Source organism: Paenibacillus sp. J22R67, from assembly GCF_059692175.1.
Window position 1 is genome coordinate 115,344 of sequence record NZ_JCAUAX010000012.1, and the last position, 57,671, is coordinate 173,014.

The following is a 57,671-nucleotide window of genomic DNA, read 5'->3' on the forward strand; positions in this document are numbered from 1 at the left end:
GATATAGAATATTATTTTAAGAAGGCTTTAGAAATAGGTGAGACTACCAAATATACCTCTGTTGCCGGGGTGGGAACGTTTAAAGCAGCCTATAATTTAGGGGTCTATTATGAGATTGTTGGAGATAGGGAGCTCGCCATTTACAATTATAAATTGTCAGCTGAGTATAACTACGAGGAAGCTATAAATAGACTAAATATGCTATGAAAATCCTCTTCATAATTCAGATTTAAAATACGATAAATATAGTAAGAGAATAAATGCAGGAGCGTGAGAAGATGGTAAATCGTGTAACGGGACTTAACTCGGGTATGGATATTGAATCTTTGATTACTAAGTTAATGAAGGCAGAGAATGTCCCTGTTGATAAGCTAAAGCAAAAGAAGACAAGTCTAGGCTGGACTTCAGACTTATATCGAGAAATTAATACTAAGTTATCCAGTCTACAGAAAAATTTGGATAATATGAGGCTGTCTGGTGATTGGAAACAACTTACTGCTAGTTCATCGGATGCTTCTGCCGTATCCGTTAAAGCGGACGGTTCTGCCAACACAATATCGCACAGTATCTCAGTTAATAATTTAGCATCTGCTGCGACTTCTTACACGAATAACCCAATCACTAAAAGTTCAGTTACTGGCAGTGTTGTAAGTTCTTCTACCTCGATAAGTGCCGCTGCGAATAATAATTCCTTTAAAATCAATTACGGAGGAGTTTCCAGGACAATTACTCTTCAAGATGGTAATTATAATGAAAATCAACTGGCGGCTGAAATTCAAGCACAAATAGATAATAGTTTTGGGGCGGGTAAAATTGCTGTAACTAATTCGTCCGGTACTATCAAACTAGACGGAGCTCAGCAGATTACGGTAAATTCTATATCAGGTAATACAGGCATGGCATCGATTGGTTTTACGAATAATCAAACAAACCGATTGGATACATCCTTACAGTTGAGTAATCAACAACAATTCTTAGCAGCACCGAACTTATCTTCTAGTGATCAATCCTTCACGATTAACGGCCAGAAAATTACTTATACAGCGACAGATACCCTTAGTGCTATTATTTCTAGAGTTAATCAATCTGCGGCGGGAGTGAATATGTCTTATGATGCCGCTACTGACCGGGTTACTGTTTCTAGCAAAGATACTGGTCAAAATTCACAAGTGGTAATGAGTGAAGGGCCAACTAGCGGTAAGTTACTAGCAGCAATTGGTCTAAACTCGGTAACTACGATTGCTGGTGAGGATGCCGAGGTAGTCATTGATGGTGTAACTTCTACGCGTAGCTCCAATACATTCTCTTCGGGCGGCGTTACTTATACAATTAATAAAGAAACTACCGGCCCAGTATCGGTTGGCATTACTCAAGATATTGAGGCTACAGTTGCTAAAATTAAAACCTTTGTATCGACATATAATGAAGCAATAGATTTGTTAAATAAAAGAGTTAAAGAAGACAAATACAGAAGTTTTACGCCTTTAACAGATGATCAGAGAGCAGATATGAAGGACGCCGATATCAAACTTTGGGAAGATAAAGCTAAGAGCGGTCTTCTTCGTAATGATGATATTCTAAGTTCTACTCTGAGTGGCATGCGTTCACTAGTTAGTGCATCTGTGGACTCCTCTTCATCTACAACATACAATGCATTATACAAAATAGGAATTACTACACAAATGTATAACGCGTCCTCTAATACGGATGCTGGTAAGTTAGTACTCGATGAGACGGAACTCAGGAAGGCTCTAAGCAGTGATCCAGATGGAGTGATTCAAACCTTCTCAAATCAACCTGATGGTATCGCTCAGAAAATGTACACACAAGTTTCCAAGTCTATTTCGCAAATTATTGAAAAAGCTGGTGGCCCCAGTGCTTCGACAGATAATGTTACGAGTATCATAGGGAAACGAATTACGGATATTAATGGAGATATCGCTGATATGACGGCTAAAGTATCCAAGAAGGAATCTTACTATTATCAAATGTTTGCAGCAATGGATTCAGCAATCGGTAAGAGTAATTCCGTATTGAGTTCATTATCACAATATTTAGGATAAAGAGAAGGGGGTACGGGAATGGATATAAATTTTTCAAATGGAGCGATTAGAAACAATGAGTATAATTCTTACACAAATACAAACGCATCTTTGAACACATCGGCATCAGGAGCTGTATCAAGTGAATCATTAATGCATAAACAACAGTATGAATTAACGATCTCTGATAAAGCAATCATACAAGCAATTGAAAAGGCAAACAAATCTTTGGATGGAATTCAACATAAATTTCAATACAGCGTGCACGAAAAAACCGGTCAAATCATGGTGAAGGTTATTAATTCGGAAACGGATGAAATTATTCGAGAAATTCCAAATGAAAAAGTGATTGATATGATTGCCAAATTTCAAGAAATTAATGGTCTCACAATCGATGAGAAAAGGTAGGTAGCTATCATGAACCAGCAAGCACAAGAAACTTATCTTAGAATGCAAGTCAATACTGCCGCTCCTTGGGAGCTTACAACGATGCTCTTTAATGGCTGCATCAAATTTATGAAGCAGGCTGTATTAGCAATTAGAAATCAAGATTTTAACGGTAAAAACATTAACATCAAAAAGTCCGTGGATATTATTGATGAATTAACCATCTCTTTAAATCATAATTACGAGATATCCGATAGTCTCGAAAAGATTTATGACTATATAAAAAGAAGACTATTTCATGCAAATTTCAAATTAGATGAAGTTGCCCTTAATGAGTGTATTGAGTTAATTACAGATTTGCGTGACACCTGGGTGAAGGCCATGAAAGAGCTTCATCATGTCGCCAAAGCTCAATCATGATAGAAAATAATCGATTAATAATTGAGTTGTTCTTCGATTTAAAGCGTGTTATGCAGCAACTAATGGAACATGATATTGAGGATGAGAACAAAGTTTTGGTGCTCCATCGTCTACAAGTTGAACAGTTGGAGATATGTGAAGAGCTAGTTCGCTACAAAGATATGCCGAAGAGTCAGGAGATCGAAAGATTAGCACATGAATGCAGAGATCTCGAACTATTGTTTAACGAGAGGCTAAATAACTTTCAACAAGAGGTTAAGAAGCAAATTGACAAGTTTAATCAAGTAGATCAATTTAGAAATGCCTATAATCATTCTTTCCAACAAACAGAGGGATATTTTGTTGATCGCCGGAAATAAGACAAACGAAAAAGAGGTCTTGTAAGTTTCTTTGAACTTACAAGACCTCTTTTTTATTTCATGTTACTTAATAAAATGCTATAGTAGTGAGGATACTGCTCTCGATATTTGTTTAATATTTGTTGCGTCATTTCCGAACTTTTACAGGACGTTAAAATTTGCGTATAGAGTGAAGGATTCCTAGGGTTAATCTCAAGGGATCTTTCCAGGAAAGACAGTCCTTCTTCCAGATCATTCTGAGATATATACAGTTTTCCTATATTCTCATAACCAAGTGCGCCAAGTTGCTCATTTTGCAAGAGCAAGGAGTAATAGTCAAATGCCAATTGTATTTGATTTTGAGTGAAAAAGTAATCGCCTAATAAATTAGCTAATAAGAAATAAAAAGGTTGTAGTTTTTGAAGGAAATTGTCATAGGCATCGAAATAGCCAAACTTAAACAAATCAATTAACAATGTAACAATGTAGTTTAATTGTGCTGCATCAAGCTGTTGAGGATACTGGTTCTCTACCTCAGACAGGGCAATATTAATAAATTCTTGCAAGTTCTCTTTATTAAGAATACTTTCTGCGGAAGTTTCGCTAAGTTGCTTTGCATAGGCGGGTTTCTTCCACACGATACTGGCTAAGATAAAAACTTTATTATTATGTTCAGACTGCTCAGTGGGTTGCATGCTCTTCAAGATATCATCAAACTCTGATTGACGATTAAGAATTAAAGCTAAGAGAAGCTGGTATTGGACAGATAATTGAATATGATTTTGCTCACATTGTTGTTGATAATACTGTATTAAAGAGTGATTACCTAAAAGCAAGCTAACTTGAAACAATTGCAATATATCTACAGGTTGAAGAGGCGTGTATATTTTTTCAATAAATTTCACAATAACCTCTGCTTCTTCATGTTGAGATAGAAGATTTAACAGTTGATAAAGAGCGATCTGATCTCCTGGCGTGAAATTTACTAATTTGGTTAAAGCACCGACCGCTTGGGTGGTATCTGAAAAAGATGTATACAAATTCGTAAGCCGAGTTAATGGAACGATGCTTCCATAGTTAGGGGACACTAGCCAATAGCGTCCGTCTTTCCCGGGAGGTGAGCTTGAAACCTTCAAACACAATTCAAACCATTGAACAGCCAAGGCGGCCAGTCCTATTTTTTCAAGGATTAATCCTTTATAACAGTAGAAATCTGCATAAGCTGGAAAGCTTAATAATCCCTTTTCAACAACCTCAAGTGCTTCTTTGAGGCGATCGAGTTCGATAAGTGTTAGAACTGTACGGTTCGTGCAATGCAGCATAAAGGCTTGATTTTCGGCCTTCTTGGTTGATGCGCGTTTATAATAATAGAGTGCTTTCTTTAAATCACCTACAGCAAAATATTCATTACCTAAGGTGAAAAAGTCATATTCATCGAATTCTCGTGTTTCCTTCAGTTTTTCAAAAATGGCTAAATTCCGGCTGGATTTATCTTTTTCCTGCCTAGTTTCTAAGGAATACCCCGTATGAAAAATCGGAAACCTGTAATAGGTTTGATCGAACTCACCATATCTATAGGCAATCTGTTCATGAATTGCTCGTTCAAAGTATAGGTCTGGATGATTAGAAAAAAGGCGCAAAGCCGTGGACTCCACCATCTTACCTTCCCTAATTGAACCAGTGTAATTAAATATTGTAAGGATAAAACCGACTGGTTTGGTGTGATCAGTCTCCTTAAGCAATGCTACTAGACGATCCATCTGTGATGAATCAACATATTCATCCGCATCAAGAACGAGTATCCATTTCGATGTGGCTTTCTGAATGGCCGCATTTTTAGCAGCCGCGAAATCATTTATCCACTCAAAATCATAAACTTTCTCCGTATAATCAAATGCTATTTGCTTTGTTGCATCAACTGAGCCAGTGTCTACAATTACTATTTCATCTATCTGATTTTTTACGCTTTCAAGACACCTTCGGAGAACTTTTTCTTCGTCTCTTACAATCATACAAAGGGATAGCAAGTTATCCATAAATCCTCCTTATATCAGTGGAAAATCAATCAATCCCGGAAATTGTTCGATTATTGCTTGTTTCACATGGTCCTGATCCGCTAATCCGGTTGTTTGATTCAAAACTAACATCTGCAGAGCAATGTTCGCAGGATTCAGTTCTAAGGCTTTACGAATGTATTCAAGTCCATCAGCAATATCCCCTTGTGCAATGTAAAGGCGACCAATATTTTCATAACCACTAGCAGCTAAGGCATCCTGATTCAGCAGCATGGAATAATAGTCTAGAGCTAATTCATATTGTCGATTTTGAAAAAATGTATCTGCTATTGCATTCAGAAGAAGAGGGCTGCTGTGTTGATTAACTAAAGTGTCACAGTGATTGAATTGTTGGGCATAAAAAAACCTTTTATAAATTTGGCTTAAAGTATCAACATCCAGTTCCTCAATGTGTGAACCCAATTCGCTTTCACCACAAATTAGCGTATACATATACTTAATATCGGCATCGATAAAGCTAAGGGATAGATCTACCGAAAATTTATCGAATAGCTCTTTATTTTCAAAAAGAATGCAGTAAAGAAGCTCTAATCGAGCAGGTACTTCAATAGGCATTTGTTTGATTTGGTTACGGTAAGTTTCTGACAAAGGTCTTAAACCAAGTTCCATGCATACCTCAAGGATCATGAGACGTTGAAAGGATTGTGGATCAGGATAGAAAGATTTCAGAAGATTTTCTATGCCTTCTGTTTGATGAAAAGAAATCAAGATTTGAATAAACTCTTTGAGGAGCGTCTTATTATTCGGAGTTACATAGATTAGCTTGGATAACGCTGCTACGGCTTCATTAAAGGAAAAATTGCGTAAATATAAGACTGTAAGTTGTTGTAACGGTAAAGAGCTAGCATTGTTAGGACTAATTAAAACTTTAATTGAGTCATCATGCTTCTTGCTATCAGCCAACTGTAGGCAGGTATTCAATGCATGGATTGCCAAATCATCAAGCCCAAGCTTGGCTAGTAAGAAGCCTTCAAGCCAATAAAAGTCGCACGAATGAGGCCAGTGCTGTTGTGAAGAATTAATATATTGAAATGCTTCTCTGTATTTATTTAAATGGATGCAGCAGTTAATAAGGCTCCCAACGCAGAGAGGCAACCAGACTTTACCCTCTTCTGAGGGTCGATTAGCCTTGATATAACATTCCAACGCTTCTTGGTGTTTATTCTGGGCTGTATATTCATTACCTAGGGTGAACCAATCGTAACAAGATAGATTGCCTTGCTGGAGCATTGCCTCGAAAATGGCCATATTTCTTGATGATTTTCCTTTAATCTCAATGTTTTCTTGCAAGTAACCTGTATGATAAATAGGGAAGTGATAATCAATAGATTGGATGCTGCCGATCGGGCAGTGTAGTTGTTCGTGAATAGGGCGATGAAAACGGATGCTTTGATGATTGTTGAAAATCCGCAGAGCCTTGGATTCGGATATTTTGCCGGAGTTGATATCACCTACATAGTTATAAACTGGAAGAATAATACCAGTTGGGTTGTGTATGTTTAAATTTCCGAGAAATGACAAAAGATCTTCAGAATGAAGAGGGTCTAAGTACTCATCTGCATCAAGAAACATAATCCACTTACCACTAGCATGCTGGATTGAAGCGTTTCTTGCAGAGGAGAAATCTTGCTTCCATTCGAAATCATACACATGACGTGTATAACGGTGAGCGATCTCTTTGGTAGTATCGGTTGAACCCGTATCAACTATAATGATTTCGTCAACGAATTTGCAGACACTATCTAAACATCTTGCAAGATGAGACTCCTCATTCTTAACAATCATACACAAACTTAAAAAAGGCATTAGAGCATTCTCCTATTTCTTTAGCCGAATTGGATCATAATGTACTTTTAGCAAAAAATGTTGAAATTATTTACATTATATCAGAATAACAAGAATGATGTCGTTTCTTACTAACTAAATCATACTAAAATGTCGATAATAATGGATAAGCAATTAAATATTATGCTCCGGGGGAAATCCATTGAAAACAAGCATTGTGATCGCGACCTATAATAAGCTTGAGTACACGCAACAGTGTATTGAAAGTATTAGGAACTATACTGAAAATGGTACCTATGAAATTATTGTTGTAGATAATAACTCCACAGATAAAACAGTAGCTTGGCTATCGGAGCAAAATGACATTAAATTAATTATTAATCAAGAGAATCTTGGGTTTCCTAAAGCTTGCAATCAAGGTATCGAAGTTGCAACCGGAGACAACATTCTTTTATTAAATAATGATACGATTGTTACTTCGAATTGGTTAACTAATATGATCACTTGTTTATATAGCCAAGAGCAAGTTGGTGCTGTTGGCCTTGTAACTAATAATATTTCTTATTATCAGAAAATACCTACGAACTATTCCACATTAGACGAAATGCATGGATTTGCAGCAACTTACAATATCTCGGACTCTAACAAATGGGAGGAATGCTTGAAGCTTGTGGGTTTCTGTATGTTAATAAAAACATCTGTCGTGCAGGAGATCGGTTTACTTGATGAAGTATTCACTCCGGGGAACTATGAAGATGATGATTACTCTTTGCGAATTAGGCTAAGTGGCTATAGATTAATGGTTTGTAGGGATACGTTTATTCATCATTATGGCAGCGCATCTTTCAAAGAGAATAACAGTAAGTATGCAGAATTATTAATGACGAATAGAAAGAAATTTAAGGATATTTGGGGGTTCGACGCAGAAACCTGCAACATCATTAGAGAAGATTTAGTTAAGCTGATAGACAAACCTAGAGATCAAGTTACTAGAATACTGGATGTTGGATGTCTTTGCGGTGGAACATTGCTTAGAATTAAGCATTTATACCCCCAGGCACAGTTGTTTGGAATTGAATCGAATGAGATGTGCAGAAAATCAACGGAACGGTTTGCTGAAGTTATTATAGATGAAAAATTTGAAATAGAAGCAGGATATTTTGATTACATTTTAATTTCTGATAGTGAAGCGTTCTGTAATAATCCTTCGGAAATTATTCGGAGATACAAGCCTTTGCTAAAGGCAAGTGGAGAGTTATTACTTAGTATTCCTAACAGACTTCATCATAAAGTAGTGCTAAGTTTTATTTCGGGTACGATCAGTGCAGAAGAAAAGCAGTATCTGACCTTAAGTGAAATTGATTCTCTATTTAAGGAGACCGAATTCAAGCATATTAGCATGGTAGGTATTACATCGGATGAAATGACTGAGCCCGAACGAGAGTTTTTCAGTAATGCAGTTAATTTATTGAAATTATCTTCCAGCACAGCTTATCTTATAGAGAGTTTTTTAATAAAGGCAGGCGTTGAGGAGATAGAAGTGACTAACGGTCAACAAATTCACAATATACTTGATGATGCACTTGTGGCACCAGAAGATGAAACCCTTAAACATCTACTCAGAAGAGTAGAATTTAATATTGATCAAGACGAGGATCTCCAAACGTTAGTTGCATTCATTAATAGTCATAATGTTCAAACTGAACAAATACTAGAAGTAGTTGAAAATGCCATTATTCAGAAATCAGAGTTACTTAATCTTTTAGCTTGTACGTGTTCTGAGAATGAATTATACGAAATGGTTATTCCCTTATTAGACCAGTCGTTACTTTATAATCCTCTAAACGAGTCGGCTTTGCAGAATTTGGGAATGTTCCTTGTGCAATTAGGCGAGTATGGTAGTGCCTTGAATTTCTTAGAGCGTGTCACAGAAAAAAGCGAACAAATCATTGAAACGATTGACGCTTTGAGAGGGGAGCTTGCTCGTGAATAATACTAAAATCTGTTTTATTTATTGCGTTAGTAATATGAATCGTTATGAAGAATCTTTAAAGTATCTAAGTTCGCTTCGTATTCCAGAAGGCTATGAGGTGGAGGTCGTCGCGGCAGAGAATTTGAATGGCCTGGCAGCAGGCTACAATCAGGTGATGAATAACTCGGATGCTAAGTATAAAGTGTATATGGAAGAGGAAGCACTCATCATTAACAAAAATTTCTTGTTTGAGTTATTGGATGTATTTAAACATAACGCTAAACTTGGCATGGTCGGATTAATTGGCGGTCAGCTCTCTCAGAATCCAACAGGCGACATTCTTGCTAATCGATATGGCGAAATATATACCAATATCGACAAGAAGATGAGTTTAGTATCCTATGCTGAGGTTGTAGGCAGTTATACTGAGGTTCAAGCTATCCAGGGTCCTTTAATTGCAACCCAGTTTGATATGCCATGGAGAGATGATTTATTCAAAGGTGCGGATATGCTTGCCCTATCCCAATCCCTTGAGTACCGTGGACAAGGATATGAAGTGGGTGTTGTCTATCAACATTCCCCATGGTGTCTGTATGATAAACAAGAAGTTAATCAAGTTATGGAACAACAGGAGTTTCTGAACGAATATTCAAAGGGTCTCTATCCTTTAGTTAGTGTTCTGATTCCAACCTACAACAGACCACACTATTTTGAGTTGGCTTTGCAAAGTGTCCTTCAACAAACTTACAAAAATATTGAGATAATTGTATGTGACGATAGTACAAATGATGAAACTTTCAAACTTGTTCAATCTTATTTGATAAAGTATAACCATATTCGTTATTACAAAAATGAAGTAAATTTGGGCCAATTCGAAAACGATATTCAATGCATGGAACTTGCTAAAGGTGAATATGTGAATTTCTTAATGGACGATGATTTATTCCATCCTACCAAAATCGAGAAGATGATGAAGTATTTTATGGAGGATAAGGAACAATCAATTACATTGGTGACCTCTCATCGTCAACTAATTGATACGGAGGGCAATTCCTCTGGAGAGCTTCAAGCTACGGCACGTATCTTCGAAAAAGACACTGTTATGGACGGAATTGAAGCTGGAGAAATGATGTTAGGGAATGTGCTCAATTTCATTGGTGAGCCGACGACAGCATTATTTAGAAAAAATGATTTAGAAGAGCCATTTGGATGTTTTGGTGGCCGACAATATATATGCAATGTAGACATGGCTTCATGGGGGGATCTTCTTGCCAAAGGTAAGCTTGTCTATATTGCGGAAACGCTCAGTTACTATAGAAAGCATGGCGAGCAGCAACTGCAGTCAAAGAAAATGCTTATTGGTGGTTTATGCGATTTGGCTCACCAAATATTAAAGAGTCCTCAAAGAGGTTTCTTTGCTGATTTAAATAAATATGAAATGGCGATAAAAACTGCAATACGGTATTTCGATCAGATTGAAGGGCAACTTGATGATGAGGATAGAACAGAACAGCTATATGCAACTAGCAGAACATTCCATAGATTACTTTATAAGAAACTCGATGAAATTAACGAGTTGATTAAACAACAACAACCATTAGTTAGTGTGTTGATTCCTGCCTACAATAGGCCTCACTACTTGGAGCTGGCGCTTCAGAGTGTTCTTAATCAGACATATAAAAATATTGAAATTATTATTTGTGATGATAGTACGAATGATGAAGTTGGCATTATGATTCAGCCGTACCTAAATGAATATAAGCAAATTCAATACATTAAGAATGAGAGACAATTAAATTATTATAATTTACAAAAACTACTATCTTTAGCTAAGGGGAAATACATAAATTATCTTTGTGATGATGATTTGTTTCATGAAAGAAAAGTTGAAATAATGGTAGGCTATCTAGAGAAATATAACCAAATAACTCTAGTTACTTCATATAGAAAATTAATTGATGAAGAAGGGAATTTATTACAAGACTTATCATTCAATCAATCTTTATTTCCTAAAGATACAATAATAGATGGAGACCGACTTGGCAACTTCTTATTATCAAGTGGAATTAATGTGATTGGCGAGCCTACGACAGCAATGTTTAGAAGAAGTAGTTTAGATGAAGATTTCGGGGTTTACAAAGGTTATGAATTTATTAAAGGAATGGTTGATGTTTCAACATGGCTCTCTTTATTAAAAAAAGGACTTGCTTGTTACATCGCTACTCCTCTTAGCTATTTTAGACAACATGCCACACAGAACCAAAGAGACATAGCGACTATCGTACCATCCATTGGCGAGTGGCACCAAATAATCAAGAGTGCTAGGGAAGACGGTTTTTTAAAAGTTGAAAAAGATTATAAAGATGCACTCAGAAATCACCTGAAAAGTATGCTGAATATTTTTGAAAATTCTATTCAATTGGGTAGGGAAGATTTGCTAGAGGAAAATTGTGCTGAAAAATATATAAATTACGCTATGAGCGAAATATTGTACGCTAAGTATAATTATTGTTGCCCGCAGTGTAACAATAAATTTTCGGGGTTCAATCCATGGCCGGATTATTTGGATTTCACAAAATATGAATTTGAAATGTACAACAAAGAAACTTTTCTCTGTCCCGCTTGCTCTGCGATGGATAGAGAGAGATTATATCGTCTATATCTCGAACAAGAAACTGTTTTGTTGAATAGTCATCATGTTTTGCTGCATATTGCACCCGAAAAGCCGATCCGAGAATGGCTTTCTGGTTATGATAACATCTCCTATATTGGAGGGGATTTATTCCCTTTGGATGATTCGTTAATTAGAGTAGATGTGACGGATATACATTATCAAGATGAAACTTTTGATGTAATTTTATGTAGCCATGTGTTGGAGCATGTTCCTGATGATCGCAAAGCAATGAGGGAGTTATATAGAGTATTAAAACCAGGTGGTTGGGCGATATTGCAAGTGCCATTAGCTATCAACATTACGGATTCATATGAAGACTTTTCTATTACAACACCAGAAGAACGTCTAGAAGTATTTGGACAGGCTGATCATGTTAGAGTATATGCCAAAAAGGACTATATTGAGAGATTAGAAGGAGCTGGGTTTGAAGTAGAGTTATATAATTTTGCTGATAGATACGGAGTGAGTGAAGCAGAAAAATATGGACTTTCAAATCAAGATAATTTGTATATTGTTCATAAAAGATAAGCAGGGTTAGATAGGATGATAGTCTAATATATTTTAAGATTTTTATATTTAGGAATAGGGATGATAAGAGTGATAAATGTTACTAAAACCTATTTGCCGAATAGAGATAAATTTAATTCTTATGTTGATAGAATATTCGAGTCAGGGTGGGTAACTAACAATGGACAATTTAGTAAAGAGTTAACAGAAAGACTTTCCGAATACTTAGGGGTAAAAAATCTTTTATTAGTTTCTAATGGAACACTGGCACTTCAAATAGCTTATAAACTGCTTAACTTAACTGGTGACGTATTAACAACCCCTTTCTCATTTGTAGCTACTACAAGCTCTCTTGTTTGGGAGGGCTTAAAGCCAATATTTGTTGACATTGATTTAAAAACGTTTAACTTGGACCCTGATGAAATAGAGAGAAAAATAACATCAGACACAACAGCTATTGTAGCTACACATGTTTACTCTAATTCATGTGAGGTAGAAAAAATTCAGAAGATTGCTGATAAATATTCTTTAAAAGTTATTTACGACGCAGCGCATGCATTTGGTGTTAATTATAAGAAAAACAGTATTTTGAATTATGGTGACATTTCGGCGATAAGCTTTCATGGAACAAAAATTTTTCACACCATAGAGGGTGGCGCACTAATAATTAAGGATGATGCCCTCTATGAAAGGGCTCAAAGTATGATAAATTTTGGTATAGTCTCTCCTACTGAAATTGTAGGACTTGGAATTAATTCGAAATTAAATGAATTCCAGGCAGCTATGGGGATATGCGTATTAGACGATATAGACGTCATTGTAAAAAATAGAAAGATTCGGCATGATAGGTATATGACTGCATTTAGTGATGTAGAAGGCTTGCTATTTCAGAAAGTAAACCCTCATAGTACTTTGAACTATAGTCATTTTCCTCTTGTTTTTAAAAGTGAACAAATATTGCTTGAAGTAGTAGAAGAGCTGAATTTGAATAATATTATACCAAGAAGATATTTCTTTCCATCATTAACCGATTTACCTTATTTAACTAACAAGCAATTAGCACCTAAGTCAACAGATTTATCTTCTAGAATTCTGTGCTTACCGTTATACGATAGCCTTGAAATAGAAGTACAAGATTTAGTCATTAGCATAGTGAAGAAATATGTATCTACTAAAAGGAAACAAGTAATATGAAATTAGGTATTATGCAACCTTACTTATTTCCGTATATAGGATATTTTCAATTGATAAACGCTGTGGACCAATTCATTATTCACGATGATGTTCAGTTTATTAAAGGGGGTTGGATTAATAGAAATAGGATATTACTGAACGACTCAGCCCACATGTTTACATTTAGTGTAAAAAAAGAGTCTCATTTATTAAATATTAATCAAAGATTTTTTTCGCTTCAATTTGAGTTGGAAAAGACCAAATTTAAAAATAGTTTACACATCTGGTATAAAAAAGCAATGCATTATAATACAGCTATGGATTTAATTAATCAAATACTAAACGAAAAAAATGACAATGTATCTTCTTTCCTTACAACCCAGCTTCGAATCATATGTGATTACCTAGATATTAATACATTGATACGCCCTTCCTCAGAATTAATGATAGATAATCATCTTAAAGCGGAAGAACGAGTAATCGAGATGTGTAAGAAAATGGGGAGCAGTCAGTATATTAATCCTATTGGGGGTCTGGATATATATTCTAAGAGTAAATTTGAAAATAAAGGGATAGTTTTGAAGTTTTTGCGGAATTCGTCTATACCATATTACCAATTTCAAAAAGAGTTTGTTCCTTCATTATCGATTATTGATTTACTGATGTTTAATTCCAAGGATCAAATTAAACAAAAATTATTAGAATATGAGCTGATATAAATGAAAGAAATAGGTGGCTTTTATGAATTGGAACTACAAAAAAAGGGGTTGTACCATAAGCATGCAATTGGCTTAAACAGCGGTCGTAATGCATTTCGTTACATTCTTTTAAATATGAAGCCCCAGAAAGTGTTTTTACCAAATTATATTTGCAACAGTGTACTTGAACCTTTAATTGAACTGGGAATTCAGTACGAATTTTATAGCATCGATTTTTTGTTTAGGCCAATATTATCTGAAAAACATAAACAAAATGAAATCTTATTATACGTTAATTATTTTGGAATTAATGATGCTCAAGTCCGTCGTCTTGCGCAAGAATATGAAGAACTGGTTATTGACAATACACAATCGTTTTTTTCTATGCCCTTGCAAGGGATAAACTCGTACTACTCACCTAGAAAGTTTTTTGGAGTTGTGGACGGTGGATATGTCTATTCAAATGTAAATTTAACAATCGATTTAGAACAGGATGTTTCTTATACTCGATATGAGCATTTATTAAAACGTATTGATCAAAGTGCTCAATTAAGCTATGAGCAATTTGTTAGTAGTGAGAAAGCCTTATCGGGAGCTCCTTTAAAGAGAATGTCAAAACTAACGAGTCAAATATTAAGTAACGTTGATTATGAGTATTGTAAAAATCGAAGAATCAACAATTTTATGTATCTACACTCACAACTTGCTAAATCAAATGAGTTGACTATAGATACTGAAAACATTTCTGCCCCGATGGTCTATCCTTTACTTACTTCAGTGAAAGAATTGAAAAATGTATTAATTGAAAAAAGGATTTATATTGCGACTTATTGGAAAGAAGTGTTGGAGCGTGTGAATGTTGATAGCTTTGAGAATAAATTAGTTAACTTTCTTGTTCCTATCCCTATTGACCAAAGATACGATGAATCCGATATGGAAAGAATAGTTGAGGTAATTCGGAGGTATTTATAATGGTGATACTAAAGGATATATCAAAGAATGATATTAAAATAATTAATAGTTGGCGAAACGACAAGGTTATCATGCGGTCGCTAGGAGCACCCTTTAGATATATCAATTTGGAAACTGATGAGCTGTGGTTTGAAAACTATTTGAAAAATAAATCATCTCAAATTAGATGTGGAATATGGTTAGAAAATCAAGAGAGTCTTATTGGAATAGTTAATTTAACCAACATTGACTATATATCAAGAAATGCGGAATTTTCTATTATGATTGGAAATGAAAAATTCCATAATAGAGGAATCGGAACTATTGCGACAAAACTCATGTTAGAACATGCTTTTGAACATTTGAATTTGCATCGTGTTCACTTGACTGTTTTCGACTTTAACCTTGCTGCCATACATATTTATGAGAAAGTTGGATTTAGAAAAGAGGGGGTTTTTCTCGAAGCGCTTTTTAAAGATGGTGAATATCGCAACATTCTTCAATACGCCATACTGAGTAAAGAGTATGGGAGGAACAGGAATTTCAAGAGACTGGAGGAAAGTAAATGAGAGTAAAGAATTTTATAGAATCAATTGATGTGAATGGTTGGGTTATATTTGATTCCTTACTTGATGAGAATATAATTCACAAGCTAGTATACGAACTTGAAAATGCATATAAAATATGTAGGGATATCCAATTGATTAATGGAATTGGAGAAAATATGGATGGTACGGTACATCATTTAGTTTGTTTAAAAGGAAGTTTTCTTGATTTACTCGAAAACTTAGGACTTATCGAAGAAATGGAAGAGTATTTCAAGGGTAAGTTTATTTTGAATACTTTTGGTGGAGTAAAGAATATTAAAAATAAATTATCATACGTTGGGAAAGTGCATAGAGATATAAGGGACTTTTCTGGTGAAATGCCACTTATGCTAAATATGTTAATCATGTTAGATGATTTTACCTTAGAAAATGGAGCTACCTATTTCTTAACTGGCTCCCATAAACAACCTCAGAAACCAACAAACGATGAGTTTTTTTCTAATGCAGAAAGAGCTGTAGGTCTAAAGGGGAGCGTTGTTTTATTTAATTCAAATCTTTGGCATGCAGCAGGTGTAAACACAGTTGATCAAGAGAGGCGAGCTCTTACTCTTGCTTTTACAAAACCATTTATTAAACAACAACTAGATTATCCTCGTTTTTTTGGAGATGAATTTGGTTCGGAAATTTCAGAGAATTTGAAGCAAATTTTAGGTTATAATGCCCGGATTCCAACTAATTTAAGCGAATGGTATCAGCCTAGGGAAAAGAGATTATATAAATCTAATCAGGGATAAATTTCAAAAAGGAGTTGTCGTTTTGAGAGACTTAAATGAAGAGTTCGTAGATAAGAATAGAAAATATGCATATAATTTTGATAGTATTCTCAGAGAGTATATGATGAAATCGTTCCTTCCATTTTTGCCGAAAGGAAAAGCTTTGGAAATTGGATGCTACAAAGGCGAATTTACAGAGACATTAACTAAGTACTTTGATGATTTAACTGTTGTTGAAGCGGCTAGTGAGCTTGTAGAATATACAAAGAAAAAATTGGGATCAAAGATTAAAATAGTTCATTCGTTTATTGAAACTTTACATTTTGAGGAAAAATTTGATGCGATATTTCTGATGCATACCTTAGAGCACGTTGATGATCCGGTGTTTGTACTGGAAAAAATTAATTCGTGGCTTTCTGAATCAGGCAGGTTATTTCTTGTTGTTCCTAATGGGTATGCGCCATCAAGACAAATCGCAGTGAAAATGGGACTTATTACACATAATATTGCGATTACCGAGGCTGAATTTCAACAAGGACACAGAAGAACCTATACACTTGATACACTTGAGAGAGATGCAACATCAGCACAATTAAATATCATCCATCGAGGTGGAGTTATATTTAAAGCACTTGCTAATTTTCAGATGGATAAAGCAATCGAAAATAATATTATTGATGAGCAGTATATTGAAGGATGTTATAAACTGGGCATGGAATATCCTAATTTGTGCGCAAGTATTTTTCTTGTTTGTTCTAGAACAGAAAAATTGTCCGACATATATGGAAAGTGAGGGAGTGACATTATTTATAAACTTTTAATGTTTGGTTCGGGTGGACTGTACAGTGTAATAAAAGATTACATAAATTATGAAAGAGCAGAAATTGTTGCGTTTGTGAATAGTGATCCTTCAATGAGAGGAAAGTTACTCGATAATAAGCAAATCATATCTCCTACTGATATACAAAGTTACAACTATGATTATGTAATTATTGCAAGTGGTCATTATGATGAAATGAAAGAACAATTGATTCGTTCGCTGGTCCCTCAAGAAAAAATAATAGGATTTAAGATCAATGAAACAAGAGCGCTTAATGAACTGCAAGAGAAGTTAAATGACGAAATGGATATGCTGACTAATAAACAAAAATTTAAACTGTTTGCGATAAAAGAATTGGAATCGATTTTTATTTGTAGTATGCCATTGTTAGGGCGTAACAGATCAATAAATATGATAGACTCTAATATTGACTTCGTCAGATTATCGACATTGGAGTTAGTAGCCAATGAAATAAATTCTAAAAAAATTGAAGGAAATGTTGCGGAACTTGGAGTGTATAAAGGAGATTTTGCAAAGTTAATCAATAAAGCATTCCCTGAGAAAAAATTATATTTATTCGATACATTTGAAGGTTTTGATTTAAGAGATGTCACTGTAGATTTAAAGGAAAAATTTATAGTCAATGGAACTAATTCATTTAGAGATACTAGTGTACAAATTGTTCTGGATAAAATGTCAGACCCATCTAAATGTATTATTAAGAAGGGTTATTTCCCCGAATCAGCCCAAGGATTAGAGGAGAAATTTTCCTTTGTAAGTATTGATGCCGATTTATACACTCCCATCTATGAAGGTCTTTGTTATTTTTACCCCAGACTTGTTCCAGGTGGATATATCTTTGTTCATGATTATAATAATTCAATATTCAAAGGTGCGAAGTCAGCTGTGCGTGACTTTTGTTCAATTCAGCAGATTCCCTATATTCCAGTTAGTGATGTCTACGGTACAGCTATAATTGCAAAATAATTGCCGAACTTGAGAAAGTATTTGATCTTTTCAAGTCTGAAGTTAACGCATTCATATTGGTATGAGGCTAAACAAGTTGGATTAGGAACAGATCTTATGCTATTGATAAATATAATAACAACATTGGTTACTTCAAGAGTCGTAAGGATTATCTTATTTTTGATAAAATTTTAACTTTTGAAGTTAATGAATATACTTCTATCTCTAAGGTAGGGAGGTACCCAAAGTCTTCACGCTGTGGGTACCTTTTTATATACATACAAGTGTCAGCTTCTCAAACTCCCAACACACACTCGTTTTATTTAAATTTTACATCCACAACACTCCTGTGGATAATGTGCACAACTATGTGCATAACTTTGTTAATAAGTTGTAAAAAAGCCCGCGGCGACAATATTCTACAAAATCTGCAGTTATCCACGGCTTGTATATACCCGAATTTTCTAAAAATTTACTTGATTGGCAAGTTTCAAATTGACAGGTCAAGCAGGAGGGTGATATAGTCAAAAAGTAAGGGCTTTCATTATTGAATTGCTTATGATTTTTACATTTTTCAAAACGAAGGGAATGTGTACGTTATGCAAGGTAAAGTGAAATGGTTCAACGCAGAGAAAGGCTATGGTTTCATCGAGCGTGAAGATGGTGGAGATGTATTCGTGCATTTCTCAGCTATTCAATCCGAAGGATTCAAAACGCTGGACGAAGGTCAAGCAGTAGAGTTTGACATCGTAGAAGGCGCACGCGGTCCGCAAGCAGCTAACGTTAGCAGACTATAATCATTCGGCACGAACTGTGCCGCTAGTATACACACCTACGAACATGCACACCTTGGGAGTCATCCCGGGGTGTTTTTTTGCGTAGATTAAAGTATAAGTTTTATACTTTAGCTTCGCATCTACCTTGACAAACGCGCTCGTCCTAAAAGGACGACGAAGTCGTTTATTCTTGGTATACATATTATGTTCGGAATTTAAAGGAATTATGAAGATGGGGTGGAATGTAGTATACTGTAAGTAGGAAGGGAGATGTTTAACTATGATCATTAGCATTCGCGGAGAACACCTTGAAGTAACTGAGGCCCTCAGGGACTATGTCGAGAAAAAATTAAACAGACTAGATAGGTACTTTGAAGCTCCCCTTACATCCGATGTACAAGTAAAGCTAAGTGTGGTTAAAGATTTGCAAGCCATCGAGGTGGCCATTCCCCTAACGGGCGTGCTGCTTAGAGCAGAGGAACGCAATTCTGATATGTATGCTTCGATTGATTTGGTTGTGGACAAGTTAGAGCGCCAAATTCGCAAGCATAAAACAAGAACCAACCGCAAAATTCGCGAAGAAGGCGGCAAGCGTGATTTGTTCAAAATGGAAACATCACCTGTCACTTTTGTGGAAGAGGAAGAAGACTTTGAATTGGTCCGCAACAAACGCTTTGATTTGAAGCCGATGGATGTTGAGGAAGCGATTTTGCAAATGAATTTGGTTGGTCACAGCTTCTTTGTTTTCTCCAATATGGACACAGATTCTGTCAATGTAGTTTACAAGCGTAATGACGGAAAGTACGGATTAATTGAGCCTGCTATTTACAAATAAAATAAACATACACAAAGAGCTTGATTCGATTCTGTCGAATTGGGCTCTTTTTTATTGATTAAGCTATGTAGATACGTTTATTTTGGATGCATGCATTTCGGTCAACGATTCAATACTATAGAAATAAGTTAAAACGTGAAACTTTTATGGGTTATGGGCAGTTTATATGGATGAGGACCGAGGGTTTGTTGCGGCAGGGCGGTCAAAGGTGGTACAATTTAAGGATACGAATGCAATAGAAAGGGGTTCACCGATGCTAGGACTAGTGAAGAAGATTTTTGGTGATTCCAATGAACGGGAAGTTAAACGGATGTTAAAAGCTGTTGATTATATCAACGAGCTTGAAGCAGGCATTGAGCCGTTATCTGATGAAGAGCTAAGAGGCAAGACTGTTGAGTTCCGTAATCGCTTGGAGAAAGGCGAGGAACTGGATGATTTGCTTCCTGAAGCTTTTGCTGTAGTCAGAGAGGCAGCCAAACGTGTATTGGGCAAACGTCATTACGACGTTCAACTTATTGGGGGTATGGTGCTGCACGAAGGCCGTATTGCCGAGATGAGAACAGGGGAAGGTAAAACGTTAGTTGGAACACTTCCTGTATATTTGAATGCATTGCTGGGCAAAGGCGTGCATGTGGTAACCGTCAATGACTACTTGGCACAACGCGATAGCGGCGAAATGGGCCAAATTTATGAATTCCTTGGCCTGACGGTTGGGGTAAATCTGCATGAACTTTCTCATGAGGAAAAGCAAGCAGCTTACGCCTGCGATATTACGTATGGTACGAACAACGAATACGGTTTCGACTACCTGCGTGATAACATGGTTCTCTACAAAGAGCAGATGGTTCAACGTCCGCTTTATTATGCGGTTATCGATGAAGTTGACTCCATTCTGGTCGATGAAGCTAGAACACCTCTAATTATTTCGGGACAAGCTGCCAAATCAACAGATATGTATTATTCGGCAGACCGTTTTGTGTCCAATTTGAAAATAGAAGAGGATTACACGATTGATATTAAAGTGCGTTCCGTAGCTCTTACGGAAGAAGGGGTTGCGAAAGCAGAGCGCGCCTTCGGCATTGAGAACTTATTTGATCATCAGAATGTGAATATTAATCACCACGTAACTCAAGGGCTTAAAGCGCGTTTCATCATGAAACGTGATGTGGACTACGTCGTACAAGACGACGAGGTTATGATTGTTGATGAATTTACGGGCCGTATTATGACAGGCCGTCGCTATAGTGATGGGCTGCACCAAGCCATTGAGGCCAAAGAGCAGCTGCAAGTTCAGAATGAGAGCATGACGCTGGCGACGATTACGTTCCAGAACTATTTCCGTATGTACCGCAAGCTTGCGGGTATGACAGGTACGGCAAAGACGGAAGAGGAAGAGCTCAAGAAAATTTATGGTCTTGAGGTTATCATTGTTCCGACCAACCGTCCAATGATTCGTAAAGATATGCCGGACGTGGTATATAAATCGGAGAATGGTAAGTTTAATGCGGTTGTTGAGCAAATTGTGGAGAAACACAAACTGAATCAACCGGTTCTTGTCGGTACAGTATCGATCGAGAACTCCGAAATTCTATCCGATATGCTCAAGAAAAAAGGTATTCAACATAAGGTCCTCAATGCTAAGTACCATGCGGAAGAAGCTGAAATCGTATCACGTGCGGGACAGCCAGGGGCTGTGACGATCGCTACGAATATGGCGGGACGTGGTACGGACATTGTGCTTGGAGATGGCGTACATGATATCGGTGGACTGCATATTATAGGTACAGAACGTCATGAAAGCAGACGAATCGATAACCAGCTGCGTGGTCGTGCGGGCCGTCAAGGTGACCCTGGTTCATCGCAATTCTACCTTTCTCTAGAGGATGAATTGATGAAACGATTCGGCGCTGAAAATATTATGGCGATGATGGACCGTCTTGGGATGGAAGAAGATCAGCCGATCGAGAGCAAATTGATCTCGCGTGCGGTTGAATCTGCACAGAAACGCGTGGAAGGCAACAACTTCGACGTTCGTAAAGTGGTCCTTCAGTATGATGATGTAATGAATCAACAACGTGAAATTATTTATAAACAGCGCCGCGAGCTGCTGGAATCCGAGAATATCCGCGAAGTCATCGAGGGTATGATTAACGCAGTGATCGAGCGCGTCGTGAAAGCACACTGTCCGGAAGAGCAAATTCCGGAAGAGTGGGAGCTTCAAGAGGTTGCGAATTTCGTGAATAACAACTTCCTACAGGAAGATGCACATATTAGCGACCAAACGATTTGGGGCAAAGAGCAAGAAGAGATCATTGATCTTATCAAAGAGCTTGTCAGCAAACGCTATGACGAGCGTGAAGAAGAGATTGGACCTGAATTCATGCGTGAATTCGAGAAGGTTGTTGCACTTCGTGCTGTAGATAGCAAATGGATGGATCATATTGATGCGATGGATCAACTGCGTCAAGGTATCCACCTACGCGCATATGGCGGTACAGATCCGCTTCGTGAGTACCAGTTCGAAGGCTTCGAGATGTTCCAAGAAATGATTGAGAACATTCGTGAAGAAGTCGCGATGTATATCATGAAAGCTCATGTTCAAAGCAACCTGGAGCGTCAAGCCGTTGCCGAAGGGCAAGCGGTTGATACGAAGAATGAAGCTGGCGGCAAGAAGCCGGTCGTACGTGAAGAGGAGCAACGTATCGGACGTAACGATCCATGCCCATGCGGCAGCGGTAAAAAGTTCAAACAGTGCCACGGACAAGGCAGCTAAGAGAAGCTAAGCAGCGCTTGGCTTGATCCGGTGAGTAGGGTCACAAGAGAATAAAGAGGTGTAAGACATGTTGGAACCAGAAGTGAAACAGGATTTAAGAGAGACAGCAAAGCGACTAACCGAATTACGGGGGTCTCTTTGACTTAGATCATAAGCTGGAAGCGATCGGCGATTTCGAGGAGAAAATGGGGGCGCCGGACTTCTGGGACGATAACGAACGTGCCCAGAAGACGATCTCCGAGCTCAACGTGATCAAGAGTGTTGTGGATCAATTTCAGGGATTCTCGAACGAGTTTGACGACCTGCAGGTCATGGTCGAGCTCGAGGAAGAGGAAAGCGATACTGGCTTGGCGACTGACATTGAGAAAGGCATCGCGGCCCTAAAGGCCAAGCTCGAAAGTTTCGAGCTTGGCCTGTTATTGAATCAGCCGTATGACCGGCTGAATGCAATTCTAGAGCTGCATCCAGGCGCCGGCGGCACGGAGTCGCAGGACTGGGCGGAGATGCTGCTGCGCATGTATCGCCGCTGGGCAGAGAAGCAGGGCTACAAAGTCGAGGTGCTCGACTATTTGCCCGGCGACGAAGCCGGCGTGAAGAGTGTCACGCTGCAGATCACGGGCTTCAACGCCTACGGCTACTTGAAGGCAGAGAAAGGCGTGCACCGGCTCGTGCGGATTTCGCCGTTTGATGCGTCAGGCAGACGCCACACATCCTTCGTGTCGTGCGACATCATGCCGGAGATTGAAGACGATACGGAAGTGGAGATCCGCACAGAGGATCTCAAAGTCGATACGTATCGGGCGAGCGGCGCCGGCGGTCAGCACATTAACACCACGGATTCGGCCGTGCGGATTACGCACATGCCGACTGGGGTCGTTGTGAGTTGTCAGCAGGAGCGTTCACAGATCAAGAACCGCGAGAAAGCGATGAAAATGCTACGCTCCAAGTTGTATGAGAAGAAGATCGAAGCGCAGTTGAAGCATCTAGCTGAAATTCGCGGCGAGCAGTCCGAAATTGGCTGGGGAAGCCAAATTCGTTCTTATGTTTTTCATCCGTACAGCATGGTAAAAGATCACAGGACATCGGCAGAGACAGGGAATGTCGGCGCCGTTATGGACGGGGATCTGGATATGTTCATCGATGCATACCTGCGTCATCAGATTCGCAAGCCGGACAATGTTGAGTAATTAGTGCTGGAGGCATAACGCATAACAGAAGCAATTGACGTTCATCCTACACCTAACAGGTGTAGGATTTTTTGTGAGAGGAGGCCTCTCGTGGCCAGAAGAGAACCACTGATACGGATAGGGAGTCCTGCACATACCGTATTTGAATATACCTTGCTAGTTATAGGCTCACTAGTGATGGCGGCTAGTTTTAACTCCTTTTTGAACCCGAACAAAATTGCGACCGGAGGGGTTTCGGGGATTTCGACGGTGATTCAGCAGGTATCAGGCTTAAATCCAGCGATCACCCAATGGGCGCTCAACATTCCGATATTCCTTCTAGCGTTATGGTTGCTGGGAGGGCATTTCGGTGTGAAGGCGGCTGTTGGTTCGGTTATATTTCCGTTATGCGTACTGGTGACCAGCCATATAGGCGTGCCGACACACAACCCTTTGCTCGCTGCCGTTTATGGTGGAATAGGCGTTGGATTGGGGCTAGGCATTGTCTTTCGGGGCCGTGGCTCTACAGGTGGGCTTGGGTTAGCCGCGCAAATTTTACATAAGTACACAGGATTAAGTTTGGGCTTCTCTGTTGCGGTGTTTGACGGTCTGGTGATCATCTCCTCAGCGCTGGTGTTCACGCCGGAGAATGCGCTGTATGGGATGATTGGCCTGTTCGTGACAACCAAAACGATCGATATCGTGCAGATCGGCTTCAACTATGCGAAAGTAGCGTTCATCATTTCGGACCATTCGGATGCGATTCGCAAGGCGATTTTGTTTGATTTGGATCGCGGGCTGACCGAGCTTAACGGATCCGGTGGATTTACCGGGGAATCGCGGACGGTGATGATGGTTGTCGTGAAGCAGAACGAAGTCAGTCGATTGAAGACGTTGGTCCAGTCAGTGGATCCTCAGGCGTTTGTCATTTTGAGTGAAACGAATGAGGTGCTGGGTGAAGGGTTTAAGCGGCATGCTTAGATGCGTGGCGGTTTCCAGAGTTGTAGTAGACGTGCTTAAGCACGTCTTTTTTTGATATGAGGGTCGCGGCGGCGCATCTACAAAGCAAAGCTCTTTGTTGTATGTTGTGCAACATAGAAACGGTTATCTCGATAATTTCAGGTTCTTTCGTGTATAAAATACAATCATTTCCGCCCAAAAAGCCTAAAATCGGCCGCTTTCAGCTAAAATGGTTGCACTAAGTACAATGAAGGGGTACGCGAGGTCCCGAATGCAGCGAAAATAATGTACAAAGTACAACATACATAGAACGATCTCTAATCTATAGGCTAAACCATGAACATTGGTACAATAACAGAAGTTCTTCCCAAAAAGGAACTGCGGAAACCCATAAAAAAATGTTGCTTGTCCAACGTTTAATTTGGGATAATATAACTGTTCATTGGTTGGACAGAATGTCTATGCATATTATGAATTTTTTTCATCTGATCTACTGCTTGAAACTCGCGAAGAGATTTTTGCCCAAAAAGCTGGGAAACCCTTGATTCATATCGGATCTAAACGCATTTGCACGGAGAAAACTGGTGAAAAAAATTCATTGAATTATTATGTATATGACTGTATAATCATACATATATTTTCGGAGTAACGGGGGAATTCATATGAGTCATATCGTTAGAGCGGCTATTATTGGGGCAACAGGGTACGGTGGCGCGGAGGTTATTCGTCTTTTGCAGGCGCATCCTCTTGTGAAAATCACTTCGGTCATCTCGACGTCGAACGCGGGAGCTCCGCTTGCTGATCATTTTCCGCATTTGCAAGAAGTAGTTGTTGATATTCTAGATCAACTTGATGTGGATCTTATCGCCAGCAAAGCCGATGTCGTGTTCCTCGCAACACCAGCGGGCGTAAGTGCAGAACTTTCACCGAAACTTTTGGCTGCTGGCCTGAAGATTATTGATATTTCCGGGGATTTAAGATTGAAGTCAAGCAGCGATTATGAAAAATGGTACAAAAAGAAGCCGGCTTCCGAGGAAATCTTGGCGAAGTCGATCTATGCTTTGTCCGAAGTATTCGGGGACGAAGTGAAGGGCAGCGACCTGATCGCTAATCCTGGTTGTTACCCAACAGCGACGCTTCTGGGGCTGATCCCAGCAGTGAAAGCAGGTTGGATTGATCCGTCTACGATCATCATTGATGCGAAATCAGGCGTTTCCGGTGCTGGACGCGGAGTTAGTCTGGGCGTGCATTACGCGGAAGTAAATGAGAATTTGAATGTGTATAAAGTGAATAAACACCAGCATATCCCGGAAATTGAGCAAGCGCTCAGCCGTGTAGCGGGTAAGCCGGTAGTGACGACATTCACGACACATCTTGTGCCAATGACGCGCGGAATTATGTCCACGATGTACGCTACAGTGAATGGTGAGCATACGGCTGCTGATTTTATTGAGCTCTATCGTCAATTCTATGAAGGCCGGAAGTTTGTACGGATTCGTCAAGAAGGCAAGTTCCCTTCTACGAAGGAAGTATACGGTTCTAATTACTGTGATATTGGTTTTGCCGTGGATGAGCGGACAGGTCGCGTGACGATCGTTTCTGTTATTGATAATGTCGTGAAAGGCGCTGCTGGGCAGGCCATTCAAAACTTGAACTTGATGTACGGTTGGGAAGAAACGACCGGCTTGCTATTTGCGCCGGTATATCCATAAGAAGCGGGACATGTGAGGAGACGAGGATGTTGGATACAGTTAGTTTCACGGTGGTGCCTGAGGGCACAGTAACGACACCGAAAGGCTTTCGTGCAGGCGGCCTGCACTGTGGTTTAAAGAAAACGGAGCGCTTTGATTTGGGCGCGATCGTATGTGATGTGCCAGCGGCGGCGGCAGGCGTGTACACGCTGAACGCGTTTCAGGCGGCACCGCTGCGCGTGACGCAAGAGAGCATTGCCCAAGGCGGCAAGCTGCAGGCAATGATCGTGAACAGCGGCAACGCGAACGCGTGCACGGGCCAGCAGGGCGAAGACGACGCGTACGCGATGCGTGCAGCCAGCGCGAAGGCGCTAGGCGTAGCTGAGCACCAAGTCGGCGTGACGAGCACAGGCGTAATCGGCGAGCTTCTGCCGATGGGCAAGGTGCTGGTGGGCATCGAGCAGCTGCCGCAGCGCGTAAAAGAAGACGGAGGCGAGGACTTCTGCCAAGCGATCCTGACAACGGATCTTGTGCAGAAGATGACGTGTGTCCGTCTTGTCGTGGGCGGCAAAGAGGTTCACATTGCCGGGGCTGCGAAGGGTTCGGGGATGATTCACCCGAACATGGCGACGATGCTCGGTTTCATGACAACCGATGCACCGATCGAAAGCGAATACCTGCAGCAGTTGCTTAGCAGGATTACAGATAACACCTTCAACATGATCACCGTTGACGGAGATACATCCACCAACGACATGGTCGTGGTGATGGCTAGCGGTTTGGCTGGCGGCGAGACGCTAACTCCGGAGCATCCGGATTGGGAAGCATTCGCAGCCGGTTTTCAATACGTTGGCGAGTACCTGGCCAAAGCGATTGCACGCGACGGCGAGGGCGCGACGAAGCTGATCGAGACGACGGTTATCGGTGCAGAGAGCGACGAAGCGGCTCGTAAGATCGTGAAGTCGATCATTGGATCAAGCTTGGTGAAGTCCGCTGTTTATGGCGCTGACGCGAACTGGGGCCGGATCATTGCGGCTGTCGGTTACTCGGGACAACCGGTGAATGTGAACACGGTCGATATCCGTTTGGGCGATATCGCAGTGCTAGAGCAGTCGCGTCCGGTGAAGTTTGATGAAGAAGAGGCACTGGCTTATTTGAAAACAGATACGATTCAAATTCATGTGAATTTACATATGGGCACTGGCAAGGCAACGGGCTGGGGCTGCGATTTGACATATGATTATGTGCGAATCAATGCGGCTTACCGCACATAAGGAAGCAAAGGGGAACGAGCGCAGTGAAGAACAATTGCTTTGTGATGAAATGCGGAGGCAGCACGCTTGCGGCGCTGCCTGCCAGCTTTTTTGAAGATATGCGTCAGCTTCAGGAGGAAGGCATCGTAACGGTTATCGTACACGGTGGCGGCCCCGCCATTTCAGAAACGCTTGGAAAGCTGGGCATCGAGTCGGGGTTTGTGAACGGCCTGAGGGTTACAACCGAAGCTGTGCTAGATGTTGTAGAAATGGTTCTTTCCGGCCAAATCAACAAAGAGATCGTACGCCGCATTCAGTTGACAGGAGCAGCAGCGCTTGGTTTGTCCGGCGTGGATGGACATTTAATTGAGGCGAGACCAGTGGCGAACAGCCACGAAGTGGGTTTAGTCGGTGATGTGACGAGAGTGAATGCCGATCTGATTCAAGGCATCGTGAACATGGGCTACATTCCGGTTATTGCCCCAGTTGGGCTTGGTGAAGATGGCGGGCAGCGTTACAATATTAACGCGGACACGGCAGCTGGCGCGGTTGCATCCCACCTTTGCGTGGAGCAAATGGTTGTCGTGACGGACGTACCTGGCATTATGAAGACAGTTGACGGAGAGAAGCAAGTACTCCCTATGGTGAGCGTTGCAGAGATCGAAGAGATGATTGCAAGTGGAGACATTTATGGCGGCATGATTCCAAAGGTTCGCGCAGCGATCGCTTGCATTCAGGGCAAGGTGCAGGAAGTTGTGATTGTGAATGGATCTGAGCCTAACGTACTCAGCAAAGTGCTGAAGGGCACAGGGATTGGGACGCGAATCGTAAGATAATTATTTAAGAGGAGGGAATGTACATGAGTGAAACGGGTAAAAGCTCGCTCTTTCCAACGTACGCCAGATATCCAATTACACTGGTGAAGGGGGAGGGGAGCCGACTATGGGACGATACAGGCAAGGAGTACATCGATTTGATGAGCGGAATTGCGGTAGCGAACCTTGGACACGCGCCTCGAGAAGTGAAAGAGAAGCTTGTTGAGCAGTTGGATCAGCTATGGCATGTAAGCAACCTTTTCCATATACCGAACCAGGAAAAACTAGCTTCCTTACTTACGGATAACAGCTGTGCGGATGCTGTATTTTTCTGTTCCACTGGAGCAGAAGCGAATGAAGCTGCAATCAAGCTGGCACGTCGCTATAACCAAAAGGTGCTGAACAATGGTCGGTACGAGATTATTACGTTCAACATGTCGTTCCACGGGCGGACGCTGGCAACATTGACCGCTACGGGTCAAGAGAAAGTGAAGGAAGGCTTCCATCCGCTTCCTGAAGGCTTTGTGTATGCACCTTATAACGATATTGAGGCTGTGCGGAGCCTTGTGAATGACAAAACATGCGCTATCATGCTGGAGATGGTACAGGGGGAAGGCGGCGTATTGCCGGCTGATCCGGAATTCGTGAAACAATTGGCAGAGCTGTGCAAACAGGAAAATCTGCTTTTGATTGCGGATGAAATCCAAACGGGCGTAGGGCGTACAGGTAAGCTTTTTGCCTATGAGCACTATGGTGTGGAGCCTGACATTTTTACATTGGCCAAAGGTTTGGGCGGCGGGTTCCCGATTGGCGCTATGCTGGGGAAAGCTTTCCTTGCTGAAGGATTTAATGCTGGCAGTCATGGTTCGACATTTGGCGGTACACCGATTGCGACGGCTGCAGGTTTTGCGGCTGTGGATACGATCCTTACACAAAAGCTGCCAGAGCGCGCAGCGGAGTTAGGCGAGTACACGATCAAGAGGCTGGAAAGTAAGCTTGCCGGCAATCCGTTGATCGCGAAAATTCGCGGTATCGGGCTTTTGATCGGAATTGAGTGCACGCAGCCTGCAGGGGAAATGATTAGTGAAATTCATAAAAGAGGCGTGCTCGTTATTCCAGCAGGGCCGAATGTTATTCGTTTAGTGCCGGCCTTAAATATACCGCAAGAAGATTTGGATCAAGGGCTGGATGTACTGTGCGCTGTCCTTGCAGAGAAGGCATCGACGATCAGCAGCATCTAGTGAGTAACAGGAGAGAGGTTGAATGAAATGAATATTACCTTACAAGAAGAAATGGCTGCCCAATTGAAGGGCAAAGATTTCCTTGCTTTGGCTGACTATACACCGGAAGAAATCGAGTACTTAATTCATTACGGGATTGAGCTTAAGCGTAAGCAAAAGGCTAGAGAGCCTCATGCTGTGCTTGCCGGCAAGACGCTCGGGATGATTTTTGAGAAATCCTCGACTCGTACGCGTGTTTCCTTTGAAGTGGGGATGTACCAACTGGGAGGTCAGGCTTTATTTTTGAGCAAAAACGACCTGCAGCTTGGACGCGGTGAAACGGTTTGGGATACAGCACAAACGCTGTCCCGTTACCTCGATGGCATTATGATTCGTACTTATGAACACCGTAAGGTGATTGATCTAGCGCGTGGAGCGACGGTTCCGGTTATTAACGGACTGACGGATTATGCGCATCCTTGCCAGGTTATGGCAGATTATCAGACTGTTCTTGAGAAAAAAGGCCGTCTAAAAGGCATTAAAGTGGCTTACATTGGGGACGGCAACAACATGGTGCATTCCTTAATGGTAGGTGCAAGCAAATTAGGGATGGATTTCGCGATTGCTTCGCCTGAGGGATATGATCCTGACCAGGAAGTTATTCAGAATTCCAAGGAGAATGCTGCGCATTACGGCGGCAGCGTTCTTCTGACACGCGACCCTCGTGAAGCGATCGAGAATGCGGACATTGTCTACACGGATGTATGGGCGAGCATGGGCTTCGAGGCTGAGCAGCAGCAGCGGGAGATTGCGTTCAAAAACTATCAAATCAACGAAGATCTTGTGAAATATGCGAAATCGGATTACTTGTTCATGCACTGCTTGCCTGCACACCGCGGGGAAGAAGTGAGCGAGGGCGTCATTGACGGCGCACATTCGATTATTTTCGACCAAGCAGAGAATCGTCTTCATGCGCAAAAGGCTATTATGGCCGCGACCATGATATAATAAATAGATTTAGGAAACGGAGAGATTAGTAGACATGGCTAAGGAAAAAATCGTACTCGCTTATTCCGGCGGATTGGATACATCGGTTATTTTGAAATGGCTCAAGGAGACTTACGACGCCGAAATTATTGCTTTTACAGCGGATATTGGGCAAAAGGATGAGTTGGACGGTCTGGAGGAAAAAGCACTTCAAACTGGCGCATCCAAAATCTACATCGACGACCTGCGTGACGAGTTCGCCAAAGATTTCATCAACCCGATGTTTCAAGCGGCAGCTTTGTATGAAGGGCAATACCTGCTCGGCACGAGCATTGCGCGTCCTTTGATCGCGAAGCGCATGGTTGAAATCGCTCGCGCAGAAGGTGCTACAGCGATTGCGCATGGCGCAACCGGCAAAGGAAATGACCAAGTGCGCTTCGAGTTAACAGCTGCGGCGCTGGCGCCTGAGCTGTCTGTTATCGCGCCTTGGCGTTTGGAAGAATTCCGCGAGCAGTTCCCAGGCCGCGCAGAAATGATCGCGTATGCCGAGAAGCATGGCATTCCGGTAACAGCTTCCGCTGCGAAGCCGTATTCGACGGACCGCAACCTGCTGCATATCTCTTTTGAGAGCGGCATGTTGGAAGATCCTTGGTTCGATGCAGCAGCTGACGACAACAAAGGGATGTACGTCCTGAGCGTTGCTCCGGAAGACGCACCAGATCAAGCTGAATATATCGAACTTGAATTTGACAAAGGCGACTGCGTAGCCATCAACGGCGCGAAGCTGACGCCGCTTCAAGTTATGGAAACATTGAATGAAATCGGCGGCAAGCATGGTATTGGCCGTGTAGATATGGTAGAGAACCGTTTCGTCGGCATGAAGAGCCGCGGCGTGTACGAAACTCCAGGCGGTACGATCCTGTTCACGGCTCACCGCAAAATGGAATCCCTGACCATGGACCGCGATGTGATGCACCTTCGTGATTCCTTGATTTCCAAATATGCAAGTCTTGTATACAATGGCTTCTGGTTTGCTCCTGAGCGTTTGGCGATTCAAGCGCTTGTTGGAGAAAGCCAAAAGAACGTATCCGGTACAGTTCGCTTGAAATTGTACAAAGGCAACGTAATCGGAGCTGGGGTGAAAAGTCCAGTATCCTTATATAATCCGGATATCGCGACGATGGAAGCTGATCCAACGAAAGCTTACGATCAAGGCGATGCGACTGGCTTCATTCACTTGAATGCCCTTCGTTTGAAAGTATCTTCGGGTGTTGAGCAAAACGCTAAGAAGTAAGTCCATATAGGCTGTGAATCCGGGCTTTCCCTCGTGGAAAGCCTTTGGGCTGTAAAACAGAGAGGAGTGGGTGCACGTGTCAAAGCTTTGGGGTGGAAGATTTACGAAGCAAACCGACCAATTGGTTGAAGAATATACAGCATCAATCACGTTTGATAAGGAGCTAGCCGAGGAGGATATTCAAGGCAGCTTGGCCCACGTGACGATGCTTGGAAAGTGCGGCATTCTTCCTGCGGAAGATGTCGAGAAAATCAAGGATGGCCTCTATGCGGTTCAAGGCATGATTCGCCGCGGCGAGCTGGAATATACGATTCAGAATGAAGATATTCACATGAATATCGAAAAAACGCTGATCGATTTGATCGGTCCAGTAGGCGGCAAGCTGCATACGGGTCGCAGCCGTAACGATCAGGTAGCAACGGACATGCATCTGTACCTGCGCAAACGGGTAGTTGAGTTCGTTGGACACCTCATCAAGCTGCAGGAAGCCCTTCTTGATCAAGCGAAGAAAAACATCGATACGATTATCCCAGGGTATACGCATCTTCAGCGTGCTCAGCCGATTCTGTTCGCACATCACATGATGGCTTATGTCAGCATGTTTCAGCGTGATCTTGAGCGCTTGCAGGACAGCTACAAGCGCGTAGACATCCTGCCGCTAGGCGCTGGGGCGCTAGCTGGCACGACGTTCCCGATCGACCGCCATTTCGTGGCGGAGCAGCTCGGGTTCGGACGCGTGTATGAGAACTCCCTGGATGCGGTCAGCGACCGCGATTTCATCCTGGAGTTCCTCTCTAACGCGTCCATGATCATGATGCACCTTTCTCGCTTCAGCGAGGAAATGGTGCTCTGGTCTTCCACCGAGTTCGCGTTCGTTGAACTCGATGATGCATTCTGCACCGGCAGCTCCATTATGCCGCAGAAGAAAAACCCGGACGTGGCGGAGCTCGTCCGCGGCAAAACAGGCCGCGTCTACGGCAACTTGTTCGGTCTGATGACCGTGCTGAAGTCGCTGCCGCTGGCGTACAACAAGGACATGCAGGAGGATAAGGAAGGCATGTTCGATACGGTTCGTACGCTGCAAGGCGCGCTTCAACTGTTCGCTCCAATGGTCGCTACCATGAAAGTGAACACGGATCGTATGCGACAAGCCGTGAACCAAGACTTCTCGAACGCAACGGATATCGCAGATTACCTGGTTAACAAGGGACTGCCATTCCGTCAAGCTCACGAAGTCATCGGCAAAACGGTGCTGTACTGCATCCAGAACAAGAAATATTTGCTCGACATGAGCATCGAGGAGTTCAAAACGTTCTCAACGCTGTTCGAGTCCGATATTTATGCTGTGCTGCAGCCTGAGCAAGTCGTGAATGCCCGTAATGTTTACGGCGGAACGGCAAGTAATCAAGTGTTGGAAGCCATTGCCCGCGCTGAGCAGGTGTTGGCGCAGTCCAATGAGTGGTTGCAATCGTATCTAGAGAAGAGTAAATAAGTTTCTTTATATAAAAAAGCCTTCAACGTCATCCAAGTGGATGGAGTTGAAGGCTTTCTGCTGTTTATCTGTCGTTTATCTACCGGTGACCGAGATGTATCCAGTGTCGACGCGGATTTTTACTTTTTTGCTGCCGTCTCCGAGGGTACCTTTGGCCGTGTGATGGTCTTCACGATCTACAGTAAGACCAGGCACTTCCAGATTAGCGCTGCCCGTATCAGCACTTAGGTCGAAGCTGACATTCTTAGGTGTTGGCTCTAACGTAAGGCGGACACTGCCTGTATCGGATTCAAGGGAAACCGAATCGCCTATATCTTTTAATTTTGCCGTGATACCACCTGTATCTGTCTTGAGTTTTACGTCCCCTTGACCTTCTTGAATGTGAATACTCCCCGTATCCGCTTGTAAATTCAACAGCTTGCCTTCGAAGTGATCAAGTGAAATGTTGCCAGTATCCGTGTTAGCTGTCAGCTTCTCTGATTTCAGATCATTGAAGTTGATACTGCCCGTATCGGATGTAACGGTGATAGCTTTGTACATTTTGTCCGGCAGGGAGACTTCGGTTTTGAGGCCAAAGCCGCGGCCAGCAATCCAGTTTTTGAGTTCAGTGATGTCAAAACCAAAATTAATGTGATCATTTTCTTTTGTGCAAACATCTACGCGCCATACATTGTTTCCTTCTGTAGCTGCATCTACCGTGCATTCGTTAGCGTTAGTTTCTCGCATGGTACCCACTAAGCGCACTTTAATTTCATCGCCGTTTGTTGGGACGAAAGTGATGTTGGAGATATCGTTTTGAAGGATGAGCGTGTCGATATTTGCCGCTGCAATCTTCTTCTCGATATTAATATTGGAGATGCCTGCATTCAGATCTAAGGTTTTGAACGAAACAGCCGCACCGATGAGTCCAACTGCCAGGCAGGTAAAGCCAGTTAATAAGAAAAATTTATATCCTTTTTTCACGGCTTAAGCCCCCTTAATTAATTTGGCGTTGAATTGGATGTACGTCCAGCTGAGCTTGAAAAATATTTTGAGCAGCCAGGTGCTAAGCGTAGTGAGAATAACGCCAAAACCGAAGCAGGCTAGCATAGTAAATCCAATGAACTGCAGATCGCTGCCGACGTGTTCCATGAAGCTGCCGAGCATACCGGCAATCGGAGCGACGATTAGAGCGAAGCCTGATGCAAATAGCGCAATTAATGTTGCCAAGATGCCGAACCACGGACCAACAACGAACAGGAGATTGAAAAATCCCAGCGCAATGCTGACGATAATCGCTTTAAGGCCTGTTTCCTGCCTAACCGGATACGGGTAGGGAGGTTGCTGCGTATAATAAGGATTCCCATGAGGCGGCGGCGTGTAAGGTGGAGGTGTGTAGCCCCCTGCTTCTGGTGCCTGTTTAGGTGCCGCCGCTGGCTCAGGTCTTGTATATGTTTTCTCTAGTGGTGGAGCTTTAGGTGTTGGAGGTGCTTTAGGCGTTGTAGGTGTTTGTGGTGCTATAGGAGTCTGAGGAGCTTGAGGAAATGGCTCCTGTTTGGCACTTTTTGCAGGCTCCGGATTGCTGGCATTTGATACATCTTTCTGAGCATCCCAGTTAGGAACCCGCGGATAACCTAGCGACTGTGCTACCTCATCTTCGTGCTTGCCGTTCTCAACCGCTTTTTGGAACAATTCCTCGTAGACAGATAATATATTTTGGCGTTCCTTCTCAGGAAGTCCGCGTAGTCGATAGTTTAGTTCTTTGAAATAATCAATCTTGCTCATGGTTCATCCTCCTTATCTCGTATTGCGTATTCTTATCATAATAAAAAAAAGTCATAATGACCTAGTAACTACAGTCACATGACCTTTAGATGTTTGACACTTTTTATAGCTTAAAATAGTCACAACGATTACCGGAAGGAAGGCCCTTTGACGCCGTCTTCTAAAATAGGCTGGGGTGACTCAGGTGTGTCGCCCAATTCAGGTTTGATATCACCTCGGTTAGAGGCTACTAAGGTTGGTACAGGAGAGTACTGATCTTTCGAGACGAGCTCTTTGCTGACGAAAACGCCGTTTTCTCTTTTGATCCGATAGGTTTCAACTTTATAACCTGCTTTACCTGTGCTGATTGGCCGAGTAGCTCCTGGAGCTAGCGTTGTATTATGTAAGTATTTAATAGGCGGTTGAATTGTCTCTATGACGTTGGATTCGATGTCATAAGATATCGAGGGAGACATATGCCCGAACAGCTTGACGGTTACGTCGCGATCCGTGGTGACCGTTCGAATCAATAGATAAGCGTCGGTATTGTTGCGAAATCTGAAATTGATGTAGCCATTGGCGAAAGTCGCATCTTGTCCGAGCGTGACATAACTTACGGGCAGAGAGTGGTTACGCCGCTCAACAATAGCGAGCCCACTTCGCAAAACAGCATTGTACAGTGTTGTCGATACTTGGCATATGCCGCCGCCGATACCAGGAACGAGCTTGCCATTAAGGATAACCGGTGCTTCCTTATAGCCAAACTGGGTTTCTGTCTGTGCAATGATTTTGCTATAGTCGAACGTTTCTCCTGGGGCCATGAGCAAATCTTGAATAGACGCGGCGGTGGAACGAATATTGTGAATGCGCCCTTCGCCTGAAGCGGGAAACCTGGTAGTAAACTCTGAGATTTTGCGATCAATGCCTTGCTGTTTTAACGTTGCCACGGTTACTGTGGGACTTTGCTCGTACAAAGGAAGCGTCAAGCGAACCGGTGCAGCATTGTGAATATAGGAAATGGAGGGGGCGACTTCTTGCAAGTGTTCCCCCATATGTATGGTATCAATGCGAAGTACTCTGTGTTCCGGTTCATAATTTAGCGTGTCTTGAGCGGTCACAATTCGCTTGGCGGGCGCAGGCTGCTGGTTGTAAAGATCCTTCCAGGCCTCTTTGACCGCGGCGCTAAGCTGCTCGCCATTCACGGAAACCTCAAGCGGAATATCAGCATGACGAAGCTCCCAGCGAGCTTTGATCCGCTGAAAGGGTGAGGCTTCGAACAACTGGGCCATAGATTGAGTGAGAGCATCATCATGATATTCGACGCCTAACTGTCCAAGGGTCAATTGCCGATTGGCGATGTCCGGATAGGAAGTCTGCAATTGGACGGGGAAAGCAGACAGCAGTTCAAGCCGCTCCTCGTATTGCTGCTGGAACGTATCATAAGGCATGCCGCCGACGCGCCAGCCGGCAACCGTGAATTTAGGAGGCAATGTGCTCTGAGAACCATACAGGTATAGAGCGATGCTAAGTGAACTAAGTAGTCCTATGGTGATTGTTGTATAGAAGGTTACTTTTCTGATGAGGGGTGGCATGTACAGCGGCTCCTTTACATACGAATGAGTGAAAGGCCTGTACTTCCATATGTATCTTCCTTGCGACCATTTTATTACTAAAACCTTGCAACCCTTAAATGTGTACAAATCATGATATAATGACAGTAAACAACAGGAATTTTGAACGGTTTTAGAAGGAATTTCCCCTTTCGTGTCGAACTCCTTAAAGCTGTCTGTACAGCAGAGAGACTTTGGGCTCCGCTCAAGGATCCCTATACTAGGATGTGATATTGTGATCGAAATGCAGGACGTATGGAAAACGTACTCCAACGGTACTCATGCATTGAGAGGGATTAATGTAAAAGTAGACCGCAACGAGTTTGTCTATGTTGTCGGACCTTCCGGGGCTGGTAAATCGACATTTATGAAATTGATGTATAGAGAAGAAAGACCGACTAAAGGCCAAATTTTCGTGAATGGATTCAATTTAGAAAAGTTGAAACAGCGTAAGATACCCTATTTACGTCGAAATATCGGAGTTATTTTTCAAGATTATCGATTGCTGCCGAAACTGACTATATTCGACAATGTAGCCTTTGCCATGGAAGTGATTGAAGCACCGAAGAAACAGATTAAGAAGCGAACGATGGAAGTGCTTGAACTTGTGAAGCTGAAGGACAAAGCGGGTTCCCTCCCATCCCAACTATCCGGTGGTGAGCAGCAGCGTGTGGCCATTGCCCGGGCAATAATCAACAATCCATCCGTCATTATCGCCGATGAACCGACAGGAAATCTCGACCCTGACACATCGTGGGGAATTATGAAACTGATGGAAGAAATTAACTTCCGTGGTACGACAATCGTCATGGCTACGCATAACAAAGAAATCGTAAATACGATGCGTAAAAGAGTCATTGCAATCGAGAATGGCCTTATTGCTCGTGACCAGTTACGGGGGGAATACGGCTATGAAGATTAGTACATTCTCCCGGCACTTGCGGGAAGGTACTCGGAATGTTGTCAGGAACGGTTGGATGACGTTTGCATCGATCAGTTCGATCGCCATTTCGTTATTCATTCTCGGCATATTCGTGCTGATAACATTGAATGTAAATGATATTGCCAGCCAAATTGAGGATCAAGTTGAGATTAACGTGTACCTAGAGGTTAACACACCTCAGGATCAAATCACGGAACTTCAGACCCAAATTCAAGGTATACAAGGAGTCAAAACGATCAAGTTCGTTTCGAAAGAAGAGGGACTTGTCTATTTGCGTCAAAAGCTAGGGGAAAGCGGCAAAGCTTTGCTTGATGGCTTTGAAGGTGAAAATAATCCGCTGAATGATGCATTCACGGTTGAAGTGGATGATCCCAGAAATGTAGCCGTGGTAGCGGATCAGATTAGCGCACTTAATACAGGCAAGGATCCAAAACCTATCTATAAAGTGAATTACGGCAAAGGGACTGTTGAAGCTTTATTCAAAGTAACGCAAATTGTTCGTTGGGTCGGCTTTGGGATTGTGATTTTGCTATCCTTTACGGCGGTATTCTTGATTGCCAACACGATCAAAATTACGATTTTAGCCCGTCGCAAAGAAATTTCAATTATGAAAATGGTTGGAGCGACGAATTCGTTTATTCGTTGGCCGTTTTTTATAGAAGGAGCTTTACTCGGATTCGTGGGTTCTCTAATTCCTGCCTTAATTATTCTCGGCGGATACTGGAAGTTGCTGAATTTAAGTTCTTTAAACCTAAATTTATTGATGATTGAATTGACGCCTTTCGAGCAGATCGCTCCTACAATGATTGCCTTGTTATTAGGTATTGGCATAGTTATTGGTGTCTGGGGATCCCTAATTTCCGTCCGCAAGTTCCTCCGCGTCTAATAAGGAGGCTAAAAAAGCCCACTTTGATAACGAGGTTTAATCTTGAAGTATTTCGACGTCGAATCTTGAATGAAGCTGGGGCAGTGCGGTACTCATGTAGCTTGCTACACTCCGTTCCACCTGCCCTCACCTTCATCCAACCTTCTCGGTTTTGAAAGCGGGCTTTTTTAGCTTCTATTTCTATTAAAACATTTTCAAAGATTCAAAGATTGAGAGATAAGAGAATAGAGATTTGAGAGGAAGTCCAAATAAGCATCATGTTGTTCATGATGAGGAGGCTACGTGCTTGAAGAAGAAGATTCTACCCTTGGTGATGTCACTTGGGATTGCGGCTTCGCTAGCAGTTCCATTTGCGGGTTATGCCGCATCCACAACGGATAAGATCGATCAGCAGTTGACTCAACTTAAGAAGCAGAAGGCAGAAGCGCAGCAGAAGGCGCAAGACGCCGAGAATCAGATAGATAAAGTACATACTGAGAAAGACCAAGCCACCAAGGATATGAATACGCTTGTCCAACAAGTCAATGAGGCTAGTAAAAAACTTACGCTGCTCAATGAGCAAATTGATAAAGTTTCCGATGACTTAGAGGTAAACGGGAAGCAGTTGGATGAGGCGATAGCACGAGTAGAAAGCCGCGATCAAATGCTGAAATCCCGCGTGCGTTTGATGTATATGAACGGTTTTGTTTCCTACATGGACGTGGTGCTAAGTGCTACTAGCTTTTCTGATTTCTTGAACCGTATTGAAGCTTTGAAATCTATTGTAAATCAAGATAAAGTCGTGCTAGAGGCGAATAAGAAAGATAAAGAGATTGTCGCACAGAAGAAGGCAGAGACAGAGCAGCAGCTCGAGAAAGTCAAAAAGCTTTACGTGGATGCGGATGCCCTTAGAAACGATCTGCAGGCGAAGGAAAAAGCGAAGGAAGTCAAAATTGCTTCCCTTACGAAGCAAGAGAAGACTCTTGAAGATATTTCCGAAGAGAGCGATAAGTTAATTACGCAATTAGCGAAGCAAGAGGCGGATCTTCAGGCGAAGAAGCGCGCTGCGAGCAAAGCGAAGTCTCCCTTCACATACGCTGGAGGCAAGTTAGGCTACCCTTTGGCAGCGCAAGCGCCGCTTACGTCGGATTTCGTTAACCGGATTAATCCGGTTACAGGTAAAGCAGAGAATCATAAAGGCATTGATCTAGGCGCTCCAAAAGGGACAAGCATTCTTGCTGCGGAGAACGGATCTGTCATTTATGCTTCGTGGATGAACGGCTACGGTAACTGCGTTATCGTCGATCACGGCAATGGTTTGTGGTCACTATACGGTCATATTATGAATGATGGTATCTATGTCAAAGTCGGCGATGTTGTCAAACGGGGGCAGAAGATTGCCGGTGTTGGCTCGACAGGACAATCGACAGGGAACCATTTGCATTTCGAGGTTAGGCTGAATGAAACTCCGACCGATCCTAAACCGTTCTTACGATAGGACAACTTGGTTATAAAACGGGAAGAGCTTGTCATATACTACAAACAAGCGAACCCAAATGGGTTTTAGGAAAAAGGTGGTGAATCACGCTTTGCAATTCAAAGGACGCACGGTGATCGTTTTTGTTTTGTTAGCTATGTTTGCAAGCAGTATTGTTACATTGACGATAGTGGACCCAGCCTTCTCATGGGGGCGTAATGAGCAGCCAACGGGCAGCGCTGCCGCCTCAACAGGATCTTCGGCAGGACTGTCGAACAAGGATTTGAGTAAGATCTCAACAACCTTTCAACTCATCGAAAGTAAATATTTGAAACAGCCGGATCATGATAAGCTCGTTAACGGCGCGATCAACGGCATGCTGGAATCTCTGGAAGATCCATTCACGGTATATATGGATCAGAAGGAAGCGAAGCAATTCGATGAAAGTATTACGTCCTCTTTTCAAGGCATAGGGGCTGAGGTTTCAATTGAAGAAGGGAAGTTCGTCATCGTTTCTCCAATTAAGGGTTCTCCTGCGGAAAAGGCGGGTATTCAGTCCAAAGATGTCATCCTCTCTGTGAACGGCGAGAAGCTTGATGGTCTAACGCTTAACCAAGCAGTCATGAAGATCCGTGGTCCGAAAGGAACGCAAGCGAAGCTTGATCTTCTTCGACAAGGTGCTGGCGATCCAGTTCAAGTGATCGTAGTTCGCGATAACATTGACGTAGAAACAGTCTACGGAGAAATGTTACAGGATCAAATTGGGAAAATTGAGATTCGTCAATTCTCCTCGAATACAGCAGTACGCTTTGCGGAAGAACTGAAAAACCTGGAAGCCAAAGGGATGAAGGGACTCGTTATCGATGTTCGTAATGATCCAGGCGGTCTTCTGAACGTCGTTGTCGACATCGTTAATCCTTTCGTGAAAAGCGGAAAGCCGATCGTTCAAGTGGAAAATCGGGATGGCAAACGGGAGCCAACACCTTCAACTGGGACGGGCAAAAATTATCCAGTCTCAGTACTGATCAATAAAGGCAGCGCCAGTGCTTCAGAAATTTTGGCAGGTGCATTCCAAGAAGCGGTTGGAAGCAAAATTGTCGGAGAAACTTCCTATGGGAAAGGGACGGTTCAAGTCACTTTTGAGAAGGAAATGGGCGACGGCAGTAACATCAAGATGACCGTTTACAAATGGTTGACGCCGAATGGCAATTGGATTCACAAAACAGGTATTCAGCCGGATATCGCGGTGGAACAGCCGGCGTACTTCAAAGCAGCACCGCTATCCAAGAAAGCCGCGCTTAAACAAGATATGACGAGTGATGATGTGAAGAATTTGCAACTGATGCTGGCAGGTCTTGGTTTTAACCCTGAGCGTTCGGACGGTTACTTCAATGAGAAAACAACGACAGCCGTGAAAGCATTCCAACGGACGAATAGCTTGCCGATGACCGGTGAAGTGGATACAGAAACCGCGAACAAAATCGAGAAGCTGCTGTTGGATCAAATTCGCGAGCCTAAGAACGATTTGCAGCTGAAAGCCGCAATTGGACAGATTCAAAAGCAACTTGGGAAATAATTATTAGTGAGATGTTGGAAATTCGCAGCGTAAGGCAGGAAAATGAGCCCTCGCAGTCGAAATAGAATAGGAAGGGTGCTTCGGCAGCCTTCCTATTTTCTTTATACCGAGGAGACCGGAATCGTTATGGATGTTCTGATTCAACTCTTGGACAGACTGCTTCACGCGGTGGGGCAATTGTTTGCGAATCCTTTCTACTATATAGGTATTTTATTTATTGTGTTGCATTACCGGAAGCAAATTCAAATGGAACGTAAGTTATTTCATACACGGCTGCATTCCTTACTCAATGAGACGTGGAGAACGATTTTTTGGGGCTGGATTGGAGGCGTGTGTGCCTCCGTGCTGTTGCTGTTCGTGGGCGTAAACATTCAATTTGATGTAGTCATTTTATTATGGGTCATTACTGTCATCCTCGTCTTGCTCAGGGTGAGATTCCTTTGTTTGGCCTACGCTGTAGGCATCCTGGGAGTCGCTCAAGTGATCTTATCCTGGATTCCTGATATGGCTAGTCTGAAAGAGACTTTACCTATGCTGGATATCGTCGAACATGCGGACATTCCTTCTTTGCTGGTCATTGTCGCTGTTCTTCATCTGCTTGAGGGGATACTCACTCATTTCCAAGGAGCACGCATGGCGACACCGTTATTTCTAGAAGGGAAACGCGGGCAAATCATTGGGGGTCAACAACTGCAAGGCTTCTGGCCTGTCCCATTATTTTTGCTAGTCCCAATGAATGGTGGTAGCGACCTAAGTCTACCATGGGCAACATTGTTCGGTGCAAACCTCGCCTCAGGATGGACCTTGCTTGCCTTCCCGGCAATGATCGGATTCACAGAGTTAACGATTTCGAAACTACCACGCAAGCAAGCGCGTGCAAGCGCGAATCTGCTTTACCTGTATGGTATTATCCTACTAGCTGCTGCGGTTGCTGCCCATTTTTGGTCGGTGATTGTGTTGCTGGGGGCTTTGCTGAGCATAGCCTTGCATGAGGGATTGATCCGCTATAACCAATGGACGGAGGAGAAGCAAGTTCCTTTCTATGTCCATTCATCACGAGGGCTTATGGTGTTGTCTGTTGTTCCAAACAGTCCTGCGCAGGAAATAGGGATTCAAACTGGTGAAATCATTCATAAAATAAATGGCCACAAAATTAAGACAAAGGCTGACTTGCACTTAGCTATGGGTCTCAACTCAGCGTTCTGTAAGCTGGAAGTGCTGAATGAGGAAGGCGAGGTCCGCTTTCTGCAGCGGGCGATTTACAACGGTGATCATCATCAATTAGGCATTATTTTAGCTCCGGATCAGGATGCGTTGTACTTCACAGAGCATAGACCCGTGCACCTTTTCTCCTATTTGCGTGGGAAATTAACGGGTTTGCTAACGAATGATTCGACGAAATCCATGTAAAAAAGAAGACCCTATCTCTCTTATTTGAGAGGAAGGGTCTTTCGCTTATTTTGGAACGTTGGTTGGATTTAGCCCATCGCGCAGGACAATGATTTCAACGCGGCGGTTTTTGCTACGGTTTTCATCGCTGTCATTTGGAACCTTGGGCATTGTATCCGCATAGGCTGTCGCTATGAATTTGTTGTCATCGAGCTTAGCTGTATCGCTGAAATAACGGAGCACCGAAAGGGAACGAGCGAAGGAGAGTCCCCAGTTATCCTTGAAAGGGGAGCCCGTCGCGAGCGGCAAATCATCGGTATGGCCTTCAATGCTTACTTTACTGTTTAGCGTCGGGAAGAGCGAAGCGAGCTTTTGCAGAATAGGGGCCGAAGCTCCTTTGAGGTCTGCTTTTCCTAGATCAAATAAGAACAAATCATTCAGTGTAATCGCTACACCGCGCTCTGTATCACTTGCGGACACTTGCGCCTCTAGATTTTGATCTTTGATGTAAGCTTGCACTTGCTTCAAAAGATCTTGAAGCTCTTTCTCACGTTTTTCTTTCTCGTTCTCATCAGGTTTTACTTTATCTTTTTCTTCCTTCTGATCGTCCAGATTTTGCTTGGTGTAGTCTTTGTCCTTGCTGTCTGAGTCGCCTTGCTTTGGAGTCATTTGGCCGCTGATGCCCTTTCCTTTGTCCAAAACAGAGTCGGCTTTCTGGAACTGCATGTTTAATACTTGCGCCAGAACGGCATACTTTTGAACATCGACTTTACTCATCGCGTACATAATAATGAAGAAAACGAGCAGAAGAGTGATTAAGTCAGCATAGGTGATGAGCCATCTTTCATGATTGACGTGCTCTTCTTGCTTCTTACTTCTCCTCGCCATAGTCGGCTTCCTCCTCTATAGCTGGTGCTTTTTTGGACGATTTATCGTGGAGGAAGGAGGTCAGTTTTTTCTTAATTAATTGCGGGTTTTCGCCGGCTTGTAGTGCAAGAATACCTTCAAGCATCAGTTCCATTTCGGCAACCATTTCCTTGCCGCGCACTTTAATTTTGGTCGCAAGCGGTAGATAAATTAAGTTGGCGCTCATAACACCATATAGAGTAGCTGTGAAGGCAACTGCGATGGCTGGGCCGAGACTCGAGGGATCTTCAAGATTGCCGAGAACGTGAATGAGTCCCATAACGGTTCCAATAATCCCCATCGTAGGCGCATAGCCGCCTCCAGCTTCGAATATTTTTGCCATATTATCAACCTGGTGCTCAATTGCATCCATTTCAAGCTCGAGAATTTGTCTGGTTAATTCGGGATCAGTTCCATCCACGACCATGAGCAAACCATCTTTGAGGAAAGGATTGGTATGCTCCTGAGCGCGTTGCTCGAGAGCAAGTACACCTTCTCTTCGTGCAATAGAAGCCATGTCCACTAACTCTTCAATAGTAGCTGCTGGATCTCTCTTTACTTCCTTGAAAGCAATGCCCAGAGCTTTGGGGATCTTCGCCAGAATAGAAAGAGGGAAACTGACCGCTACCGCTCCAAATGTTCCGCCGAAAACGATTAACATGGCGCTCGGGATAATCAATGAACTAATGTGGCCGCCATCCCACATGTAACCGCCAATCAAACCTACAAGACCTAAGACTAAACCTAAAACCGTTGTCAAATCCATGACTATACCACTCCTATTTAGCGTAAAAAGAATTGGGGGCCCTACAAGTGGCCTGATGAAAGTGTGTTGGTGTCTCTTGATGGGGTATTCAGGCTGTAACAGATATTGCCGTTTGCATCAAAGATTTAAAAAGAGTATAATGGAAAAACCAGAACAAACATTCTTATGATGAGTTTGAATTGTTGCCATCATATATGTACGACAGGTTCCATAACTTTCTTTATCGGAAATTACAAAACGAAAATGAATAGGATAAAAGTTCGATTTATTACCAATAAGTGTAGGTGATTATTGATGAGTGAACTTGTTAAGAGCTCTAAGAAATTTGAGCTTGTTTCTGATTTTGCTCCACAAGGGGATCAGCCCCAAGCAATTGAAGAAATCGTTCAAAGTATTCAAGCCGGCAATAGACATCAGACGCTCTTAGGAGCTACGGGAACAGGGAAAACGTTCACTGCTGCGCAAGTTATTGCGAAGTTGAATCGCCCTACCTTGATTATTGCGCACAATAAAACATTAGCCGCACAGCTGTGCAGCGAATTCAAAGAGTTTTTCCCCCACAACGCCGTCTCCTATTTCGTGAGTTACTATGATTACTACCAGCCAGAAGCCTACATTGCCTCCTCCGACACCTACATCGAGAAAGATTCCAGCATCAATGAAGAGATCGACAAGCTTCGCCACTCCGCGACCAGCTCCTTATTTGAGCGCCGTGACGTTATTATCGTTGCGAGTGTGTCGTGCATTTACGGCTTGGGTTCTCCGATAGAATATGGTAATTTGCTGCTTTCTTTACGTGTGGGGATGGAGAAATCACGCAATGAGATATTACACAAGCTTGTGGACATTCAATATCAGCGGAATGATTTGAACTTTGTCCGGGGGACGTTTCGTGTCCGCGGGGATGTTGTTGAGATCTTCCCAGCTTCGCATGGTGAACAAGCGGTTAGGGTGGAATTATTCGGTGACGAAATCGAGCGGATCACGGAGATCAATGTATTGACGGGCGAGATTGTCGGCGAACGCGATCATATCGCGATTTTCCCAGCGTCTCACTTTGTGACGCACGAAGATACAATGAAACGCGCGCTTGTGAACATTGAGCGGGAGTTGGAAGAGCGTCTTGCCGAGCTGAAAGAGCAAGGCAAACTGCTTGAAGCGCAGCGACTGGAACAGCGGACGCGCTATGATATGGAAATGATGCAGGAGATGGGCTTCTGCTCAGGCATTGAGAATTACTCAGGGCCGCTGACATTCCGTGAGCGCGGAGCAACGCCGTATACGCTAATTGATTATTTCCCAGATGACATGTTATTCATGGTGGATGAGTCCCATGTGTCGCTGCCGCAAATTCGCGCCATGTATAACGGGGATAGAGCTAGAAAAGAAGTGCTGGTTGACCACGGCTTCCGCTTGCCCTCTGCGCTGGATAATCGTCCATTGCGCTTTGAGGAGTTCGAGGAGAAAGTTAATCAGATTTTATATATATCAGCAACACCGGGACCTTACGAATTAGAGCACTGTCCTGAAATGACACAGCAGATTATTCGTCCTACGGGCTTGTTAGATCCAATTATTGAAGTCAGACCGACGAAGGGTCAAATCGATGACTTGATTGCTGAGATTCATGATCGGATTCGGAAAGACGAGCGTGTGCTCGTTACAACGCTGACGAAGAAGATGTCAGAGGATTTGACGGATTACTTCAAGGAAATCGGCATTAAAGTTCGATATTTACACTCGGATATCAAAACATTTGAGCGGATGCAAATCTTACGTGATTTGCGTCTGGGTACCTTCCATGTGTTAATCGGGATTAACTTGCTCAGGGAAGGGCTAGATTTACCCGAGGTATCACTTGTAGCCATTTTGGATGCGGACAAAGAAGGATTTCTGCGTTCAGAGCGCTCCTTGATTCAAACCATTGGACGCGCAGCGCGTAACTCTGATGGGCGGGTTATTATGTATGGAGATAAGATTACGGACTCCATGGAGAAAGCCATTCGTGAAACGAGCCGCCGCCGTAGCATTCAGGAAGCTCATAATGAGAAGAATGGAATCACACCGCAAACGATCGCTAAGAAAATCCGCGATGTAATCGAAGCTACGAAGGTAGCTGAACAGAAGGCGGATTACTTGACCGATGTGAAGGGTGCGAAGATGTCGAAGAAAGACCGCGCATCCTTAATCGAGCGTTTGGAAGGCGAAATGAAAGAAGCTGCGAAGAATTTGCAGTTCGAGCGGGCGGCACAGCTGCGTGACGCTATTATGGAAATGAAAGCTGAAGCCTAAAAGGGCTTCAGCCTCACATAGGAGAGGAAGGTTACCCGTGTCTAGAGATCAAATCGTCATTAAAGGAGCTAGAGCTCATAATCTAAAAAATATCGATGTTACGATTCCGCGCGATAAGTTCGTTGTTTTAACAGGCTTAAGCGGCTCGGGCAAGTCGTCGTTGGCCTTTGATACGATTTATGCCGAGGGTCAGCGCAGATACGTTGAATCATTATCTGCATATGCCAGACAATTTCTAGGCAACATGGATAAGCCGGATGTAGATTCGATTGATGGTCTATCACCGGCTATTTCTATTGATCAGAAGACAACAAGCCGAAATCCGCGCTCCACAGTGGGGACTGTAACGGAGATTTATGACTACCTACGGTTGCTATACGCGCGTATTGGACGACCGCATTGTCCAACGCATGGCATTGAGATTACATCGCAAACCGTAGAACAAATGGTAGACCGCATCATGGAGTATCCGGAGCGCACTAGGCTTCAGATTCTGGCTCCTCTTGTTTCTGGACGCAAAGGCGAACACACGAAGCTCTTTACCGATGTTCAGAAGCAGGGCTTCGTAAGGGTACGCGTGAATGGTGAGACGATCGATCTCTCTGAGAAAATCGAGCTCGACAAGAACAAAAAACACACAATTGATGTTGTTGTTGACCGGATTGTAATCAAAGAGGATGTCCAAACACGTCTTGCCGACTCTTTGGAAACGGCGCTTAAGCTCGCGAATGGACGAGTTATTGTTGACATTATCGACAAAGAAGAGCTGATGTTCAGTCAGAATCTAGCGTGTCCGGAATGTGGTTTTAGCGTGGAAGAACTGGCACCAAGGATGTTCTCCTTTAACTCCCCGTTCGGGGCTTGTCCAGAATGTGATGGACTCGGCAGCCAGATGATTGTCGATCCGGATCTGCTAGTGCCGGATATGAAGCTGACGATTGAAGAGGGTGCGTTCGAAGCTTGGGCGGGCAGCACATCCAACTATTATCCGCAGTTTCTTGCGGCAGTTTGTGAGCACTACTCGATCCCTCGCAATGTCTCCGTATCGGAGCTTTCTAGTGAGCAGATGAAGGTTATTCTCTACGGCACAGGCGGAGAGAAGATCCGCTTCCGCTACGAGAATGATATGGGAGCGACCAAGGAAGCGCTGGTTCCGTTTGAAGGTATTATCCGTAACTTGGAACGCAGATTCAAAGATACTTTCTCTGAGGGCATCAGAGAGCATATCCAGACTTATATGAGCACGAAGCCTTGTCCGAAGTGCAAAGGGCAGCGTCTGAAGCCTGAAACACTTGCAGTGACGATCAACGGCAAGAACATTGCCCACGCAACTTCACTTTCGATCGGAGATGCGGAAGAATGGTTCAATGGGCTTGATCTGAACGAGAGAGACCTTACCATTGCGAACCTAATTCTCAAAGAAATCAGAGCACGCCTAGGATTCCTAGTGAATGTTGGTCTTGATTACTTAACGATGCATCGTGCAGCGGGTACGTTGTCAGGCGGAGAAGCACAGCGGATTCGACTCGCGACGCAGATTGGCTCCAGCTTAATGGGTGTTCTTTATATTTTGGATGAGCCTAGCATCGGGCTTCATCAGCGGGATAATACGCGTCTGATTCAGACGCTTGAACATATGCGGAACCTCGGTAACACGCTGATCGTCGTTGAACATGATGAAGACACGATGATGGCGGCAGATTACATTATCGATATCGGACCTGGTGCAGGTATTCACGGGGGGCAAGTCATCGCTCAAGGCACGCCTACAGAGCTTATGGCGGACGAAAACTCCCTTACCGGTCAATACCTTAGCGGGAAGAAGTTCATTCCGATTCCTGCGGTGCGCCGTAAGCCGAATGGCAAGTGGATCGAAGTCAAAGGGGCCAAAGAGAACAATTTGCGCAACGTTTCGGCTAAAGTGCCTCTAGGCGTGTTCACTTGCGTAACAGGTGTGTCTGGCTCCGGCAAAAGTACGTTAATTAATGAGATCTTATTCAAAACACTGGCGCGCGATTTGAATGGAGCGAAAGTTCGCCCTGGTGAGCATAAAGAAATTATCGGGCTTGAGCATATCGATAAGGTTATTGATATTGACCAATCGCCGATTGGTCGCACACCCCGTTCGAATCCAGCGACCTATACAGGTGTATTTGATGACATCCGTGATGTGTACGCCAATACGAATGAAGCCAAAGTACGTGGCTACAAAAAAGGTCGCTTCAGCTTTAACGTGAAGGGCGGCCGTTGTGAGGCTTGTCGCGGAGATGGCATTATTAAGATCGAGATGCACTTCTTGCCAGACGTTTACGTGCCTTGTGAAGTGTGCAAAGGCAAGAGATACAATCGTGAGACGATGGAAGTGAAGTATAAAGGCAAAAGCATTTCGGAAGTGCTCGAGATGACGATCGAGGATGGTTGCGAATTCTTCAAGAACTTGCCGCGGATTCATCGTAAGTTGACGACGCTTCTAGATGTTGGCCTGGGCTACATGACACTCGGCCAACCGGCAACGACGCTGTCCGGGGGCGAAGCCCAGCGCGTGAAGCTTGCGGCGGAGTTGTATCGCCGCAGCACAGGCAAGACGATCTATATCCTGGATGAGCCCACTACAGGGCTCCACATCCACGATATCGATCGTCTGCTGAAGGTGCTTCACCGCCTAGTAGAGAGCGGTGAAACCGTGCTTGTCATCGAGCATAACCTCGATGTGATCAAGACGGCGGACCACCTCATCGATCTAGGCCCCGAAGGAGGCAGCCGAGGCGGTCTGATCGTGGCTTCCGGTACGCCGGAAGATGTTGTGAAGGTGGCCGGTTCCTATACCGGCCAGTACTTGAAACCGATCCTCGAACGGGATCGGGAGCGCTCGGAGAACTATGCGAAGCGGTTAGAAGTGTTGGAAGAGTCGGTCGGCTAAGCGGCCGAATTGAAGCGAGGTCTCACGGATGAATGCCGTGGGGCCTTTTTTTATTTGGGGATGTAGGGACATCGGCCCACAATTTTTCGAACGCGTCACGAAAGTGTTTCAGGCGTTGTATCGCCGCGAGTTTGAATGAGAACTAGGGTCCGTTATATCTCGGAATAACCATGGTGCTGCTCTGGTGTAGGGAACTCTGTTCCTCTAATACGCCAAACACAGTGTCACTTGATAGATTTTTCGCTAAATAAGACCCTGTAGTCCTGTTTCAACTCTCGCTGGACTATCAGCCAATTTCACATTAAGCTGATCCGTGTTCATTCGTCAGGATTTTCATAATTCCGACTAATTTACCATGGCTTTTGTTAATACTTAATTGGATTCGACAATTTAACCCTCTATCAAAAAATAAGTGAATAGTCCTATAATTAAGATAGTAAATGCAACAAGACACACCTAGCTGACTATTCAGGAATCGAGAGATATAAGCTGTATAAATCTATTACTTCATGGAGGATTGCTATGAAACCGACGTTAGACATACAGGAGATTGTATCTGCTTTAGGAATAGATCCATTTCGCTTTTTGGACTGGCAGGAAAAAGAAATAGGGCTGAAGGATCAGCCAATTACACCAATCGAGGAGCACAAAGATACACTCTCAGCCTATGGATTAATGGCGTAGGAAGTAGTTCTATACATAAAATAGTCAGCTAAACCCGGGTGTCTTCAGAGACGTTCGGGTTCTTTCATTTCGAATCCATAATGGGGGAGTAGGAGCTGTTATAAAGGGGTAAAAAGAAGGGCATTTTAACCTTTAGGGTGTAATATTTTCCGCATAAGGTGGTTAATCTAACCAAAAGGTGACAAACTTGTTACACATGCGCCTAATCACTTGCATCTAGTGTCCAATCAAGCTAACATAGAATTAAAATAGCAGGACGTGTGCCTTGCACCGAGTTATCAGAAGGAGGTTTCACCATGTTATTCGCGGAAGAAGCAGCAGCAGCAACAACAAGCACGTATACAAGCTTTGATATTTATGTTTTGATTTTCACAGTGATTCTTGTCATTGCAGTTGTCAGACAATTGATGTCACCAAAAAAGAATTTGTTTGCCCTAGGATTCGCGGTAGTTTCCTTGCTCGTATTCGGCCTCATGGATTATGTTATGATCACAGGCTGGTAATTCAGAGCTAACCCATGCTTCACAAGATAAAAGCCCACAGGACCAAGATCGTAAGATCATCGGCACCTGCGGGCTTTTTTTATTGCCAGGGAGGGGCTAAGCGGCTAACCGCTTATACCCACCACATTTCTCCAAGCGGCTCTTTGATGAGAACTTGTTGAAGGTTTTGAACAGCTTTCGAGAAGCCTTCTTCAACGGACATCAGTCCGTCTTCGTGCTCAATACTCACGACATAGTCGTATCCGACAAGGCGCAGAGCGCTGATGATGTCAGCCCATACTTTCATGTCATGACCGTAGCCAACGGAGCGGAACTGCCATGCGCGATCCAGCATGTTTGCATAGGACTGCATGTCCGTAACGCCATAACGGTTGACATTGTTAACATCCATGGATGTGTCTTTCGCGTGGAAATGGTGAATCGCGCCTGCGCGGCCGAGAATTTGTACGGCTTGTACAGGGTCAATTCCTTGCCACCACATGTGACTCGGGTCAAGGTTGGCACCAATCGCATCACCGGCTGCTTCACGCAGACGAAGAAGGGTAGCTGGTGTATGTACGGAGAATCCGCCGTGCAGTTCCAAGCCAATTTTGATATTACGGTCAGAGGCATATTTACCTGTTTCCGTCCAGTAAGGAATGACTTTATTTCCCCACTGCCAGTCAAGGATCTCTTGGAAATCGTTCGGCCATGGAGCTACAGGCCAGTTTGGATATTTGGCATCCTCGTGATCACCAGGGCAGCCTGAGAAAGTGTTAACCACAGGAACTTCAAGGCGCTCAGCAAGATCAATCGTTTGTATAATAGCATCATGGAATTCTTTCGCAATTTGTTTTTGCGGGTGCAGCGGGTTTCCGTGAACGCTCAATGCACTAATCGTCAAACCACGGGATTCCACCGCATGTTTAAAAGCTTTTAATTTCCCAGCATCAGCAAGCAGCTCAATTGGGTTGCAATGCGCATTACCAGGGTAGCCCCCAGTACCAATTTCGACAGCTTCTAAACCTTTAGAAGCAACATAATCGAGAGCTTCCTCCAACGGTTTTCCACCGAACAGAACCATAAAAACGCCTAACTTCATTAGGTACACCTCCATAAATGGTAAACAGCCACACAAATTATACCACTATCATCCTGTAAAATGAAGCAAGCCTTTATAGATCCGCAGAACCGTTTCATAATTTGAGCTGTAAATAATAACGGAGAACGTCACCAAGACTTGCGTCACGAAACAGCGGAAATAGAAATAGGTTTTAGAAACTTTCTTTTTATTTACCGTTGTAATTTTGAAAATGTTCTCAATTGCAAGAATGATCCCGTGATAGAGACCGTAGAAGAAATAAAGCCATGTAAAACCATGCCACAAGCCCATCAAGACCATAATTAAAATGGACAAGCCCGAGGCAACCCAACGGGAAGGCACCGTACGTGAAAAGAACATGAAGATATGATCACGGAAAAAATCGCCCAGCGTCGCATGCCAATTACGCCAGAATTGTGTCATGGAAGGCGAAAGTAACGGCCGCTTGAAGTTTTCAGGCATTGTATAGCCCATCAACCGCCCAAATCCGATCGCCATATCCGAATACCCGGAGAAATCGAAGTAAATGAGCGCATAGAACCAAACGAGCAGAAACAATGACTGATGCGTGTGTAAGTCTTGCTTCAGTACTTGATCGAAGACGCTGGTCATCCAAGTGACGATGACGATTTTTTTGAATAAGCCCAAAATAATGCGTTTGACACTGTCCTCGAAGAGGGCGGCGTCTACGGTGTATGGTTTCTTACTGTCGGCCATAAAATCACGGAATTTCAAGATTGGCCCTGAAGTAAAGGTCGGGACAAACAGCAGATAATTCGCATAATCGATGGCTGGCACTTGGCCGTCTTTTCCAAAGAAATAAGCAAAATAGTAAGCATCAATCACTTTCAAGACATTGTAGATGAGTCCAAGATAGATGACGGTGTCGAACAACGGATTGTGGAAAACTCCCATGATGAAAAGCCGGACACCTAGAAAAACGCCGATAATATTAGCGGCAAGCGCAAATATAAAAGTAGCTTTACGCCATAAGGTCGTGCGGCATAGATACACAAATCCAGCGTAATTAATCACTGTAAAAGCAGCGTAGAAAACGAGTAGTTTCTGGCTGTACAGCAGTAAAAAGCAGAGACTGAAGATAATCATCAGAATACGTTTGTTGTCGGCCCACTTGCGGGTGAGCATCAGAACGGCAACCATGCCAATCATAGCGATAATTGCGTTCATTTGCATATAAAACATAGCTTTAGAACTCCTCGCTTGGAAAGCCCGATTAGAATTTCTCGTAGATAAATAGGCCCTTACCGGTAAAATAAATGAAAACCAGATACAGCATCACGAGATAGATGAGGACTTCGGCTATTTTCCTAAGGATTTTAACCATGTGTCCACCTCCTTCGTAAATAGCGGAGCGCCTTCTTCGCGGTTTAAGTGTACAAGATCATGAAAATACTTGGGATCGTACGTATGCATCAAATCCAGCACCGGTACTCCGGCAGTCTTCAATTGGCTGTTTACCGCTTCCTTCAAGGAAGCTACGTAAGGTGGATCGGCATAGCCTTTGTTCCACGGCATCCAGATGACCCGCAAATGAAGCTGGTGTTCTTCAGCATAGCGAATGACCCATTGCATGGCGTCCAGATTTTTTTGGAAATCCTTCAAAGTCATGGAGCCAAAACGTTTGTCGTATTCGGTCCATTTCGATTTCAGGAAGGCATCGTCCTTACGGCCAGGATACAGCTCTTTATCTATCCAGCGCGGCTCGTAGGCTAAACTACCTTTGCTTAAATTACGAACGAATTCTTCGCCAGAATCACGGAAATAGTCACGGTAGGTGTACACATAAGGTTGGTACCACGGTTTGAACCATTGATAGGTCGGGTCCGTTTCGAGTGGATCGAGCATCGTATGAACATCAATGCCGATCACGAGTTCATCACGAACCTGGTACAAATTATGCGAGAGAATTCCCTGGAGATCGGTGATCTTACCATAGGAAAGCCCCATCTCCACCAAATGGGCATCGGATTTCTCTTCTATATAAGCACCAGTTACAGCCGAATTACCGAAGAAAACCGGACCCGATTGGGACCAGTCGTGGTGGTAGAGTGTTTTGGTAAAGTCGTTTTTGTAGAAACGGCGCGAGCTAACCATCGGGTTCCACCAGGAGATGAGAAGGTCCGAAACGACGATCGCTAGCAGCAGGCCGAGCACGAAGCTATTCTTTTTAAGAAATGTGGCTGCTTTCAACGGAATCACTCATTATCTTTGATTAGGATGGGGCCCACAGCTGACTTCAAATGATCAAAGGTCTGCGTGTGGGCCCAAGTAAGGATTTGAATTGAATAAGGGTCTATAAAGTAAAGTGATGAAAAAGGGGCTATTAGGCTACTTACAGAGCCTTTTCCTGCCAAGCGTGATACTGCTCGCGGAATGTGGCCGGCCATTGCTGCTCATCCAGTCCGTATTGCGCCAAGAACGCGAACGCCCAGCGCTCAATGCCGAAGCCAACACAACCCGTAACCGCGTTGCGCTTGCCCATTTTAATATTAAATGCATTACCGAAGGTATTGCTATGGAAATTGACAGATGAGCAGGCAATCGATTTCTTCACATGCGGAATTGTCAGGCGCAGCTCATATTTCATTTCTTGATTGCGTTGGAAGGAAGCTTTCACTTGGAAATCATTCGTGAAGAAAGGGTCATTCGCAATTTCCAACATGGAATCTACGTTCCATTCCACCGCTAATTCTTTGAGATATTCGATCGATTTCAAACGATTTTCTTTGACGAAGTCAGGTTTGCCGACGAAAATGATTTCACGCATAGAGAAGTCGAGCAAACGGCCGAAATCGCTGTGATTTTTGGATTCGAAGCGGTGGCACTTGGCAATCGCAGTTACTACGATTCCTTCACCCTCAAGAGTCTCATTCTCTAGTCCCTCATAGCAATGGTAGCAAGTAGAAGGATTCATCATGAAGTTAGGCTTCACCATGTTAGGATCAAGCTCTAACGGCTCATCTTGCTTCCAGCCGCCTGCATCACGAATGGATTGTGAGAACGATTCAATAACGTCCAAGTCCTCACGTAAATGCGTAACGAAATGAATGTGCTCTGGGAATGACGTGAAATGGTTCGTTTTGTTCAAAGTATGGCTATGAATTACCGCCGGATATTGCTCTTCCTGCATACCCTCAAAACGCTTAGCAATTTTCGTAACGAACGAGTAATCAAGGAAGCGCATCAAGCTGGAGAAAGGCTCACGGAAAATAAACAGGCCTGGCTCCAAAATCTTAATGGCCTTGCGCTCTACTAATTCAGCGATAATATCGCCTTCATAAGGAGTGTCTACTTTATTTTCGAATAAAATATTTTCTTTAAATCCGAAATCGCCATGGGAGAAACGTTCAATCAGACGTCCAACCCGCTCAGCAATGCCCTCATTGCCGTTCGGTGAATTGTGTGTGATGACGATGTGGCCGTCAACTAGTGCGATATCTTGAATATGCTCATCAGCAAAAGCGGAGGCATACTTGACTTGTCCGTGCTGGCTTTCGGCTAAGCCTTCTAGAGAAATTTTACATGTCAACATGAGTGGGTTACCTCGCAGTCTTCTTGGAAATAAAATCGGCAATTTCGCTTACCGTGTTCATGGAGTACAGCATGAGATCTTGATTCGTCACTTGGATGTTATACGTCTTCTCAATGTGGGCGATCAGTGCTGTAGCACCGATGGAATCGATAAACCCATAATCGAACAAATGAACATCAACGTCAAAATCGTCATCGTCCTCGGCAATTTCATAACGCTCGCGAATATGCTGCTCAAGCTGCGCTAGTAAGTCTTCATTAGACATGATGGAAAGCCTCCTGGTTAATTGAAATTTAATGCTGTTTTAAATGGGAAGAGAAAAAGATAACATTGCATTGTCACTGTGCTTTGCTAGTAAATGACAGCGTAGTTACTTCCCCATATCGGGTAATGGTGTAGAGATGATTCGCTGCGTCATACTCGATTTTGGCATCGCCCGCGAATTCAAGCTCCGTAGGACTGAATAACTTCACCTGCTGGAGGCCGGCTGCTTTGAGCTCCAAATGGTGGGTAGTTCCTTGCTCTGTCAGAGAAAAAGGTACATTAGCACGCACAATATGCAGCCGTTCTCTAGTCGGCGCAATGCCGATGACGGATGGTTGTGCCAATCCTACATAGAAACGGTTATCTATCGTTGTATAGGCATCAGAATCGCTTTGCAAGGAGTACAAGGCTAATTTCTCGCCTTTCTCTACGACAACTCCTAGCGTTCCAGCATACTCTTCAGCCAAGTTAGGCACTGCCTTCGCATTCGGTGTCAAAGTCGCATGGAAGTGCGGGCTGCCGCCTGCTAGACGATCTTTGAGCCTGTCCCATAAATAGAAGGCCCATGACTGGCTGATCCGAACCTCGCTTTTCATAGCGGTTAAGAAGGATTTGGCCATTTGTTTCTCAGTCATAAAATTATAATCATGCTTCGTGCGAAGCTTGTCAAAATAGTCAGCGAACTGCGTCAAATCTGCGATTTTGGATGGTTCGGGAAAATGGTACTCGATGTGCTCGAAATAATCAATCGGCATATCTAACTTTACCATCGATTCGAACACATCCGTCGTGGCATAGTCGCCTGTTCGCAGCACGGGTGTCGGTGTATGTATCAACATCGTACGGTCCGTTCTGCCTTGTTTATCTTGCAGCAGGAATGGCAGCGACCATATGGACTCTGGCCGGGAAATAACAGGCGACTCCGAAGGCAGGAAGCCGAAATTATACCACATGCCGTCCTGTTCCTCGCTTCGCAGTGTTTGCTGATGATCTTCGTTATTCACGCGCCATGTGTGCTGATTCGTGCCGGGATGCAGCCAAGGAATGCCTAACTTGGCGAAGGCTTGCTTATGCAGAGCAAGCTCAGCTTGTTCCTGTTCAGCGCTTTTGAAATTGTGCACAAATATGTGTGGATCTAAGTCAAGATAGTTATCACGCGTATATTGGATAAATTCCTTGAGTTCAGCTTGATAAGGAAACTGCGGATCATCAATCGCAACAGGGAATCCGAATTCGATGCCTCCGACGATCAGATCGTCTTTGCCGTCGTGATTAAGATCCAGCCACAGCGGCACCGAGTTATGCCCGGCAACCAAAGCGCGATTGCCGACTTGGTTTAAGGTTGTGCCTTCCAGGGGACCCGTATTCGTCCAAGCACCAGCGGTGCTTTGTAGATACACTTGCAAGTCCCCGTCGCTGCTGCCGACCACGAGATCCAGTCGGCCATCGCCGTTCATGTCGCGCGCGGCTGGCGCAGCGTACGCGGCGCTGTTCGGCAGCGCGAAGATCTCGCTGCCTACCTCTAAGGCAAGGGCCGCTGCGCTCCGGCCCTTGTAGAGCCACACTCGTCCATCGGCTCCGCCTAGGACGAGGTCGAGCTTGCCGTCGCCGTCCATATCGGCGACGTACGGCGCTGCAGGCCCTCCGGGCAGCTGCAGCGCTTTCCCGCCCGCGGGCACGGCCGCGGGCTTCGCGAACCTGCCGCTAG

At 43.5% G+C, this 57,671-nt stretch carries 48 protein-coding genes (2 of these 48 cut by a window edge); 35 read left to right on the forward strand and 13 right to left on the reverse strand.

The features are described from left to right. From AC58VC_RS31825 to AC58VC_RS31845, 5 genes are all read left to right on the forward strand, one after another. Positions 1-207 carry the 3' end of a glycosyltransferase gene (locus tag AC58VC_RS31825; protein WP_497374902.1) on the forward strand. Its footprint begins 843 nt before the window's first position, so 207 of the gene's 1,050 nt are visible here — the last part of the coding sequence; its start codon lies off the left edge, out of view; its stop codon occupies positions 205-207. A gap of 71 nt (positions 208-278) precedes the next feature. After that, positions 279-2,063 (forward strand): flagellar filament capping protein FliD, encoded by a 1,785-nt coding sequence (fliD, locus tag AC58VC_RS31830; RefSeq protein ID WP_497374904.1) that lies wholly within the window; start codon positions 279-281, stop codon positions 2,061-2,063. Positions 2,064-2,081: 18 nt separating this feature from the next. Further along, complete coding sequence (locus tag AC58VC_RS31835) at positions 2,082-2,450, forward strand: flagellar protein FlaG (protein ID WP_497374906.1); 369 nt, start codon at positions 2,082-2,084, stop codon at positions 2,448-2,450. 9 nt (positions 2,451-2,459) lie between these two features. After that, a complete protein-coding gene (fliS, locus tag AC58VC_RS31840; protein ID WP_497374908.1) occupies positions 2,460-2,849 on the forward strand; it encodes a flagellar export chaperone FliS in 390 nt (129 codons plus the stop codon). Beyond that, a complete protein-coding gene (locus tag AC58VC_RS31845; protein WP_497374910.1) occupies positions 2,846-3,208 on the forward strand; it encodes a hypothetical protein in 363 nt (120 codons plus the stop codon). The genes fliS and AC58VC_RS31845 overlap by 4 nt, the downstream gene beginning before the upstream one ends. A 53-nt stretch (positions 3,209-3,261) precedes the next feature. On the opposite strand, the gene AC58VC_RS31850 is transcribed toward AC58VC_RS31845, so the two are convergent. Together AC58VC_RS31850 and AC58VC_RS31855 are read right to left on the reverse strand one after the other, a co-directional pair. Next, the gene (locus AC58VC_RS31850; protein ID WP_497374912.1) at positions 3,262-5,223 is read right to left on the reverse strand and encodes a tetratricopeptide repeat-containing glycosyltransferase family 2 protein; all 1,962 of its coding nucleotides are present in this window, start codon (positions 5,221-5,223) and stop codon (positions 3,262-3,264) included. Positions 5,224-5,232: 9 nt separating this feature from the next. Then, on the reverse strand, positions 5,233-7,068 hold the full coding sequence (locus AC58VC_RS31855; protein WP_497374914.1) for a tetratricopeptide repeat-containing glycosyltransferase family 2 protein: 1,836 nt from the start codon (positions 7,066-7,068) through the stop codon (positions 5,233-5,235). A gap of 181 nt (positions 7,069-7,249) precedes the next feature. On the opposite strand from AC58VC_RS31855, the gene AC58VC_RS31860 reads away from it, so the two are divergent. From AC58VC_RS31860 to argH, 21 genes are all read left to right on the forward strand, one after another. After that, positions 7,250-9,040 carry a glycosyltransferase gene (locus AC58VC_RS31860; protein WP_497374916.1) on the forward strand — a complete coding sequence of 597 codons (1,791 nt, stop codon included), beginning with the start codon at positions 7,250-7,252 and terminating at the stop codon, positions 9,038-9,040. Next, positions 9,033-12,221 (forward strand): glycosyltransferase, encoded by a 3,189-nt coding sequence (locus AC58VC_RS31865; RefSeq protein WP_497374918.1) that lies wholly within the window; start codon positions 9,033-9,035, stop codon positions 12,219-12,221. Before AC58VC_RS31860 ends, AC58VC_RS31865 begins: the two co-directional genes overlap by 8 nt. 69 nt (positions 12,222-12,290) lie before the next feature. Beyond that, the gene (locus AC58VC_RS31870) at positions 12,291-13,394 is read left to right on the forward strand and encodes a DegT/DnrJ/EryC1/StrS family aminotransferase (RefSeq protein WP_497374920.1); all 1,104 of its coding nucleotides are present in this window, start codon (positions 12,291-12,293) and stop codon (positions 13,392-13,394) included. Further along, the gene (locus AC58VC_RS31875; protein WP_497374922.1) at positions 13,391-14,092 is read left to right on the forward strand and encodes a WbqC family protein; all 702 of its coding nucleotides are present in this window, start codon (positions 13,391-13,393) and stop codon (positions 14,090-14,092) included. The genes AC58VC_RS31870 and AC58VC_RS31875 overlap by 4 nt, the downstream gene beginning before the upstream one ends. After that, on the forward strand, positions 14,093-15,043 hold the full coding sequence (locus tag AC58VC_RS31880) for a hypothetical protein (protein WP_497374924.1): 951 nt from the start codon (positions 14,093-14,095) through the stop codon (positions 15,041-15,043). Next, positions 15,043-15,591, forward strand: a complete 549-nt coding sequence (locus tag AC58VC_RS31885; RefSeq protein WP_497374926.1) for a GNAT family N-acetyltransferase — start codon at positions 15,043-15,045, stop codon at positions 15,589-15,591. The genes AC58VC_RS31880 and AC58VC_RS31885 overlap by 1 nt, the downstream gene beginning before the upstream one ends. Next, complete coding sequence (locus tag AC58VC_RS31890; protein WP_497374928.1) at positions 15,588-16,364, forward strand: phytanoyl-CoA dioxygenase family protein; 777 nt, start codon at positions 15,588-15,590, stop codon at positions 16,362-16,364. Before AC58VC_RS31885 ends, AC58VC_RS31890 begins: the two co-directional genes overlap by 4 nt. Positions 16,365-16,386: 22 nt before the next feature. Next, positions 16,387-17,136 carry a class I SAM-dependent methyltransferase gene (locus AC58VC_RS31895; RefSeq protein ID WP_497374930.1) on the forward strand — a complete coding sequence of 250 codons (750 nt, stop codon included), beginning with the start codon at positions 16,387-16,389 and terminating at the stop codon, positions 17,134-17,136. A 12-nt stretch (positions 17,137-17,148) separates the two neighbouring features. After that, a complete protein-coding gene (locus AC58VC_RS31900) occupies positions 17,149-18,150 on the forward strand; it encodes a TylF/MycF/NovP-related O-methyltransferase (protein ID WP_497375008.1) in 1,002 nt (333 codons plus the stop codon). Between the two features lie 578 nt (positions 18,151-18,728). Further along, the gene (locus tag AC58VC_RS31905) at positions 18,729-18,926 is read left to right on the forward strand and encodes a cold shock domain-containing protein (RefSeq protein ID WP_028556842.1); all 198 of its coding nucleotides are present in this window, start codon (positions 18,729-18,731) and stop codon (positions 18,924-18,926) included. Between the two features lie 259 nt (positions 18,927-19,185). Next, positions 19,186-19,740, forward strand: a complete 555-nt coding sequence (hpf, locus tag AC58VC_RS31910) for a ribosome hibernation-promoting factor, HPF/YfiA family (protein ID WP_161410081.1) — start codon at positions 19,186-19,188, stop codon at positions 19,738-19,740. 253 nt (positions 19,741-19,993) lie between these two features. Then, positions 19,994-22,513: a preprotein translocase subunit SecA gene (gene secA / locus AC58VC_RS31915; RefSeq protein WP_497375010.1), complete on the forward strand. Its 2,520-nt coding sequence runs from the start codon at positions 19,994-19,996 to the stop codon at positions 22,511-22,513. 67 nt (positions 22,514-22,580) lie between these two features. Further along, a protein-coding gene (gene prfB, locus AC58VC_RS31920) for a peptide chain release factor 2 (protein ID WP_497374932.1) occupies positions 22,581-23,700 on the forward strand; the annotation gives its coding sequence in 2 pieces (ribosomal slippage) (positions 22,581-22,652 and positions 22,654-23,700; 1,119 coding nt in all). Between the two features lie 90 nt (positions 23,701-23,790). Beyond that, positions 23,791-24,660 carry a YitT family protein gene (locus AC58VC_RS31925; protein ID WP_497374934.1) on the forward strand — a complete coding sequence of 290 codons (870 nt, stop codon included), beginning with the start codon at positions 23,791-23,793 and terminating at the stop codon, positions 24,658-24,660. 641 nt (positions 24,661-25,301) lie between these two features. Further along, positions 25,302-26,351, forward strand: a complete 1,050-nt coding sequence (argC, locus tag AC58VC_RS31930) for an N-acetyl-gamma-glutamyl-phosphate reductase (RefSeq protein ID WP_497374936.1) — start codon at positions 25,302-25,304, stop codon at positions 26,349-26,351. A gap of 26 nt (positions 26,352-26,377) precedes the next feature. Further along, positions 26,378-27,604, forward strand: coding sequence for a bifunctional glutamate N-acetyltransferase/amino-acid acetyltransferase ArgJ (argJ, locus tag AC58VC_RS31935; RefSeq protein ID WP_497374937.1), 1,227 nt, complete (start codon positions 26,378-26,380; stop codon positions 27,602-27,604). A 44-nt stretch (positions 27,605-27,648) separates the two neighbouring features. Further along, the gene (argB, locus tag AC58VC_RS31940) at positions 27,649-28,419 is read left to right on the forward strand and encodes an acetylglutamate kinase (protein ID WP_497375012.1); all 771 of its coding nucleotides are present in this window, start codon (positions 27,649-27,651) and stop codon (positions 28,417-28,419) included. Positions 28,420-28,442: 23 nt separating this feature from the next. Beyond that, positions 28,443-29,639 carry an acetylornithine transaminase gene (gene argD / locus AC58VC_RS31945; protein WP_497374939.1) on the forward strand — a complete coding sequence of 399 codons (1,197 nt, stop codon included), beginning with the start codon at positions 28,443-28,445 and terminating at the stop codon, positions 29,637-29,639. 27 nt (positions 29,640-29,666) lie between these two features. Further along, positions 29,667-30,626 (forward strand): ornithine carbamoyltransferase, encoded by a 960-nt coding sequence (gene argF, locus AC58VC_RS31950; RefSeq protein WP_497374941.1) that lies wholly within the window; start codon positions 29,667-29,669, stop codon positions 30,624-30,626. 34 nt (positions 30,627-30,660) lie between these two features. Further along, the gene (locus tag AC58VC_RS31955) at positions 30,661-31,899 is read left to right on the forward strand and encodes an argininosuccinate synthase (RefSeq protein WP_161410075.1); all 1,239 of its coding nucleotides are present in this window, start codon (positions 30,661-30,663) and stop codon (positions 31,897-31,899) included. A gap of 76 nt (positions 31,900-31,975) precedes the next feature. Then, on the forward strand, positions 31,976-33,391 hold the full coding sequence (argH, locus tag AC58VC_RS31960) for an argininosuccinate lyase (protein ID WP_497374943.1): 1,416 nt from the start codon (positions 31,976-31,978) through the stop codon (positions 33,389-33,391). Between the two features lie 75 nt (positions 33,392-33,466). Here argH and AC58VC_RS31965 read toward each other — a convergent pair whose 3' ends face one another. From AC58VC_RS31965 to AC58VC_RS31975, 3 genes are all read right to left on the reverse strand, one after another. Continuing rightward, positions 33,467-34,354 (reverse strand): DUF4097 family beta strand repeat-containing protein, encoded by an 888-nt coding sequence (locus AC58VC_RS31965; RefSeq protein ID WP_497374945.1) that lies wholly within the window; start codon positions 34,352-34,354, stop codon positions 33,467-33,469. 3 nt (positions 34,355-34,357) lie between these two features. Beyond that, positions 34,358-35,155: a DUF1700 domain-containing protein gene (locus AC58VC_RS31970; protein ID WP_497374947.1), complete on the reverse strand. Its 798-nt coding sequence runs from the start codon at positions 35,153-35,155 to the stop codon at positions 34,358-34,360. 128 nt (positions 35,156-35,283) lie between these two features. Beyond that, on the reverse strand, positions 35,284-36,726 hold the full coding sequence (locus tag AC58VC_RS31975) for a VanW family protein (RefSeq protein ID WP_497374949.1): 1,443 nt from the start codon (positions 36,724-36,726) through the stop codon (positions 35,284-35,286). Between the two features lie 253 nt (positions 36,727-36,979). Here AC58VC_RS31975 and ftsE point away from each other — a divergent pair, with 253 nt between their 5' ends. The 5 genes from ftsE to AC58VC_RS32000 all read left to right on the forward strand — a co-directional run bounded on the left by ftsE (position 36,980) and on the right by AC58VC_RS32000 (position 43,015). Further along, positions 36,980-37,666, forward strand: a complete 687-nt coding sequence (ftsE, locus tag AC58VC_RS31980; RefSeq protein WP_161410070.1) for a cell division ATP-binding protein FtsE — start codon at positions 36,980-36,982, stop codon at positions 37,664-37,666. After that, entirely contained in the window at positions 37,656-38,573 is a 918-nt protein-coding gene (gene ftsX, locus AC58VC_RS31985) for a permease-like cell division protein FtsX (RefSeq protein ID WP_497374951.1), read from the forward strand. The genes ftsE and ftsX overlap by 11 nt, the downstream gene beginning before the upstream one ends. A 286-nt stretch (positions 38,574-38,859) precedes the next feature. Continuing rightward, a complete protein-coding gene (locus tag AC58VC_RS31990; protein ID WP_497374953.1) occupies positions 38,860-40,050 on the forward strand; it encodes a murein hydrolase activator EnvC family protein in 1,191 nt (396 codons plus the stop codon). Positions 40,051-40,141: 91 nt separating this feature from the next. Next, positions 40,142-41,605 (forward strand): S41 family peptidase, encoded by a 1,464-nt coding sequence (locus tag AC58VC_RS31995; protein ID WP_497375014.1) that lies wholly within the window; start codon positions 40,142-40,144, stop codon positions 41,603-41,605. Between the two features lie 126 nt (positions 41,606-41,731). After that, positions 41,732-43,015 (forward strand): PDZ domain-containing protein, encoded by a 1,284-nt coding sequence (locus AC58VC_RS32000; RefSeq protein WP_497374955.1) that lies wholly within the window; start codon positions 41,732-41,734, stop codon positions 43,013-43,015. Between the two features lie 45 nt (positions 43,016-43,060). Here AC58VC_RS32000 and AC58VC_RS32005 read toward each other — a convergent pair whose 3' ends face one another. Further along, positions 43,061-43,882: a flagellar motor protein MotB gene (locus tag AC58VC_RS32005; RefSeq protein ID WP_497374957.1), complete on the reverse strand. Its 822-nt coding sequence runs from the start codon at positions 43,880-43,882 to the stop codon at positions 43,061-43,063. Continuing rightward, the gene (locus AC58VC_RS32010; protein ID WP_497374959.1) at positions 43,866-44,666 is read right to left on the reverse strand and encodes a flagellar motor protein; all 801 of its coding nucleotides are present in this window, start codon (positions 44,664-44,666) and stop codon (positions 43,866-43,868) included. Before AC58VC_RS32010 ends, AC58VC_RS32005 begins: the two co-directional genes overlap by 17 nt. 294 nt (positions 44,667-44,960) lie before the next feature. Between AC58VC_RS32010 and uvrB the strand changes: the two genes are divergently transcribed. The 4 genes from uvrB to AC58VC_RS32030 all read left to right on the forward strand — a co-directional run bounded on the left by uvrB (position 44,961) and on the right by AC58VC_RS32030 (position 51,065). Further along, positions 44,961-46,958: an excinuclease ABC subunit UvrB gene (gene uvrB, locus AC58VC_RS32015; protein WP_497374961.1), complete on the forward strand. Its 1,998-nt coding sequence runs from the start codon at positions 44,961-44,963 to the stop codon at positions 46,956-46,958. Between the two features lie 37 nt (positions 46,959-46,995). Next, a complete protein-coding gene (gene uvrA, locus AC58VC_RS32020; RefSeq protein WP_497374963.1) occupies positions 46,996-49,878 on the forward strand; it encodes an excinuclease ABC subunit UvrA in 2,883 nt (960 codons plus the stop codon). Between the two features lie 522 nt (positions 49,879-50,400). Beyond that, complete coding sequence (locus tag AC58VC_RS32025) at positions 50,401-50,562, forward strand: hypothetical protein (protein WP_497374965.1); 162 nt, start codon at positions 50,401-50,403, stop codon at positions 50,560-50,562. Positions 50,563-50,858: 296 nt separating this feature from the next. Further along, on the forward strand, positions 50,859-51,065 hold the full coding sequence (locus AC58VC_RS32030; RefSeq protein ID WP_497374967.1) for a DUF2759 family protein: 207 nt from the start codon (positions 50,859-50,861) through the stop codon (positions 51,063-51,065). 112 nt (positions 51,066-51,177) lie between these two features. Here the strand turns inward: AC58VC_RS32030 and AC58VC_RS32035 are convergent, their stop codons facing one another. The 6 genes from AC58VC_RS32035 to AC58VC_RS32060 all read right to left on the reverse strand — a co-directional run. Beyond that, on the reverse strand, positions 51,178-52,146 hold the full coding sequence (locus tag AC58VC_RS32035; RefSeq protein ID WP_161410060.1) for a sugar phosphate isomerase/epimerase family protein: 969 nt from the start codon (positions 52,144-52,146) through the stop codon (positions 51,178-51,180). Between the two features lie 48 nt (positions 52,147-52,194). Further along, positions 52,195-53,349, reverse strand: a complete 1,155-nt coding sequence (locus AC58VC_RS32040; RefSeq protein WP_497374969.1) for an MBOAT family O-acyltransferase — start codon at positions 53,347-53,349, stop codon at positions 52,195-52,197. 117 nt (positions 53,350-53,466) lie between these two features. Further along, complete coding sequence (locus AC58VC_RS32045) at positions 53,467-54,366, reverse strand: SGNH/GDSL hydrolase family protein (protein ID WP_497374971.1); 900 nt, start codon at positions 54,364-54,366, stop codon at positions 53,467-53,469. A 133-nt stretch (positions 54,367-54,499) separates the two neighbouring features. Continuing rightward, on the reverse strand, positions 54,500-55,699 hold the full coding sequence (locus AC58VC_RS32050) for a class-II aminoacyl-tRNA synthetase family protein (protein WP_497374973.1): 1,200 nt from the start codon (positions 55,697-55,699) through the stop codon (positions 54,500-54,502). A 7-nt stretch (positions 55,700-55,706) separates the two neighbouring features. Then, the gene (locus AC58VC_RS32055; RefSeq protein ID WP_161410057.1) at positions 55,707-55,964 is read right to left on the reverse strand and encodes an acyl carrier protein; all 258 of its coding nucleotides are present in this window, start codon (positions 55,962-55,964) and stop codon (positions 55,707-55,709) included. Positions 55,965-56,037: 73 nt separating this feature from the next. Next, positions 56,038-57,671, reverse strand: the 3' portion of a protein-coding gene (locus AC58VC_RS32060) for an FG-GAP repeat domain-containing protein (protein WP_497374975.1). Its footprint extends 1,597 nt past the window's final position; only the last 1,634 of its 3,231 coding nucleotides appear in the window; its start codon lies off the right edge, out of view; it ends in the stop codon at positions 56,038-56,040.

Excerpts from the sequence above, each read along its gene's own strand:
- AC58VC_RS32040 (WP_497374969.1), bottom strand. The coding sequence starts at position 53,349 with ATGTTTTATATGCAAATGAACGCAATTATCGCTATGATTGGCATGGTT.
- AC58VC_RS32035 (WP_161410060.1), bottom strand. The coding sequence starts at position 52,146 with ATGAAGTTAGGCGTTTTTATGGTTCTGTTCGGTGGAAAACCGTTGGAG.
- AC58VC_RS31850 (WP_497374912.1), bottom strand. The coding sequence starts at position 5,223 with ATGGATAACTTGCTATCCCTTTGTATGATTGTAAGAGACGAAGAAAAA.
- fliS (WP_497374908.1), top strand. The coding sequence starts at position 2,460 with ATGAACCAGCAAGCACAAGAAACTTATCTTAGAATGCAAGTCAATACT.
- AC58VC_RS31890 (WP_497374928.1), top strand. The coding sequence starts at position 15,588 with ATGAGAGTAAAGAATTTTATAGAATCAATTGATGTGAATGGTTGGGTT.
- ftsX (WP_497374951.1), top strand. The coding sequence starts at position 37,656 with ATGAAGATTAGTACATTCTCCCGGCACTTGCGGGAAGGTACTCGGAAT.
- argJ (WP_497374937.1), top strand. The coding sequence starts at position 26,378 with ATGTTGGATACAGTTAGTTTCACGGTGGTGCCTGAGGGCACAGTAACG.
- AC58VC_RS31835 (WP_497374906.1), top strand. The coding sequence starts at position 2,082 with ATGGATATAAATTTTTCAAATGGAGCGATTAGAAACAATGAGTATAAT.
- argB (WP_497375012.1), top strand. The coding sequence starts at position 27,649 with ATGAAATGCGGAGGCAGCACGCTTGCGGCGCTGCCTGCCAGCTTTTTT.
- fliD (WP_497374904.1), top strand. The coding sequence starts at position 279 with ATGGTAAATCGTGTAACGGGACTTAACTCGGGTATGGATATTGAATCT.
- argD (WP_497374939.1), top strand. The coding sequence starts at position 28,443 with ATGAGTGAAACGGGTAAAAGCTCGCTCTTTCCAACGTACGCCAGATAT.
- AC58VC_RS32030 (WP_497374967.1), top strand. The coding sequence starts at position 50,859 with ATGTTATTCGCGGAAGAAGCAGCAGCAGCAACAACAAGCACGTATACA.
- hpf (WP_161410081.1), top strand. The coding sequence starts at position 19,186 with ATGATCATTAGCATTCGCGGAGAACACCTTGAAGTAACTGAGGCCCTC.
- AC58VC_RS31970 (WP_497374947.1), bottom strand. The coding sequence starts at position 35,155 with ATGAGCAAGATTGATTATTTCAAAGAACTAAACTATCGACTACGCGGA.
- argF (WP_497374941.1), top strand. The coding sequence starts at position 29,667 with ATGAATATTACCTTACAAGAAGAAATGGCTGCCCAATTGAAGGGCAAA.
- AC58VC_RS32025 (WP_497374965.1), top strand. The coding sequence starts at position 50,401 with ATGAAACCGACGTTAGACATACAGGAGATTGTATCTGCTTTAGGAATA.
- AC58VC_RS32050 (WP_497374973.1), bottom strand. The coding sequence starts at position 55,699 with ATGTTGACATGTAAAATTTCTCTAGAAGGCTTAGCCGAAAGCCAGCAC.
- AC58VC_RS31855 (WP_497374914.1), bottom strand. The coding sequence starts at position 7,068 with ATGCCTTTTTTAAGTTTGTGTATGATTGTTAAGAATGAGGAGTCTCAT.
- AC58VC_RS31875 (WP_497374922.1), top strand. The coding sequence starts at position 13,391 with ATGAAATTAGGTATTATGCAACCTTACTTATTTCCGTATATAGGATAT.
- AC58VC_RS31905 (WP_028556842.1), top strand. The coding sequence starts at position 18,729 with ATGCAAGGTAAAGTGAAATGGTTCAACGCAGAGAAAGGCTATGGTTTC.
- secA (WP_497375010.1), top strand. The coding sequence starts at position 19,994 with ATGCTAGGACTAGTGAAGAAGATTTTTGGTGATTCCAATGAACGGGAA.
- AC58VC_RS31955 (WP_161410075.1), top strand. The coding sequence starts at position 30,661 with ATGGCTAAGGAAAAAATCGTACTCGCTTATTCCGGCGGATTGGATACA.
- AC58VC_RS32005 (WP_497374957.1), bottom strand. The coding sequence starts at position 43,882 with ATGGCGAGGAGAAGTAAGAAGCAAGAAGAGCACGTCAATCATGAAAGA.
- AC58VC_RS32010 (WP_497374959.1), bottom strand. The coding sequence starts at position 44,666 with ATGGATTTGACAACGGTTTTAGGTTTAGTCTTAGGTCTTGTAGGTTTG.
- AC58VC_RS32000 (WP_497374955.1), top strand. The coding sequence starts at position 41,732 with ATGGATGTTCTGATTCAACTCTTGGACAGACTGCTTCACGCGGTGGGG.
- AC58VC_RS31885 (WP_497374926.1), top strand. The coding sequence starts at position 15,043 with ATGGTGATACTAAAGGATATATCAAAGAATGATATTAAAATAATTAAT.
- AC58VC_RS31975 (WP_497374949.1), bottom strand. The coding sequence starts at position 36,726 with ATGCCACCCCTCATCAGAAAAGTAACCTTCTATACAACAATCACCATA.
- AC58VC_RS32055 (WP_161410057.1), bottom strand. The coding sequence starts at position 55,964 with ATGTCTAATGAAGACTTACTAGCGCAGCTTGAGCAGCATATTCGCGAG.
- argC (WP_497374936.1), top strand. The coding sequence starts at position 25,302 with ATGAGTCATATCGTTAGAGCGGCTATTATTGGGGCAACAGGGTACGGT.
- uvrB (WP_497374961.1), top strand. The coding sequence starts at position 44,961 with ATGAGTGAACTTGTTAAGAGCTCTAAGAAATTTGAGCTTGTTTCTGAT.
- AC58VC_RS31845 (WP_497374910.1), top strand. The coding sequence starts at position 2,846 with ATGATAGAAAATAATCGATTAATAATTGAGTTGTTCTTCGATTTAAAG.
- AC58VC_RS31880 (WP_497374924.1), top strand. The coding sequence starts at position 14,093 with ATGAAAGAAATAGGTGGCTTTTATGAATTGGAACTACAAAAAAAGGGG.